The sequence below is a fragment of the Paenisporosarcina sp. TG-14 genome, from assembly GCF_000297555.1.
Classification (GTDB): Bacteria; Bacillota; Bacilli; order Bacillales_A; family Planococcaceae; genus Paenisporosarcina; species Paenisporosarcina antarctica.
In genome coordinates, this window is record NZ_AMGD01000020.1 from 115344 (window position 1) to 173014 (window position 57671).

Consider the following 57671-nt stretch of genomic DNA (forward strand, 5'->3'; position numbering starts at 1 on the left):
AGGCTCTTGCACAACTGTGCTTTCAAAAGCCTCAATTTCTTCACGTGTTAAGAAGGTAAAGATTTTCATGTATTTAATGACGTCTGCATCCGCAGCATTCATCCAAAATTGGTAGAACTCGTATGGTGTTGTCTTCTGTGCGTCTAACCATACTGCACCTGAAGCAGACTTGCCAAATTTTGTTCCATCGGCCTTTGTGACGAGAGGTATTGTCATGCCGAATGCTTTTGACTCTTCGCTATGCGTTTTACGAATCATTTCTAGTCCAGTTGTGATATTCCCCCACTGGTCTGATCCCCCAACTTGAATACGACAATTATGAGAATCGTATAAATGATTATAATCTATTGCTTGAATCAACATGTATGAGAATTCAGTGAAAGATATCCCACCATCTAAACGAGAGGCTACTGTATCTTTTGCTAACATGTAATTGACCCCGATATATTTCCCGTAGTCACGTAAAAATTCAATAACATTCATTGAACCAATCCAGTCCCGATTATTAACCAGTACTGCACCATTTTTAGAACTAAAATCAAAAATACGTTCCATTTGAACTTTAAGGCCTCTTACATTTCGATCAATTTGTTCAGTTGTTTGCAGCTGACGCTCTTCACTACGTCCTGATGGGTCCCCTATCATTCCTGTTGCACCACCAATTAACAAAATCGGTTGATGTCCATGTAATTGAAAGCGACGTAATGTTAACAAAGGGACAATATGCCCAATGTGCATACTATCTGCTGTAGGATCTACACCACAGTATAGAGAAATTGAGTCATTATTTAATAGATCAACCATACCATCTTCATCTGTTAGCTGGTAGGCAAGTCCTCTCCACTTTAAATCTTCTATCAATACGTTTGTCATCTTCCATTCCTCCTAAAAATAAAAAAGCCCCTGCACGATTAATTAAAATCATGCAGGGACGCTAAATACAATTTGCGCGGTACCACCCAGCTTGAAGGAACTTGCCCTTCCGCTCTTTAGACACAGTATCGTTGTGTAAACGTTAAGCTCCCTGCCTGTAATTCATGTATGCACACTGACCAGCTTGCACCACCCGCCGGCTCTCTTAACAGCTCTTGCATTCATTACTTCGGACTTTTCATCACTTAAATACTATATATTTTTTTATTTTACTCCTTAATTTCTTATTGTCAATAATATTAATTTATGGGACGGCAGTAAGTTGTCGAATTGAAATGTAGTAATGTGAGTAGTTAATAGATTATTCTACTGAATTAGACCATCTTTATGATATAATAGGACAATATTTAGGAGGTCGTTCGATTGAAAGATCAAGTAAAAAACATTATGAAACAAATTAGCGAAACATGGGATAAATGGTCAAGTACAAGATGGATGAAAGGCATAAGTATAACGTCTGGCGTCATCTGGAATCTTGCATTGATTCTATTAATCGTACTACTTGTCGGCGGGGCATTTGCTGGATCCGTTGGAGCTGGTTATTTTGCTTCATTAGTCAATAAAGAACCTCTTCGTGAAGAAGCTGAAATGCGTGCATCCATATTAAATTATGAAGAGACATCTGAAGTGTATTTTGCAGACGATGTTTATTTAGGGAAGTTGAGTACGGATTTAGAAAGAAGAGAAACTAAACTGGAAGACGTCTCCCAGTTTGTAATAGATGCTGTATATGCAACCGAAGATGAGTACTTTAAAATTCATGATGGGGTAGTTCCAAAGGCCATTTTCCGCGGTCTAATTCAAGATGTTACAAACTCAGATAGTCAAACAGGTGGATCCACCTTAACTCAACAAATAATAAAAAACCAAATTCTTACGAATGAGGTTTCCTATGAACGTAAAGCAAAAGAAATTCTTCTTGCCTTACGAATTGAAAAATTCATGTCAAAAGATGAACTATTAGAAGCTTATTTAAATATTATTCCTTACGGTCGTAATGCTTCAGGTTCCAATATTGCAGGAATTGAAACTGCTGCTGAAGGAATTTTTAACGTCAAAGCAAAAGATTTATCACTTCCTCAAGCAGCATTTATTGCTGGGATTCCACAAGCACCTTATGCACATACACCCTTCACTATAATAATATCTGAGTCGGGGTATAGAACAGGTGAATTAAAAAAAGATGACTCATTAAAAATAGGAATTGACCGGATGTTAACGGTTCTTTATCGTATGAAAGAAACTGGCTATATTTCTGAAGCGGAATATAATGCTGCAATTTCTTACGATATAAAAAAAGATTTTCGTTCTGGTGAAAAATCACTACAAGAGAGATACCCTTATTTAAATGCCGAATTAGAACGACAAGCAAAAGGAATTATTGCCAAAATATTAGCTGAAAAAGATAATATTAACCCAGAAGTTTTTAAAACAGATAAGAAAATAAAAGTGAAGTATGAACTATTAGCCGCACAAGCCATCAGTATAAATGGATATCGTATTCATTCTACAATTGATAAGGGTTTATACGACCGACATCAAAAAGTAAAAGATGAGTTTGAAAACTACGGAGTTACATTTAAAGAGAATCGTACCGATTCAGAAACTGGTAAAGTAAAAACAGTTGATGCTCCAGTTCAAGTTGGAAGTATGATGATGGAAAATAGTACGGGTCGTATTTTAAGTTTTATAGGTGGACGGAATCATAACTTAGAAAAAACAAACCATGCTACACAAGGCTATCGACATAACGGTTCTACGATGAAGCCATTAGTAGGATATGGACCTGCAATTGAATATGGTGTAATTGGCGCGGGAAGTCCACTTGTCGATGTAATGTTTACATTGAATATTCCGGGACAGATTCCTTATAAACCTTCCAACTATAATACAACACAAGAACTTGGTATCATGTCAGCACGTAAAGCACTTGCTGTTTCTCAAAACTTACCTGCACTAAGACTATATGATTCAATTAAAGATCGGAAACCAACATCATTTTTACAGAAAATGAATTTTTCTAATGTGACAGAGTCGACTCATGCAAATATATCAACTGTTCTTGGTGCAGTTGACGTTTCTGTACAAGAAAACACCAATGCTTATGCCACATTGGGTAACGGAGGACAATTTGTCGAAGCATATATGATTGAAAAAATTGAAGATGCAGACGGCAATATTATTTTCGAACATCAATCAGAGGCAGTACCTGTTTACTCGCCTCAAACATCTTATATCGTGACAGATATGTTACGTGATGTACTCAGTGAAGGGACTGGAATGAAAGCAAAAAGTGAGTTGAAGTTCAGTTCTGATTTTGCTGCTAAAACGGGTACTACAAATCAGAATTATGATGTGTGGTTTATGGGTTATAATCCTTCTATCACACTTGGTGTATGGCTAGGATATGATACACCACGAAATTTAGAAGATAATAGCGGTAGATATTCTCGACCAGGTGAACGCGTAAATATGTTATGGGCAAAATTGATGAACGCATCCTATGATGTGAATCAAAAATTAATTGATCCAAATGTCGATTTTAAAGCTCCTAAAGGGGTGGTTTCTCGTTCATTTTGTGCTATTTCAGGATTATCTCCTTCAGCAGCATGTTCGAAAGCAGGGTTAGTTACTTCCGATTTATTTAATGCCAATACCTTTGTACCAAGCAAAGCAGATGATAGCTTCGTCTCTTCTTCCTATGTAATAATAGGAGGCAATCGGTATCGTTCACTTCCGTCAACTCCTAAAGAATTTGTTGTAAGTGGTGGCGTTGGAGTAAACAAAGACTTTATTGATCGAATGTTAGGAAGATTAGGTGGAGATGCAAGCAAGCTCTTCCCGACAAACTCTAGTTTCGCTAACCGTGTAGTCTCTGAAGATACCTTTAATGCGGATGGAGCTGCACCAGCAGCCGTCTCCGCTTCATTATCAGGTAAAACACTAACATGGTCGAACTCTCCTTCAAATGATGTTGTTGGATACCGGGTATTCCGTCGTTCTGGTGGAAGCAATGCCCTTCTTTCTTCCGTCAAAGAAGCAAGCAAGAATTCGTACCAAGTAAGTGGTCCAGGTGAATACTTCGTCGTGGCTGTTGATATAACAGGTAAACAGTCATCGGGTTCCAACACTGCGATGATTGAAGAACCTAAACCAGAGCCAAAACCTGAACCTAAACCAGAACCTAAACCAGAACCAAAGCCTGAACCTAAACCAGAGCCCAAGCCTGAACCTAAGCCAGAGCCAATACCTGAACCTAAACCTGAACCTAAACCTGAACCTGTTCCTCCTGTAGAACCAGTTCCACCTCCTGGAGACAGTTAATACGCATAAAACACATAATAAAAAAAGGCAACCCAAGTTAAAGAAATTTAACTTGGGTTGCTTGTTTTAATAAAATTATCTTTACATAATTTAGTCACAATAAAAGCTAACCCAATTGGGTTAGCTTTTATTGTTATTTATTAATCTTCCATTGTTGATAAATCACCTGTTGGTAAGTCAAGTTCCCACGCTTTTAAGACGCGACGCATGATTTTCCCACTACGTGTTTTTGGAAGCTTGTCTTTAAATTCAATTTCTCTAGGAGCAGTATGTGCTGCTAATCCCTTTTTCACAAATTGTTGAATTTCAGCAATTAAATCATCTGATGGCTCGACGCCTTCAACTAGAACAACGAATGCTTTTATGATTTCTCCACGAATTGGATCTGGTTTACCGATTACACCCGCTTCTATAATCATTGGATGTTCAAGTAATTTACTTTCTACCTCAAAAGGTCCTACACGTTCTCCAGAAGTCATGATGACATCATCAATTCGTCCTTGGAACCAGAAATAGCCATCTTCATCCATGTAAGCTGAATCCCCTGAAACATACCATTTATCTTTCAAGAAATAAGATTGATACTTCTCGGGATTTTTCCAAATTTGACGCATCATTGATGGCCATCCTTTTTCAAGAGCCAAGTTCCCCATTTGATAGGGTGGTAATTCTACACCATTATCATCGACAATTGCAGCTTTAACTCCCGGTATAGGTTTACCCATTGAACCAGGACGAATTGGTAAGCACGCAAAATTACAAATCATTTGTGCGCCTGTCTCCGTCATCCACCAAGTATCATGAATGCGATGACGGAATACTTCTGCACCCCATCTAATAACCTCAGGGTTTAGTGGTTCTCCAACTGATAATACATGTCGAAGTGTAGACAAGTCATGGTCTTTTACCAATGCATCTCCTGCTCCCATTAACATACGGAAAGCCGTTGGTGCACTGTACCAAACCGTCACTCCATAGTCTTCAATTGCTTGATACCATGCAGCTGGTGAAAAACGACCACCTAAAACAACCATCGTTGTCCCCGTTAACCAAGGTCCAAAAATACCGTAAGATGTGCCAGTGACCCAACCTGGATCAGCTGTACACCAGAAAATATCTTGTTCTTTTAAATCTAGTACCCATTTTGCCGATTGGTAATGTTGGACCATAGCTTCTTGTACGTGTAAAACACCTTTAGGTTTACCCGTAGAGCCCGACGTATAATGAAGGACTAAACCATCTTCCTTATCAAGCCATTCAACTTTAAAATAAGGTGAAGCAGTAATTATGTGTTTTAAAAAGTCTACTGTTTTTTTATCTTCTTCGACATGATCTCCGACTAAAAAAATCGTTTCCAAATGTGGTAATTTATCAACAGGTATACGTTTTAAAAGTTCTGGTGTAGTTACAAGCACTTTTGCTTCACTATCCGCTAAACGATCATAAACTGCACCTTCCATAAACGCCTCAAACAGGGGTCCTACAATGACACCCATCTTAAGAGCACCAAGTAATGAGAAATACAATTCAGGAGAACGTGGCATGAAAATAAATAACCGGTCTCCTTTCTCAAGATTGGTATGCGTTTTAAATAAATTTGCCGCTTTGTTTGTCCATTTTTTCATTTCATTAAACGTATAAGATTCTTTACGATTTGCATCTTTATAATAAAGAGCAATTTTGTTTTTTCTATCCGAATTTGCATGGCGATCTATGGCTTCATGTGCCATATTTAGGCGACCAGTCTCATGCCAGCTGAAAGCTTTTTCAGCATCTTTCCAATCAAAGTTAGCTACAGTTTCGTCGTAGTTTTGGAGTAAGTAATCTCCTTGAACGACCGGAAGTTCCTCAAGTTTCATTTCTACCACCCTCTCAATTACAATACAAATACTAGTTTACCTTAAATTGAGAGTATTTGGCGAATAATTTAACTTTTTCGAATATTATTACTTGGAAAGTTTTGAAAAAGGTCTTATTCTACATTTTTCATGTATAATAGAATTTATTGTAATTCTTTTCAGGTGGTGTACTAATGGAACATGAGAAAACATATAATGCCATGGAATTAAAAACGAAACATGGCCAGTTAATTATTGAAGGACCTATTTCAGCATCAGATATTGCTCGATATGATTTTCACGAACATTTGGTGGCATTTCGTCCACCAGCTCAACAACATAAAGCAGTAATTGGGATTGCTAAACTTCCCGAAGGACGCATATTAATTGCTCGTGAGAATATGACAATCGTCGGCTATGTAACATTTTTATACCCAGATCCCCTTGAACGCTGGTCACAAGGGCAAATGAGTAATTTAATTGAGTTAGGTGCTATTGAAGTAATTCCTAAGTACCGTGGAACAGGGGTAGGAAAAAGCCTGCTTCGCGTCTCCATGATGGATGATAAAATGGAAGACTACATTACTATTACAACGGAATACTATTGGCACTGGGATTTAAAAGGGACTGGTCTAAATGTATGGGAATACCGAAAAATCATGGAAAAAATGATGACTGCAGGTGGTCTAGAATATTTTGCAACTGATGATCCTGAAATTAGCTCTCATCCAGCCAATTGTTTAATGGCAAAAATAGGATCGCGAATCGATAATGAATCCATTCAACGATTTGATCAACTACGCTTTATGAATCGTTTTATGTACTAAACAATGAAGGAGTTCTTGACTAATGATTGTGGAACAAATGATGAAAACAAACGTATTTACTCTTCAACCAACTCATTCAATTAAGGATGCAATCACCTTAATGCAAGAAAATAAAATTCGTCATCTACCAATCACCAATGAAATTGGTTCTGTAGTTGGCATTGTAACGGATAGGGATATTAAAGAAGCCATTCCCTCTTATTTAATGGAAGATCAAAATCAAGATATTTATGAAACTAAGATTAAAGAAATTATGACTAAAAATCCAATTATCGGTCATCCACTCGACTTTGTCGAAGAAATTGCAACAACTTTTTATGATCAAAAAATTGGATGTTTGCCAATTGTTAGTGGTGGAAAATTAGTTGGCGTCGTAACAGAGACTGACTTATTGTATAAATATATTGAGCTTACTGGAGCTCATCAACCTGGGTCTCAAATCGAAGTCCGTGTTCCTAATAGACCTGGGACATTATTTGAAGTATCAAAAGTTTTTCATGATCACAAATCAAATGTCTTAAGTGTTCTTGTTTATCCAGATTTAGTAAATAATGAAAACAAAATTTTAGTATTCAGAGTGAAAACAATGAATCCTTTAGGGATTATTGAAGATATTCGCAAAGAAGGTTTTGATGTGCTATGGCCAAACATACCGGGAATGACAAATTAAAAAAACATGCCGTTTACGTATATTCAGAGGAGCAATTAGGCTATAAATTTTCTGAGACCCATCCTTTCAATCAGAAAAGGCTTATTTTGACCACTGATTTATTACGTAAAATGAATGCGCTTTCAGACCAAGATATTGTGATACCTCGTATAGCAACTGACGACGAGTTATTACTTGCTCACGACGCAAGATACGTTGATATCGTCAAAAAAGCCAGTAAAGGGCTTTTGACGTCTTCTCAAACCGAAAGCTTCGGTATAGGGACAGATGATACTCCTATCTTCCCTAACATGCATGAAGCAAGCGCACGTCTTGTTGGAGGCACATTAACTGCAGTTGATTATGTAATGGAGAATAAAGCTTCGCATGCCCTTAACCTTGGTGGAGGACTTCATCACGGCTTTCATGGGCGAGCATCAGGCTTTTGCATTTACAATGATAGTTCAGTAGCTATTAAATATATACAACAAAAATATAAGGCTCGAGTTCTGTATATAGATACCGATGCTCACCATGGTGACGGTGTACAGTGGAGTTTTTACGAAGATGAAGATGTTTGTACTATATCAATACACGAAACAGGTCGCTATTTGTTTCCTGGGACAGGCAATGTTACTGAAAGAGGTTCTGGTCTAGGCTATGGCACTTCATTTAATTTACCAATTGATGCATTTACAGAAGATGAGTCTTTTTTAGACCTATATATGACAGCTTTTCGTGAGATCGCTACGCATTTTAAACCAGATGTCATTATTACTCAAAATGGTGCCGATGCTCATTATCTCGATCCCCTCACGCATTTATATGGGACTATGAAACTCTATCAAGAAATTCCTAAACTTGCACATCAACTTGCACATGAATTTTGTGATGGGAAATGGATTGCTGTTGGTGGTGGTGGCTATGATATTTGGCGCGTGGTTCCTAGAGCTTGGTCGTTGTTGTGGATGGAAATGAATGATATGGAAATTCCACAAGGTAAACTTCCAAAAGAATGGCTTGATCAATGGCAGAAAGATTCACCTGTACAATTAATTCCTACTTGGATGGACCCAGAAAACTTGTATGAGCCCATACCACGCAAGGAAGAGATTACGGAGAAAAATAAACAAGTTCTAGATAAAGCGCTTTATCACATACGACCTCATTAAGAAAAGGAGTGAACTATGAAAAATCATAGTTCACTCCTTTTTATTTATTTCACTGAATTTCTTTCACAAATACGATGTGGCAAAATTACAGTCTTTTCTTCAATTTTTTCTTTGTTCATATACTTAGTTAACAGTCTCATTGAAACTGCTCCAATGTCATACAGCGGTAATACAACACTTGTTAATTCTGGTCGCACCATACGTGCAAGCTTTGAATTTTCGAAACTAATCACTTCTACGTCATTTGGAACGTTTAAACCAGCATCTTGAACTCCATGAATTAACCCAATTGCAAGTTCATCATTACCAGCAAAATAAGCTGTAGGTGCATCATTAATGCCCTTCAGGTTGTTAAACGCTGTGTAACCAGCATCGTATGTCGCTTCGCTTTCCACTACTAAATCATTATCAAGTTCAATACTGGCTTGTGCCAAAGCTTTTTCATATCCAGTAAATTTAAATGCACGATTTATTGTAGATGACAATGAACCTGAAACATAAGCGATTCGTTTGTGGTTATTTTGAAGTAAGCGGTTTACCGCTTCAAATGCTGCTTGATGATAATCGATATTAACAGAAGGCATATGCCCGGTAGCATCAATTGTACCTGCTAAAACAATAGGTACAGGGGAACGTTCCATCATATTAAGTAAATCAATAGATACATGTTCGCTCATGAAGACAATTCCATCAACTTGCTTGCCAAACATCGTTTCAAGAAGCTGTAACTCTTTGTCTTCACGTTGATCGGAGTTCGATAAGATAATATTATAGCGATACATCGTCGCAATATCTTCAATCCCTCTAGCTAGTTCTGCATAAAATATATTGGACATATCTGGAATAATAACCCCAACAGTGGTCGTTTTCTTACTTGCTAGACCTCTTGCAACCTCGTTCGGACGATATTCTAACCGTTTTATTACATCCAATACTTTTTTCCTAGTCGCGGGTTTTACATTTGGATTGCCGTTGACCACACGAGATACGGTTGCCATTGATACATTGGCTTCACGTGCAACGTCATAAATTGTAATTGTCATATGTATTCACTCCCTGCTCGTTCACTATCTCTTACCATCATATAACAGTTTTATGACATTTTCCATTTTTACTTCTAACGAAAGAAAAATACCGGTTCAGTAATTGAACCGGCATGAAGATTATGCATGAATTTCATAAGATTTCATAAACTTTTGAAGTGAATCATAAAATTCATCAAATTGCGGTAAGTTCATTTGTTGTGCTGCATCAGATAAAGCTACTGCTGGATCTGGATGAACTTCAGCCATAACACCATCTGCACCAATCGCGATTGCTGCTTTCGCTGCAGGAAGTAATAAATCGCGACGTCCTGTAGAATGCGTTACATCAACAAATACTGGTAAATGTGTTTCTTGTTTTAATATTGGAACCGATGAAATATCAAGTGTGTTACGTGTCGCTTTCTCGTAAGTACGAATTCCACGTTCACATAAAATAATTTGGTCATTCCCTTGTGAAATAATGTACTCTGCAGCATGGATAAATTCATCAATAGTTGCAGCCATTCCACGTTTTAATAGTATAGGTTTATTTATTGAACCGGCTGCTTTTAACAACTCGAAGTTTTGCATGTTACGAGCACCGATTTGAACTACATCAATGTAATCTAACGCTTCCTCAAGATGATGAGGTGTGACAATTTCTGAGACAACAGCAAGGTTATATTCTTGTGCTACTCGTTTAAGAATTTTTAAGCCTTCGAGTCCTAGGCCTTGAAAATCATAAGGTGATGTACGAGGTTTATAAGCTCCTCCTCGAATCATTCCTAATCCTTTTTGTTGTATCGCTCCAGCAACTGCTGCAACTTGCTCATAAGATTCAACTGCACATGGTCCAAAAATGAAAGTTGGTTTGCCATCTCCAATACGTTCTCCATTAACGACTACAATTGTATCTTCTGCTTTCTTTTTACGCGATACAAGTAGTGCTTTACGGTGATCGTTTTCTTGAAGTTCTAAAGCTGTTTTAAATATCTCTTTAAAAATGTGATCCACTGTTGATTGAGGTAGTAAACCAGTATTATTTTCTTTTATTAAGTTCAACATATGACGTTCACGAAGAGGGTCATATCGGTTGACACCTTGCTTTTCTTTTACTTTTCCAATTTCTTGAACGACTGTTGCACGTTCATTGATTAAACGAAGAATTTCTAAGTTCAATTCATCCACATTTGAGCGTAAGTTATCTAATTCTTGATTGCTCATACTATGATCTCCTCTCCTACTCATATCTTATTTACGAAGAGGTAACGTAAAAAGTATGGCGCTTTATTTTTGATAATAGACTTATTATAGTACGCAAGTTTCATATTGTCACGCATTTTCTTTAACGCTTCAACGCGCTAAAGTAATTATGAATCATTATGCCCTAATTATTGATGAAATAAAGACTCACATGTTAATGTGAGTCTTGTCATTTTATTATTATTTTTTATCTGCTACTGCTTCTTTTAGTGCTTTTGCAGTAGATGTTGAATTTTCATTAATTTCATTTACGACTTCTTCTACTGTGTTATTAACAGTTTCCATGAAATCAATTGGCTCTTCTCCTTCAGAAGAAGCAGTGCCATCATCCATTAAGGTAGGCATTTTAGATTTGATAGATTTTACTTTTTCAACTAAAGGACCTGATTTTTCTTTTAACTGTGTTGATATTTGAGCTGTTTTATCTTTAGCAACTGCTGATAAATCAACTGTTTTTTCTTTTAATTGATTTGAAAAGTGTACAGTTTTTTCTTTAGCAGTTGAAGATAAATCGACTGATTTTTCTTTTAAGTGACTTGCTTGTGTTGAGACATCCTCACGAAGTTCAGAACCTGATTTTGGTGCAAGGAATAAAGCAGTTGCTGCTCCGATGATACCTCCTACTAATGCGCCGATTAAGAAGTCTTTTGAATTCACTTCATCGCTCACATAAATTGGATCACGGTATTGGGGATCATTTGTATATTCTAGAGCTTGAGGAAGATATGCTTCCTCTTCAACTGATTTGTTCGTATAGAATTCACGATTATACTTAGCTTCGTTATAATTTGGTTTATATTGTGTCATTTTGTTTCCTCCTAATTTTTGGGTTTCACTATCATTATATAAATTCAGCAGGTTAGCCTTTATAATTCGAGTAACCAGAACGACCTTCTTCAATCGCTTTTCGTTCATTCCATTTGTTACGGATTTCAAGAACAACGTTACTCCATTGTATTACTTGTGAAATTTTTTCTTCGTTTTTCTCAACTTCACTAGCAACTGAAGAAGTAATGCGTCGAACTGAAGTGTTTAAGCCATTCACTGACTCCCCTACGTTTTTAACTGCATCAACAACACTGTTTAATTTTTCAGATTTAGATTGAATATCTGAAGCTAAATCATTTGTTTTATGCAATAGTTCCGTTGTTTCTCTTGTTACTCCTTGTAATTGTCCTTCTAATCCAGACATTGTTCCCGATACTTCATTTAATGTTTTCTTTAATGAAGTTAATGTCATAGCAAGACTTACACAGAGAACGAGAAAACCTATAGCTGCAACTAAGGCTGCTATGTATAGTACTATTTCCACTCAATCTCCTCCTCGAAATCACTCATACTTTCTATATTCCCTTACACAACAGCAAATAAACGTTCCAGTTACTAATATTCTACAAAAATATTTAAATTCCTGCTTAAAATAATAAAAACTCCAGTTAAATCATAACTAGAGTTTTTATTAACTTATATTATTTTTTCAAATGCAGCCTGGAATTTTTGAACATCCCCAGCCCCCATGAATAAATAAACAGCATTTTCATATTCAAGTAAAACATCAATTTCCTCTGTTTTTAGAATAACACAATTCTCAATTAAATCACATAAATCTTGGATAGTTAAATCTCCTGCGTTCTCACGTGCCGAGCCAAAAATATCACATAGATAGACAAAATCAGCAATTTCTAAGCTTTCTGCAAATTCATTTAAAAATGTTCGTGTACGTGAAAATGTATGTGGTTGAAAAATCGCAATAATTTTACGCTCTGGATATTTTTGACGAGCTGATTGAAGTGTTGCTTTAATTTCAGTTGGATGATGGGCATAATCATCAATTAAAATCCTCTCGCCTTTAATACTTTCAGTAAAACGGCGTTTAACACCACCAAATGATAGTAATTGTTTGTGAATAACATCAGCTGGAATACCCTCGTAACTACTCAATGAAATTACAGCCATTGCATTTAAAACGGCATGATCTCCGAATAAAGGTATTTCAAATGCATGATAAAATTCATTGCGTACAAACACATCAAACGTAGAACCTAAAGTATTTTTCACCACATTACGTGCCTCAAAGTCATTTTCTGAGCCAAACCCGTAAAAAACAACCGGAACATTCGCTTGGATTTTTTGAAGATGTACATCATCACCACAAGCGAAAATAGCTTTATTTACTTGTAGTGCCATTGATTGAAATGCATCCACAACATCTTCAATACCTTTAAAATAATCAGGATGATCAAAATCAATATTTGTCATAATCATATAATCTGGATGGTAAGCTAAAAAGTGCCGACGGTATTCACATGCTTCAAATGCAAAGTACTCCGCTTGTGATTCACCGTGTCCAGTGCCATCTCCAATCAAATATGAAGTTGGCGCAAAGCCACTTAAGACATGCGACATTAATCCAGTAGTCGAAGTTTTACCGTGAGATCCTGTAATCCCTACTGAAGTAAACTGCCCCATTAAATTACCTAAAAACTTGTGATAGCGAATAACATCAACGCCTAATTCATTTGCACGAGTTAATTCTTCATGATCATCTCGATATGCATTACCAGCGATAACGGTCATACCCTTTTGAATATTATTTGCATTAAATGGCAAGATTGAGATTCCTAATTTACGTAATGGGTCTTCTGTAAAGAAATGTTTATCTATGTCAGAGCCCTGTACTTGATTTCCTGAATCATGCAAGATCTGTGCAAGTGAACTCATGCCTGATCCTTTTATTCCTGTAAAATGAAACACTGTCATTTGTTTAATCCTCCTGGGAAAGGTGCCTGTACTTTTATATATACTTCCTTACCCGATTATATCATCATTTAATCTAGCTTAGAAATTAACTAATTTTCTCGCAATTACTTTATTACCTTTTTTACCACTTTAGACGTTAATTTAATTATTAATTAAAAAGTTGTTGTATATCATTTTCTGTAATAAAGACTTCACGTGCTTTGCTTCCTCTTGACTCTGAAACATAACCATGTTGTTCCATTAAATCAACTAGTCTTGCAGCCCGGTTGTATCCCATATGGAATTTCCGTTGTAGTAATGAAGTCGAAGCTGAGCCTTGCTCTAAAATAAAACGACATGCTTCTTCAAACAACTCATCTTGATCTTCAGCAACTTCTAAACGACGAACTAGCTCCTCTTGTTCAAATAAATAGGAAGGTTCACCTTGACTACGTGCGTGATCAATAATCTCTTCCATTTCTTCATCTGTTACATAAGTACCTTGTAAACGAATAGGTGCAGACATCCCATTTCCTAAATACAACATATCACCTCTTCCAAGTAATCGTTCTGCACCTTGGCCATCAAGAATTGTTCGAGAATCGATTTGAGATGAAACTGAAAATGCGATTCGAGTTGGGATGTTCGCTTTGATAAGTCCCGTAATGACATCTACAGAAGGGCGCTGTGTAGCTACGATTAAATGAATTCCACATGCACGTGCTTTTTGAGCAATTCTACAAATAGATTCTTCCACTTCAGTTGGAGCCATCATCATTAAATCAGCTAACTCATCAATAACGATTAACAAGTATGGCAGTTTCTGAGCAAATTGTCTTTTCTCTTCTGCCATGGCATTATATCGAGAAATATCACGCACACCAGTATGAGCAAACAGCTGATATCTTCGTTCCATTTCTTCAACTGCCCATTTAAGTGCAGCAGTAGCTGCCTTTACGTCTGTTATAACTGGGCTTACAAGATGAGGAATATGGTTAAAAGGAGCTAATTCCACCATTTTTGGATCAATCAACAATAAATTTAATTCTTTCGGCGTTGCCTTATACAATAAGCTAATTAATATTGAATTAATGCACACTGATTTACCTGACCCAGTAGCTCCTGCAATTAACCCATGTGGCATTTTGCGCAAATCAATTGTTACAGGTTTTCCAGTTAAATCTAATCCAAGAGCTGCTTCAAGTGGAGAATCAGAGTCTTTAAAATTAGAACTTCCGACAACTTCTGATAACCTTACTGGTCTTGATGTTTGATTTGGTATTTCAATTCCAATTGAACTTTTTCCAGGAATAGGGGCTTGAATCCGAATATCTTTAGCTGCCAGTGCTAATTTTAAATCATCTGCTAAATTACGAATTTTACTTACTTTTGTTCCTTGTCCTACGGTCATTTCAAATTGAGTTACAGCGGGACCTTGAACCATGTTCACAATATCCGCTTTCACTTGGAAGTAGGATAGCGATTCAATTAAGCGATCTGCTTGCATTTGCATCCATTCATAATCTTGAGTCTTCTCCTCAGGCGGTACTAAATAACTGTTTTCAGGAAAGACGTAACCGGACTGTAAATCGTCCAAGACGGGATCAGCTTGAACATTTTGAATGACTGTTGACATTTCTTCATTTGACTCAATAATTGGCACTTGAGTAATGGCAGAGGGGGTAGTCGTTTGAACTTTCTTTTTATTATATTTTTCTTTATCTGAATTTAACATTAAAACATTAAATGGGAGTGATTTCTTTTTTATTTCAGTTTCTTGAATTTCAGCTATTTGTACTGAAGAAACAGATTTCACATTCTCAATGGTGCTGTTAGGTTCAACATCAACTTTCTCATGAAAATCTTGAATCACTAAATGTTCTGCTATGTTTTGTTCCTTCATTGTGACTAATTCACTTGGCTTGATTGTAATTGGTTCATTTGAAGTTTGAATGTCTGGTTTGCTTGCCTTATTTGTAATTGGTTCATTTAAAGTTTGAATGTCTGGTTCGCCTGGCTTAATTGTAATTCGTTCATTTAAAGTTTGAATGTCTGGTTCGCTTGGTTTGATTGTAATTGATTCATTTAAAGTTTGAATGTCTGGTTCGCTTGGTTTGATTGTAATTGATTCATTTAAAGTTTGAATATCTGGTTCGCTTGGCTTAATTGTAATTGGTTCACTTGAAGTTTGAATGGTTGGTTCGCTTGGCTTGAAAATAGCAGATTCACTTGGGCTAATTATGGTACTTTCAACTGTTGCAACGACTTCATCTGAATTCTTTTTTGCTAACAATTCATTAATAGGTGATATTTTTGTTCGAGTGAAGCCATGAATTGGAGATGGAACGTCTGATGGTATGAACTTTTTAGACTGAACAGGCACTTTTGTTATTCTTGGTTTTACTTCTTGATAGCTTTCTTTTACTTTAGGTTTAGGTTTGGGTTCTACTATTTTTTTACTAGATTTGTCCATATTTGGCTTAGTTGCATGATGAACAATTGCATTCTCCCGTTGTTGTTGCCATTGTTTATGCATATATAAAGGCATGAACTCTTCTTCTTTTTGAGTATCCTCTAATTCGTCATCTACTAATTGATCTTTCTCTTTATCGCTAATAAGGGGAAATCGAAACGGTGTTTTCGACTGTTTATATGTTGGTAGCTCATTTTTATCTAGATCATCTTGTTTGTCCTGTTGTTCATTAGAAAATAATTTATTAAATGCTGTTGTCAACCAATTCACTTCAAACCCTCTTTTCATATCAATGTTTCCATTTTAACAGGTTTGAGATTCAATTCAAACGGATAAAAAAACTCTGTGTACCTAAATTCTTGAGTACACAGAGTTTTACCTAGTTTATGCTTTGAAAGCTGAACCTATTTCAGCACTTTGATCTAATACTAAAATACCTTTTTCTGTTGGTGCATCTGGTAAAGCTAGCTCTTTAGCCGAACAAATCATCCCACTAGAGGCAATACCACGAAGTTCTGCATCACGAATAACTAAACCAGATGGCATAACAGCACCTACCTTAGCTACAACCACTTTTTGCCCGACTTCTACATTAGGAGCTCCACAAACAATTTGGAGTGTTTCTTCAACAACATCAACTTTGCAGATGTTTAATTTATCTGCATTTGGATGTTGTTCTTTAGATAAAACATATCCCACTACAAATTTAGGTGTAAAGTCCACCTCTAATATAAGGTCCAATTCGCTATTATTAATTAATAATTGCAAAGTCGCAACGATTTCTTTCGTCACTTCAACAGAGCCTTGTTCTTTTAATTCTAAATGATTACTAGCATTAAAGACGTTAAATGCTGCCACTTCACCTGTTTTAGAATCCTTAATAAGTGTAATGTCACCTTTTGATTGTGTTTCTACTTCTTCAAATGTAGTTGTAGTGAGTTGAACCAAAAGTACGTCCCCTACACCTTTCATATTGTAAAAAATATTCATTTATCTTTGTTCTCCTTTTCCAATCGATTTTTCGCCATAATAAATATTGGTTCCAATTCCCCATCTTCGTAAATAAATGATAAGGAAGTAATTGGAACTTTACCTGTTGTAAAGAAATGCATGGTTAATTGTGCCAGTACATCATATCCTGCTTCATTTCGAATATCTCCAATAATTAAAACATCTTGATGGGGAACGGATAACGTCATATCCCCTTCAATTTTAGTTTGCATATCTTTTAAAAATGGTTCATTTAATATACGGGTGGCGTCATATCCATCGTTTGCATTTAGAAAATAAAAAATATTGCCAGCTACATGATCTTCTTTCAATTCTGTTGAAAGTTTTCTTATCTGGAACCTCGCTGCTTCTTTAACTTCTGAATCTGTTACATTCATTTCAATTAACATATTTACATCCAGTAATCGGTACGTATTTCCAAGATCTAATGCATAGAAAATACGTGTTTCAGCAGTATGGTCTGTTACTACTAAATCGTGTCCTTCATTCGATTTTACAGGAAAAGATGTAGAACGAATGACAGGGTAAATATGTGAGGTTGATCGGTCTAAACTTTGTGTTTCTTTTTCCATAGCTTCAAATGTTTGGCTAATTGTATAAACCACTTCGTTAATTGCTTTATCTTTTTTCATTTCATATTTAGATAATATTTCAGGAAGTGATATTTCCATTCCTTTATTTAAAACCTTATGATTTAGTCTTACACGATCTGTTTTTTCGTCATGTTGCCATGTAAATGCAGGATTAGTAAGCTTCTGCTTTAATAGTTCAACTAATTGCTTTGAGTTCAAAATTTCACATCCCTAACAAAAGGAGACGGTTCTCACCTTTTGGGCGGAACCGCTCTTTTTTTTTGCATTCTTTGGTAGCCTTTATTTAAAGTGCTCAAATTATGAGAACATTTATTATGTTTCTTGGTTACTTTTTGTGACAATATCTAAGTTACTCATTCAAGTTGGTATGACTTTTCAAAAAAATATTTATAATTCCAGTAAGAATTGTTCGATTTCTTCTTGAGTTTTTCGATCTTTACTGACAAAGCGTCCTGCTTCAATACCGTTTTTATAAACTAGAAAACTTGGAATTCCGTAAATCTCATGTTCTGCACATATATCAATAAATTGATCGCGATTAACAGACACAAATGTAAAAGATTCAAGTTTCTCTTCAACTTCAGGCATAAAAGGATCGATAAAGTGACAATCCGGACACCAGGCAGCTGTAAATAAAAACACCACGTCTTCTGCAACTTTTAAAGCTTGAAACTCTTCAACTGATTGTAAGTCTCTCAATCTAAACTCTCCCCTCGATTTTAACAGAACGAACAATTTTCATCATTTGTTCAATGTTTTTATAAATATTAGCTTTTTTAGAGATTGTCGTCAATTTCAAGCCACCTATGCTTGCCATAATTTCAAACTGCTCATCACCTGATGGTAAAACAGCTATGAATCCAAAGCGACCATTTTGCTCAAAAGTTTCTAAAGCGTAGATACCATTTTTCTTTTCAGCGTTTAACAGATCATAAAACAAGTGGCTATCTTGTTCTTCATTCGGGTTAATAAATAAAACATATAAATCACTTTTACTATTCAAGATGATATTCGTATCATCCGAATCTTCTTGTATAGAAAAACCACCAGGAACAAATAATTCAACACTTTTTATTTGTTCGTTCGGTTCAACTGGCTCATTTTGAAATAGCTCTTTTGCTACTTTAATTCCTTCACCTGTCTGTTCTTCAGCAGAATCAGAACAAGCAACTAAAGTCATTACTATGAATGGTGCGATAGCAATTCGCAACCAGTTTCGGCTCATGGTTTACCCTCCATTCCATGTAAGTACTGTATCTATTTTAATATGGTTCCCTTATCCTTGCAACTTAAGTCATTTCTTGGATAGGGTTTTCTTTGAAATATTGACCTAGTAAGAGTTTTACAACGTGTTCGAACATCTCTTCCCGCTTCACAAATCCGTTAGTAAATACTCCAACGGCCCCTTCGTAATGACGTATTCCAATTCGCTTTGTGTAACGATCCATTACTGGTCCTAATTCTTCACCGTTTCGGATGGCATGACCCACTTCTTGCGGTAAAGGAATTTGAGCACCCCCCGCTATATACTGTTGTCCTATTTTTGTATAAAGTACTCCCCAGTTGCATATATAAAGTTGTCCATCTAATTCTTTAACTCCGCCTTCAAGCCCGAAAGATACATCAACTTGAGTTTCCATGAAAGCAATGCTCGCTCGATTCTTTGCACCTTGTAAAGTTTCTTCGTCTCCAATGGGTTGTTCAGATACGTTTGAAGGAACATTTAGCGAGATGAATTCCACGTCTTCAAAATATAAATGACATATATTTTGAACAGCATGAATTTTTGCTTGATTTTCAGTTCCGATTGCAACTTTCATAAGAACCTCCTTAAAATAATTTAGGTGGTGGTGCTAAAAACACTGAAATAAAAAAAGCGCCTTTTAAGGCACTTTTTAAACATTTTGACGAATTGTTTCAAGTGTTGTTTTATCAGCTGAGCGAACCAATTTTACAATTAATTCTTTTGCGGCTGCGTAGTCATCTGTATGGATGATAGAGCCGGCTGTGTGAATGTAGCGAGAGCAAATACCGACAACAGCACTTGGAACTCCTTCATTTGTCATGTGGACGCGTCCTGCATCAGTTCCACCTTGAGAAATGAAATATTGGTATGGGATATTATTTGTTTCAGCAGTATCTAATACAAACTCACGCATTCCACGATGTGTAATCATCGAACGATCAAAAATACGGAGTAATGTACCTTCACCTAATTGACCGAATTCTGTTTTTGAACCTGACATATCATTCGCTGGGCTTGCATCTAATGCGAAAAATAAATCTGGATTTATTAAAGTTGCAGCTGTTTGAGCACCTCTTAAGCCTACTTCTTCCATAACATTGGCACCTGAATACAAAGTATTTGGTAATTTTTCATCTTTTAGTTCTTTTAACAGTTCGATTGCTAGGCCACAGCCATAGCGGTTATCCCAAGCTTTTGCTAATATTTTTTTATTATTTGCCATTGGGGTGAATGGACAGATAGGAACAATCTGTTGACCTGGTCGAATACCGATTTTCTTTGCATCGTCTAAATCATCAGCACCTATATCAATAAGCATGTTTTTAATGTCCATTGGTTTGTTTCGAACTTCATCACTCAGTAAATGAGGTGGAATCGATCCAATAACCCCTATTACAGGTCCATTGTCTGTTATGATTTCAACGCGTTGTGCTAGTAAAACTTGGCTCCACCAACCACCTAACGGTTGGAATCGCAGCATGCCGTTTTCAGTGATTTGTGTCACCATAAAACCAACTTCATCCATATGACCCGCTACCATAATTCTAGGTCCTTGATCGTCACCTTTTTTTAATCCGAAAATACCACCTAAATGGTCTTGAACGATTTCATCAGAGTATTTTTCTAGTTCACTTCTCATAAACTTTCTCATGAAATGTTCATTACCAGGAGCTCCAGGAAGTTCAGTTAATGTTTTAAATAATTGAAGTGTTTCTGAGTTCAATTGTATATCCCCCTATTTATGTAAAAGTCTATCCTATTATAGTTGATTTTTCAGAACATTTCCATCTTTTATTTCGATTGTCGAATTGTTTTAGTGAAGAATTTTATCTCTGTTTGTTTATACAACTTATGGTAAACTTAAATAAAATATTGTATTAGGAGGCATTTTAATGAAGACGAAAGATTTGATCATTGGTTTTTCTACCGGCATTGCAGCAGGATTTTTAATTCGTGAAGTTGCACATCGTATCGATCCCACGAAACCAGCAGAACTTGTTTTACACGGCATTAAAGAATCCTTTAAATCGGAAGGATTGATTGATGGTTCTTGGATTTATATGAAAACAGAACCTTTTACCCGTCAAGCCATTTCATCGGATGTTTATCGTGGAGGCATTTCACGAGTACGTGAAGGTGAGATAGAACAATTCGAGTTCTTTGCTGATGCACGAACAGGAACTGTTGTTGATTTAATTAAACTTTAAAATGAAAACGATCCCGATTAATGGGATCGCTTTTTTATTGCTGTTTTTATGATTTATAGACCTATGTTAATGTTTTAGTTATCATTTCTACCTTACTGTTTCAACAGTTAGAATTGTCAATATTATATGATTTTATACATTAAAACAGCAATTATATTCTCGTGCGTTCAAGTTTATTAATAATCTCTTTTCCTGTCTGATCCCATTTAATCAAACGGTAATAAGCATCGTGATAGAAAATAAATGAATAACCATTCGCTAGTGCTTCAGCCATTATTTTCTCTTTTGCGAAAATAGAGGTCATTGGGTAATCATCATATGCCAAGACCCACAGTGGGTTTTGATGAGCATGAGTAGGCATTATATCTGACATATGAATAAGTGTTTCTCCATTTTGTTCTAACCTAATAATACTGTGGCCATCACTATGCCCCCCAGTATGAATCATTCGAATACCTGGTAATACTTCTAGTTCTTCTTCGAATGTTACTACTTGGGTTTGGATACTTTCCCAATTTTCTTTCCAATATGTATTTCTTGATCGAATGTTAGGATTTCTAATTTCATCCCATTCAATTGCAGATACAAAGATTTTCGCGTTAGGAAATGATGATACGAGATCGTCATTTTCCCACTTAGTCAAACCACTTGCATGATCAGAATGCATATGTGTCATAAGAACAAAGTCTATGTCTTCTGTAAGTAACCCTAAATAGGCTAATGAATCATCAAGATGTGATTGTTCTTTTATCCCATTATTTCTTAGCTGTTTTTCATTCATTTTGTTAAAGCCCACACCTGTATCAATTAATAAATTCTTACCTTCAAATTGAATCAAAATTGGGTCTGTACTACATTCAATTTGATTTAATTCATTGACAGGATATTTTTTTGACCATAAAGCTTTTGGTACAACACCAAACATTGCACCACCATCTAATAATGTAAATCCTCCATTTAACCAGCTTAACTTCATGTCGTGAAATGTATATTGATCCATTTTGTACCCTCCTTTATGTAATATTTTTAGTGTAACAAAAAAACACTATTTTAATCTCTTAAAGAATCCATTAAGATTTCAATTTCTCTTCTCTATTTAGTAACAAATTGAGATTCTAGACGATAAATCGGGTGTCCTTTTGCAGAAAATTTTTCTTCATATTCTGTCATGATGTTATCCTTTGGTTGATTTACATGTAAATCTAACGATAGATATTTTAATAACATGCCATATTCAGACATGCTTATTAAAGAAAATTCAAAAAGCTCACGATTATCTGTCTTAAAGTGGACTTCTCCGTTATCAATCAGGAACGACTCGTACAATTTCAAAAAATTCTCGTGTGACAGCCTTCTTCTAGCATGTCGAATTTTTGGCCATGGATCTGAGAAATTCAAATAAACTCTGCTTACATCGTTCTTCTGAAAAAACTTGGCCGAATGTTCGCCGTTAACTTTTAATAATTTTAAGTTTGGCAAGCCAGCTTCAATAGCATTTTCTAGAGCTGACACTATGACACTATCATATAACTCGATTCCCAAATAGTTAATACCAGGATTTGCTCTTGCCATTTCCGTTACAAATTGACCTCTACCAGTTCCAACTTCGATATGTAGTGGGTTATTATTTTGAAATACTTCTCCCCAATTTCCTCTATAATCTTGTGGATTTGGAATGACAATATGTGGGTGTGCAGTGATAAAATCTTCTGCCCAAGGTTTATTACGTAATCTCATTACTTTATTCCTTCTTTCATACATGCTTTTCAATTACAAATTATCATAGAATTTCTGCCTATCGTCAAGTTCATATTAAATTTGTAATTTGCCATTTTTTTGATTGAACTGAAAACTCGTCTGCAACAAGTGGTGTCGTTTTATTCGCATATTCTCCGTCGGTATGACGGTACATGGATTCATTTGTTGTTAGTCTAAACGAGGTGGACGTGATTTGTTGAACTTCTTTGAATGAAGTATGTTTACCATAAAAGACTGATGCAAATAGTAGCATGAGTTTTAGGCGTGATAAATGATGAACTACAGTTATTTCAATCTCTCCATCTGCCGGGTTAGACTGTGGAGAAATTTTCATTCCACCGCCGAAATAAGGCTGATTGCTTATAGTCGAAAACCATACTTCCTTGAATATCTGACAGTTAGTAGGTGTTTCTACTTTTAATGTGAAGTTTTTAAATGTTACCAACGTCTTCATGACAAAGAATGTGTAAGCAAGCTTGCCTAAACTGAACTTATTTAGAACCTTTTTCACAGGTGATTTATTCACTTGATATGCAACATATGCATCAAAACCAATTCCAGCATTATTAACAAAGGTATAGTGTTCACTTCGGGTAATCACATTGCCAATATCCATTTTAAGCGTTTTACCGTCGGATTGTACATATTGATTTACTTCTGTTGCATGTTGAAACGATTGAAAACCTCGTGCAAAGTCATTAGCTGAGCCTGCACAGATGACGCCTATTATGCAATTAGGACAACTAAGAACACCTTCAATTACTTCGTGAACAGTTCCGTCTCCACCAAATGCAATAAGCAATTGGGGTTCACCACTTTGCACACACATTTCCGCTAATTCTGTGGCATGTTTAGGTCTAGTAGTCATATATAATTCGTAAGGGAAATTTAGATCTTTTTTAAACTTCTCCCATCGTTTTAGGGATTTACCATCCCCTGCTGCAGGATTCACAATAAACGTTGTCTTCATTAAGTTGAACCACTTAAGAAAATAGTATGAATTGCTTGATAAGATGGTGTTTCCCTCGGATTAATGGCATATACAGAGAAATCAGTTATAGAGAATGACTGTTTTTCGATGTCCATTTCTTTTAGAAACATCTCGTGCTGTCCACTCCACTTTTTAGCTAACGTAATATGTGGAACAAACGGCTTTTTGTCTACTTGTAAAAAAAGTGACAGGCACTTTTCCAAAACGGCCTTTTGTAATAGTTGTAAGCTTAGTTGTTCTTCTATAGCTGTGTAAACTACTCGAGGAGTCAAAGGATTCCCGAATATAGATACACCATTAAGTGTGATATCAATTGGCGAAAATTTTTGAGAGAGAGAATCTAACTGACTTAGTAATTGTTGTAACAAATCGGATTCAACTGCTCCTAAATAAAGCAAAGTTATATGTAAATCTTCGGGCACTGGAAGTCTTTTGTGTGAACGTTCTAAATGCCATCCTTTTCTTAGATCAACAAGTTGCTGTGCTAAATCTTTAGGTAATTTAATACCGATAAAATAATGTTGCATCCATTCCACCACCTTAATTATACTCAGTTTACAGGATTAAATATTTAAAAAATACCCCTCTACCAAGGTAGAGGAGTCAAATTTAAGCATATACAGCTTGATTAATTTTTGCTTCAAATGCTATTTGTAATTTCTGGGTCCAGTCTCCTGGTAAACCCTTTCCGAGCTTCCGTCCATTAATCATGATGACTGGTATTATTTCTGAAGTTGTCGAAGACATAAAGAATTCTTCATTCAAAAATACAGAGGCAAGAGACATAGGTTCTTCAACTACCGGCAATCCAATTTCTTCACAGCAAGCTAAAATAACACGGCGAGTAATGCCATTTAATATTAAGTTTGTAGCTGGATGTGTGTATAGTACACCGTCTTTTATACCGTACATATTAGTGGAAGACCCTTCTGTAATCGAATCTCCTCTATGTAAAAGAGCTTCGAAACAACCGTCTTCATACGCTTCCTGTTTCGCTAATACACTTCCTAATAAGTTCAAACTCTTTATATCACAGCGCAACCATCGGATATCCTCAACTGTTTTGACTGATACACCATTCGTCATTTCTGAGACAGGACGTTGCAACTCTTTCGTATATGCCGTAAGAACTGCCTCCACGGTGTTCGTTGGGAACTGATGTTGACGAGGCGTTGCTCCACGAGTAATTTGTATATAAACTTGACCAGATGTGACTTCATTCGCTTCAATAAGATCGTAAATCATTTTATGAAAAACGTCTTTTGTATATGGAATGACTATCTTTATTTTATCAGCGCTTTCGTAGAAACGATCGATATGTTCTGTTGCCGTAAACATGCTACCGTTATATACACGAATTACTTCGTAAATACCATCTCCAAATTGATAGCCCCGGTCTTCTTTGGACAATTGAATGTCTGCATCTTTTACTAATCGATCATTCCATAATACCCAAGTCATTGTAAATCCTTCTCTCTATGATTTTTTTGAAGCGAGTTCGCAAATCGCATCCGCGTAAATCGCAACTGCTTTTATTAAATTTTGTATATCAACAAACTCATCAACTTGATGGGCTACATCCTTTTCCCCCGGGAATAACATGCCAAAAGCTACACCTTTTTTAAGTACACGTGCATATGTTCCACCACCAATTGACAGCAGCGTTGCTTTTTCTCCGGTTTGACGCTCATATACCCGAGACAAGCTTTGAATCAGTTCATCTGACTCCTCAATATAATGTGGACTTGAATTGGATATTACATCCACAGAAATAATGTTTTTTCTTAAAGCTGTCTGACACTTGGTTAAATATTTATCAAAATCATATGATACAGAGTATCGAATGCTAACATCAATTGTTCCACCTATTTTCGGGTCAAAAGCAAGAACTCCTGCATTTAATGTTGTCTCACCGGATATTTCGTCTTGATAGTTAAGAGCCAATACATGACCTCTTGAATCATTGAAAAAAGAGGAGGACACAAACTCTACATATGCTTTCGAACCTGATGTAGTAACAATGTCTTTTAAGAATTCAGCTAAATAGATACCTGCATTAACACCATCGTTCGGTTCCATCGCATGTGCAGACTTACCTTTTATGGTCAGAAAAATCTCGTTTTCATTAATTTTTATTGAACCTTGAAGTTTATGTTGTTTCGTAAATTGCTTGAATTCTTTTTCAATTGATGCATGATTTATATGAATAACCGCTGTTGCTAAGTCAGGGACCATATTGGTTCGAGTGCCTGATTGAAATGATTGCAGTTGCTCCACTTGTTCTAGTTTTGTTGTTGTAAAGCGCAAGGTGGCAATACCTTTTTCCGCGTTTATTATCGGAAAATCTGCATCTGGAGCAAAGGCGATATGTGGCATTTCTTCTTTTTCAAAGTAGCGTTTCACACAACGAAAACCGCTCTCTTCATCTGTGCCAATAATTAATCTCACTCGCTTGTTTAAAGGAATTCCCGCTTCTTTGACCATTTTCATGGCCATCCAAGCAGCCATCGTTGGACCTTTGTCATCAATGGTGCCTCTTCCATACAAGCGATTATTTTCAATATGCCCTTCAAAAGGTGGGTACGTCCACCCATTGCCAGCAGGAACAACATCAACATGACCTAAAATACCAAGAAGTTCGTCTCCTTCTCCCATTTCAATATGACCAGCCATGTTATCTACGTTTTTTACGATCATTCCAGCATCCTGACCCTTTTTAAGTATCCACTCTAGTGCTTTAAGTGGTTCAGGACCAAACGGCTGTGAACTTGAGGTATGCTCTTCATCCAAAACACTTGGAATTTGAATAAGTTGCTGAAGCTCTTTTAAAAGCTCAGGTTGTTTCTTTTTCGCTTCGTCCAACCAATTAATCACGTTTAAATTCCTCCTGCCACTTTCATAAAGCTATTTTACACCTTTCAAAAAAAAATCATAGGGGCAAACATCATTTTCTTAATTTTCTAACATATATATAGAGTGAATTTTCGTATTTTTTATGACGCTTTTGTAAATTCTCTGTAAAAATTAGATATTATGCTAGATAAGATGAGTAATTTATTTTATAATTGAATTGTCAGACAACAGTAGTCTGATGAACAATTAGAAAAGGGGCTGTTTACGGCACTCTATTTAATCAACCGAGTCTTCTAATGACTCAATGTCGTCCGCTAGTCTTAGCCAAGAGAACATAAGATGAAGGAGTGTGGTTCAACAAATGAAACCAACTACTGATCGGATGCTTAATCGGATTAAAGATGTGTATATGTTCATCCGAGATCACGGAATTGTAACGACACAAGATTTAGTCGATGAGTTCGGCATCACTCCTCGCACCGTCCAAAGAGATTTGAACGTGTTAGCCTTTAATGACTTGGTCAGCAGTCCGAGTCGTGGCAGTTGGACAACGACGAGCAAACGTGTGAAAATGACATCTTAGATATGGTTCAAACATTTGAACACGCACTGCAATAAAAAAAGAATGACCGAGAAATCTCGGTCATTCTTTTTTTTGTAATGCCTCTAATTCTTCTTCAGTTAAATGGCGATAATCCCCAAGCTCAAGTGTTTCATCTAATCTAAGTGATCCCATGGACATACGTTTTAAATATGTCACTTTCTTCCCAACGGATTCAAACATTCGTTTTACTTGATGGAACTTACCCTCCATAATTGTTAACTCAATTTCAGACACTTCTCCACTTAATAAAATAGTAAGTTCACCTGGTTTGGTAAAATAACCATCTTCCAAAGTTACACCTTCTTTAAACTTCTTCACATCATCTTCCGTTACTTTACCTTCAATCACAGCAAAATATAGCTTCGGTACATGTTTTTTCGGAGATAACAACTGATGTGATAAGTGACCATTATTCGTTAGAATTAACAGCCCTTCCGTGTCTTTGTCTAAACGTCCCACCGGAAAAGGCTTAAAGTGTTGCGCTAATGGATCAAGTAGATCAATGACAGTTTGGTCATATTTATCTTCCGTAGCCGAAATAACTCCAGGTGGTTTATTCATCATTAAGTAAATAAATTCTGTATAAATCACTTTTTCACCAAATACTATAATTTGATCAGCAGTCGAATCGACATGCATAGACACATCTTTCGCAAAAACGCCATTTACCTCGACCGCTTTTGATTTTAATAAGATCTTTACTTCTTTCCTTGAGCCGTAGCCCATATTAGAAAGTAATTTATCTAATCTCATAATAGAGCCACCTTAAAGACCGAATTTTTTCGTGTATTTCGTTAAACGCTCGCCAAACAACTTTTGTGCGATCCCTAAACGAATTCCAATTGCACCATAAACTAATCCGCCGATAGTACCCACTATCAAAATAATAAGCAGGGCTCCGAATTTGGATTCTGCTGGCATAATTTGAAGCAATAACATATGAGCAATTATAACTACAATTAGCATCACTACATTGATCATTGTAATCAGTAAAATTCTTCGAACTAATAGCTTAGAACGATAATTTTGGGTGATAACTAAAACCGCAAAATTCATAAAAATTGCGACACTATAACCAATGATCGTCGCAGCAATAGCTCCATTTGTTTCCCACATGCCAATTAGTGGTGTATTTAACGCTAATTTAATCAATAACCCAATGAGTAAGTTTAGTATAATCCATTTCTGCTGATTGATTCCTTGTAAAATTGCAGCAGTTACTGGGAATAAACTAAACAGAATCGCAACTGGTAAATAATGAGCAAGAATATCTGAACCTATTAAACTTTGTTCATAAAATAAGTGATATAATTCGCCTGCTAAAACCGTCATTCCAATTACTACAGGAAGTGTTAAAAAGCAAAGCATTTGGAAGGTTTTATCCAAAGTGTTAGACAATTGTTTATGTTCATTAAGTGTAAAGTATTTAGTAACCAATGGAATTAAAGCCATTGAAAACCCCGTAGCAAGCATAACAGGAATCATCACCAATTTATGAGATTGCATATTCAATATACTTAGATAAACACTTGATTTAGCTGCTTGTTCCGAGTCAATCATTGCTCGATTAAATGTCAGTAAATCAACAAATTGAAACAATGGATTGGCTACACCTAAAAAGACAACTGGGACTGCATAAACAAGAATCTCTTTATACATATCAGTCAATTTAACATCGTGTGAAGTGGTAGACCCCTGTAGTAATAGATTATATTCTGGTTTCTTTTTACGCCAGTAATAATAAAGGACAACAAGCCCACCAAGTGCACCAATAAAAGCAGATAATACAGCTACTTGAATCGCTAATTTAAGTGTCCCATTAAAGATGGTTAATACTAGGTAAGCCCCAGCTAATAGAAATAAAATACGCACGATTTGTTCAATCAATTGAGAGACAGCCGTAGGCATCATAAAACTATACCCTTGGAAAAACCCTCTTATTAAACTCATGAAAGGTACAACAATTAGAGCAAAGCTCACCCATCGAATGACATCTGCCACATCAGCAACCGTAAATATTTTCTCCTTCTCACTAATGAATATCTTTGCCAATGGTTCAGCAAAGAAATATAAGAATAGAAATGAAATAAATCCAGTGACTATCATTGCGAAAAGTCCAGACTTCAAAAGTCGTCTACCAGTCTGATAGTCTCCTAAAGAATTATATTTAGAAACATATTTCGAGAAAGCCAAAGGAGCTCCTGAAATGGCAACGGCTAACATCAAGTTGTACGGAATATATGCGTATTGATATAGACCAATATAATCTTCTCCGACCATCGAATAGAATGGGATGATATAAATAACCCCTAATATTTTTGACAGAAATAATCCAAGTGTTAGAATAGCAGTTCCTTTTAAAAAATTATTTGACATGTTTAACTTCCTGACTTAAATATTTTAACCTACAAGATATTCTACCCCTAGGACATCAAAACCACAAATAGTTTATAATAGAGAAAAAAGAGAAAGTGTGTTTAGACATATGTATGATGTGATAATTGTCGGAGGCGGTCCCTCCGGTTTAATGGCAGCCATTGCTGCAGGTGAAATTGGAAAGAAAGTGTTACTTCTTGAAAAAGGGAAAAAACTCGGGAAAAAATTAGCCATTTCCGGTGGTGGACGATGCAATGTAACAAATCGGTTAACTCAAGAAGAAATCGTTAAACATATTCCCGGAAATGGTCGATTTTTATATAGTCCCTTCTCCGTTTTTAACAACGAAGATATTATTACCTTCTTTGAAGGTCTTGGTGTCGAATTAAAAGAAGAAGACCATGGTCGTATGTTCCCTGTTTCAAATCGTGCACAAGACGTAGTAGATACGTTAGTTCGACAATTGGAAAAGCTACACGTAGATGTTCTCTTCGAAAGACCAGTTGCAAAGCTCCTAATGAATGATGAGCAAATTCAAGGAGTGCGCTTAAAAAATGGTGAAGAATTACTGAGTAAGTCAGTTGTTCTAGCGGTTGGTGGGAAAGCTGTTCCACAAACCGGCTCTACTGGCGACGGGTATCCTTGGGCGGAACGCGCAGGACATACAGTCACTAAATTGTATCCGACTGAAGTTCCTTTGTTGTCAGATGAACAGTTTATACGTTCAAAGGAACTTCAAGGTTTGGCGCTTCGTGATGTAGCCGTATCTGTTTTAAATAAAAAAGGAAAAGTACTAATTACACATCAAATGGACATGTTATTTACCCATTTTGGTTTAAGTGGTCCTGCCATTTTACGTTGCAGTCAGTATGTAGTGAAAGAACGAATGAAAAATGGAGAATTACCTGTTGATATGGTGATTAACGCCTTGCCAAATGAAAATGCAGAATCTGCTTTTCAACTATTATTTAAGTTAATGAAAGAAGATGCGAAAAAATCACTTAAAAATGTTTGGAAAGGGATCGCACCAGAACGTTGGTTATTATTTTTACTTAATCGTGCTGGGATAGAACCAAATGAAATTGGCGCTAATCTGTCAAACGAAAGAGTTCGTGATTTGGCAGTCTTATTGACATCATTTACGATGAAAGTAAATGGAACACAACCGATTGAAAAAGCATTTGTCACCGGTGGCGGAGTGTCTATTAAAGAAATTGAACCAAAAACAATGGCTTCTAAGAAAAAACCAGGCTTGTATTTCTGTGGAGAAATCTTAGATATTCACGGCTATACTGGTGGATACAATATTACATCCGCACTCGTAACAGGGAAAATTGCAGGCATGAGTGCTGCTCTATATGCAAAAAACATTCCTTTTGAACCAGTTGAGTATTGAAATAAGATGACTGCATATCTTTAATTTTCCATACAGTTTCGACTTGAGTATCCGGGTCGCTTTGGATCCCAACCTGCTGCATCATAGCCACTAGAATAAAAGACGCCTAATAAAGTGATGTTGTCACTTTATTAGGCGTCTTTCGTATAGGGAATCTTGTGGCGTATTCGCGTCCGTCTTAATCGAATGTGAGAGGTCAATTTTGATAGTCATGTCTCTTTTCTCTTAGTTACCTGAATTCAAATAAGCGAGAGATGGCATTGGCCACCTCTCGCTTATTTAGATCTTTTGGTCGGATGTTACCCAGCAAAATAAAAGGCAATAGCAAATGAAATCAATGAAATGACAAAGACACTAATTGCCATTCGTTTATTGGGTCTTGATATTTCTGGGTGACGTAAAATCGTGAAAAGTTTCCATGAAAATGCGAGTATTACAAGTAAAATCACAAAAAGTATTGGTTCCATTAGCCGACCACGATATTAACTAACTTACCTGGGATTGCAATTAGTTTTTTAATGTCTTTACCATCAAGAATTTCAATTACTTGTGCATCTTCCAACACTACTTTTTCCAACTCTGCTTTCGTAAGATCTTTACTCACTACAATTTTGGTACGAATTTTCCCGTTAAATTGAATGACCATTTCAATTTCATTTTCAATTAATTTAGATTCATCAAATGTAGGCCATGTTTCATAAGAAATTGTTTCAGTTGCTCCAAGCTTTTCCCATAGCTCTTCAGCTATATGCGGTACAAGTGGCGCTAATAATTGAACAAATCCTTTTGCATATTCAATCGGAATTTGAGGCGTTTTATATGCTTCATTAATAAATACCATCATTTGTGAAATTGCTGTATTGAATCGAATACCTTCATAGTCTTCAGTCACTTTTTTAACAGTTTGATGATACCCTTTTTCAAGTTTCCCATCATTTGCTTTGACAATTTTACTACTAACTGAACCGTCTTCATTGATAAACAAACGCCAAATGCGGTCTAAGAATCGACGAGCACCGTCAAGTCCATTTTCTGACCAAGCAATGGATGCATCAAGTGGACCCATAAACATTTCATATAAACGAAGAGTATCAGCCCCATGGCTTTCCACGATGTCGTCAGGATTTACTACGTTTCCTTTAGATTTAGACATCTTTTCGTTATTTTCTCCCAAAATCATGCCTTGGTTGAATAGTTTTTGGAATGGTTCTTTGGTCGGAACAACCCCAATGTCATACAGCACCTTGTGCCAGAATCGAGCGTACAACAAATGAAGTACTGCATGTTCTGCTCCACCAATATAAATATCCACTGGTAACCAACGCTTTATTAATTCAGGATCCGCGATTGCTTTATCGTTGGTTGGATCTAGATAGCGAAGATAATACCAACAGCTCCCTGCCCAGTTTGGCATCGTATTGGTCTCACGACGACCTTTCATACCTGTTTTCGGATCTACTACATTGACCCAATCTTCAATTTTGGCAAGTGGTGATTCGCCTGTTCCACTTGGTTTTATATCTGTTGCTTTCGGCAAAATTAGTGGAAGGTCAGCTTCATCAATTGCTTTAGTTGTGCCATCTTCCCAGTGGATAACCGGAATCGGTTCTCCCCAGTAACGTTGACGGCTAAATAACCAGTCGCGCAGACGATACGTCACTTTCTTTTCGCCCGTACCGTTTTCTTCAAACCAAGCAATGGATTTTTCAATTGCTTGTATTTTATCCAGTCCATTTAGGAAATCAGAGTTTATGTGTTTGCCTTCTCCAACATAAGCTTCTTTTGTAATATCTCCGCCTGCCACAACTTCAACAATTGGAAGGTCGAATTGCTTCGCAAATTCATAGTCACGATCATCATGAGCTGGAACAGCCATGATTGCTCCAGTACCATAAGTAGCTAAGACATAATCAGCAATCCAAATTGGCATTTTCTCTCCATTTACTGGATTTAAAGCGTATGCACCCGTAAATACACCCGTTTTTGATTTTGCTAAATCAGTCCGTTCCAAATCACTTTTCAACTTTACAGAATCTATATAGCTTACTACTGCTTCACGTTTATCTTCAGTTGTAATGTCTTTTACTAAAGGATGTTCCGGTGCCAGCACAGCATAGGTAGCACCAAAAATTGTATCTGGTCGTGTTGTAAATCCTCTGAACGCATGGTCAGAACCTTCCACTTTAAATGTCAGTTCGGCACCTTCTGAGCGACCCACCCAGTTACGCTGCATGTCTTTAATACTTTCTGGCCAATCCAAATCATCAAGATCTTCAATTAAGCGATCCGCATACGCTGTGATTTTTAACATCCATTGCTTCATTGGACGTCTTTCAACAGGATGTCCGCCACGTTCTGACTTGCCATCAATGACTTCTTCATTTGCAAGAACTGTTCCAAGAGCAGGACACCAGTTCACAGCCACTTCATCAATGTAAGCTAAGCCATTTTTATGAAGTTGCAAGAATATCCATTGTGTCCATTTGTAATAAGACGGATCAGTTGTATTAACTTCTCGTTCCCAATCATATGAAAATCCAAGTTCTTGAATTTGACGTTTGAATGTAGCGATGTTTTTCGCTGTAAATTCAGCAGGGTCGTTACCCGTATCCAGCGCATATTGTTCTGCAGGTAAGCCGAATGCATCCCAGCCCATCGGATGTAGTACATTATAGCCTTGCATACGCTTAAAACGACTTAAAATATCAGTAGCAGTATAGCCTTCTGGATGTCCCACATGCAACCCTGCTCCTGATGGGAATGGGAACATATCAAGTGCATAAAACTTCGGTTTTGATGGATCTTCACCCGTTTTAAATGTGTTATTTTGTGCCCAATGCTTTTGCCATTTCTTTTCAATGTGTAAATGATTAAAATTCATACTTTTTTCCTCCCATTGATGAGAAAAACACATATTTATACCATGATAGTAAAATATAATGTTTTTTCTTCTGCTGATTTTCGAAAAAATAAAAAAACCCTCGTCCATTAGTCAAAAGACTAAGGGACGAGAGTTATACATATACTCCCGCGGTACCACCCAAATTAGCAAAGAATTGCTCAACTTGTTTCCTTAACGCGGAAAACGGCATCGGTTACTACTAATTCACCACTGCAGACTCCAAGGCGAGTTCGATAAGTTGTGTTACCGACTTACACCACCCGCCGGTTCTCTAGTAAACACAAGATTATGTACTAATCCTCTTCACAGCCTAACACTATTGTTTTTTATTGTAATCGAAGTTTTCAGAAAGCACAAGCGCTATTGAACGGTATACCCACCATCTAGAACTACTGCCTGCCCTGTCATCCCTTTTGCGCCTTCACTTGATAAGAACATCGCTAAATCAGCAATTTCTTTCACATCAAGCAAACGCTTTTGAGGAACGAGTGGATAGATCACTTCTTCGAGCACAGATTCTAGTGGAACTTTTCGAGTTGTCGCAAGATCTTGTAGTTGATTACGTACAAGTGGCGTGTCTACATACCCTGGGCAAATAGCATTAACTGTAATACCTGCAGTAGCTGTTTCAAGTGCAGAAACTTTCGTTAAACCGATGACTCCGTGTTTTGCAGAGTTATAAGCTGCTTTTCCAGCAAATCCTACTAATCCATTAATGGATGCCATATTGATAATTCGTCCAAATCCTTGTTTTCTCATCTGTGGTAATACATTTTTCGTGGCTATAAATGGAGCAGTTAACATAATTTTTATTAGTAATTCAAAACGTTCTGTTGGAAAATCTTCTAACATGGCTACATGTTGCATACCCGCATTGTTAATCAAAATATCGAGTCTTCCAAAATGAGCAATCGTTTCTTCAATTGATTTCACAATATCAGATTCTATAGTTACGTCGCATTTTAAACCAATTGCATTGAATCCAAGTGAATCTGCTGCTTCTTTTACTTTTTCTTCATTCAAATCAGTCAGCACCACTTTCGCACCTGCTTGAGCAAACTCTTGTGCGATTTCAAAACCAATTCCTTGTGCTGCACCTGTAATGAATAAAACTTTGTCTTTTACCATCATATGTCCCTCCAAAAAATTCAGCCGCATATATGCGGCTGAATTAATATCCTTAAATTCCAAAACCGAATGAGAATAAAATAATCGCTATAATAACTCCGATTACTGGTGTCACAACAGTTGTTGCTGCTACAGCCCAATATGCTTGACTGTATTTTTCACCAGCTATGGAGTGGATGGTCGTAACAACATAACCATTGTGTGGAAGTGAATCAAGTGCACCAGATGAAATCGCCACAACGCGGTGTAACGCTTCTGGGTTAACGCCTGCATCAAGATAGCCTGGAGCTAATAAAGGTAAGGCAATAGCTTGCCCACCAGAAGCAGATCCGGTCATTCCTGCAATTACTGAAACCGCTATGGCTGCTCCGATTAGTGGAGAACCAGGAATGTTTGTCATGGCTTCAACTGCAACACCAAATGCTGGAACTGATTTTGCAACTCCACCAAAACCAACTACTGCAGCCGTGTTACCGATAGCTATAATTGCTCCTACTGTACCTGCAGAAACCGCTTCCCAAGGAGCTTTGAAATATTTCCAACTAACGATAAAGGTTGCAATTATACCACCTAGTAACGCCACTATTAAAGCTGATTGTTTTAATGAGTCATGGAAAATAAATGAAATTATAAGAACTACTAACAAAGGAATCATCGCTAAGAAAGGATTTGGCAATGGACGTGATACATCAAATGTAGGATCTGTTTTACGATCGACAAAACGTTCACCTTTATTTACTGCTTTTGAAATAATTTTCTTCAACCACCAAAAACCAAAGACTGCCATAAATATTGCAATAATTATACTAACTTCCCAGCCTGCATAAGGTGTAGTCCCTAAAAATGGAATTGGAATCCAGTTTTGAATTTCAGGAGAACCTGCAGAAGTCATTGTGAAGGTAACGGAACCAAGGGCTAATGTCGCTGGTATAAAACGACGTGGTAAGTCCGCTTGTTTGAATAAAGAGATTGCCATTGGATAAACAGAGAATGCCACGACGAACAAACTTACCCCACCATAAGTTAACACTGCACATGCAAGTACAATTGCAAGTACTGCAAACTTCATTCCCAATTTGCCAACAAACCATTTTGCCACTGAGTCAGCAGCTCCGCTGTCTTCCATTACTTTTCCAAAAACAGCACCAAGTAAGAACATTAAATACCATGCTAAAATGAAAGAAGTAAAACCAGTCATATAACTTGTCACAAAGTTTGGTGCCCCTTCTTCAACTAATTGAGGAAATAACGGCAACCCACTCATGACTGCAACGAATAAAGCGGATATTGGACCGCCAATTAGAATGTTAACACCTTTCAATGTTAATACAATTAGTAAAACTAGACCCAATATCAGACCAATCATACCTAACACAATACTAGTATCCATGAACAAATTTCCCCCGAAATTTTATTAAGACGATTTACAACTGAATATTTTCTTTTACATTAGTTACATCTAGAGAAGCTTCTGTAGAATCAATGACGTCTTGAACAGAGAATCCTTCGAAAACTTCTTTTAAAACTAAACCACTTGAAGTTACTTCAATTAATCCACGTTCCGTAATAATTTTGTTTACAACGCCTTTACCGGTTAACGGTAAGTCACATTGTTTTTTAATTTTGGCAGAACCATCTTTGGAAACATGATCCATAATGACAATGATTTTCTTGGCACCATGTACTAAGTCCATTGCGCCGCCCATACCTTTAATCATTTTCCCTGGAATCATCCAGTTAGCAAGATCCCCAGTCTCTGAAACTTCCATACCACCTAGAATGGCAACATCAACGTGGCCACCGCGAATCATTGCAAATGATTCAGCACTTGTGAAAAATGCAGAACCGGGAATGGTAGTCACCGTTTCTTTACCTGCATTAATTAAATCTGGATCCACTTCATTTTCTGTAGGATATGGTCCTATACCTAGCAATCCATTTTCTGATTGAAGAACAACCGTTTTATTAGGAGAAATATAGTTAGCAATTAATGTAGGCATCCCTATTCCTAAATTCACATAATCCCCGTCTTCAATTTCTTGTTCAGCTCGAATAGCAATTCGTTCTCTAGAATTCACTTTTCCCATGTTGTTTGTCTCCTCCTGTCCTATGAACGAGTCGTTAAACGTTCAATCCGTTTTTCTTGTGATGCTTGTAGTAGTCCTTGCACATAAATGCTTGGTGTATGAATGGAGTGAGGATCCAAGTCGCCCGTTTCCACAATTTCTTCTACTTCTGCAATTGTGAATTTCCCTGCAGCTGCCATCATCGGATTAAAGTTCTGAGCTGTTTTGTTATAGACAAGATTACCAAACTTATCAGCTTTCGCTGCACGTACAAGAGCAAAATCAGCACGTAACGCTTCTTCAAGTACATATTCTTTGCCATCATACTCACGAATTTCTTTTCCTTCAGCTATTATTGTTCCAACGCCTGCCGGTGTAAAGAATGCGGGAATACCAGCACCACCTGCACGAATTTTTTCTGCTAAAGTACCTTGTGGCGTCAACTCCACTTCAATCTCACCAGATAATACTTGACGTTCAAATTCTTTATTTTCACCAACATATGAACCAATCATTTTTTTGATTTGTCTATTTTTCAATAAAAGACCGAGACCCCAGTCATCTACACCACAGTTATTTGAAATGATTGTTAAATCTTTTACTCCTTTATCGACAAGTGCAATAATCATTTTTTCTGGTATTCCTACTAAGCCGAAACCACCTACCATTAAAGTCATGCCATCTTGAATTTGTTGTACAGCCTCTTCTGCAGAAGAATAAATTGGCTTCATCAGGTTTCCTCCTTACAAGAATTAGTTGAATTTTTGTGAAAAAGCGCTTTCATTAGTTATTAAAACAGATGCGGAATATTCACGCAATAGCACTTGTGACAACTTTTTGTCGAAACTTACTACTTTCCAGTCCGAAATATCGGATATTATTTAAAAAATTTAATAATACCACATTTTATCACAATAATTTTAGTCCGGAATTCTGGAAACTAGTCCGCTTTTTCGGAATTAGGTCATAAGTTGTGTTTTTTTATTTTTTCATATAATGTCGAACGACTAAGACCTAATTGTTTAGCAATTACTCTCTTATCTTTTTCATCTACTAGTAATTCTTGAATCATTGTACGTTCCAGGTCCTCAATCGCATCTTGTAAATTCACAAATTGATTAAGAGACTTTCTCCTTGCTAGCTTTAATTGTTCTGGTAAAACTGAAGGCTCAATTATTTCATCTTCGGCTAAATAAACAGCTGCTTGTATTACATTTTGTAGTTCTCGAACATTCCCTGGCCAATGATAACTTTGTAAGTACTCTCTGGTTTTGCTAGCGAGTACTAGCCTACGTTTTCCTGCTTTTAATATATATTGCTGTAAAAATGTATTCGCTAGTTCTGTAAAGTCTTCCATTCGTTCTCGCAACGGGGGGATGCGAAGCGTAATGGTTTGGATACGATAGTACAAATCTTCGCGGAATTTGCCTTGTTCAATTAAGTGTTCAATTGGTCGATTAGTGGCTGCAAGTATACGTACACTTACTTGAGTAGAGATATGTGAGCCAATTGGTTCAATCTCTCCTTCTTGAATAGCACGAAGTAGCTTCGCTTGAATGGTGAGTGGCATGGCACCAATTTCGTCAATAAACAAAGTACCTTTATCGGCTAATTCAAAACGACCTTTTCGAAGTATATTTTTGGATTCATCATAACTACCAAAAATCTCTTCTTCTAGTAATTCAGCTGGGATAGCTGCACAATTAATTTTCACAAAGGGCAAATCTGTTCGATCGGATTGTTCATGGATACTTTGTGCAAATAGCTCTTTTCCTGTTCCACTTTCTCCTTCAATTAAGACGGACAAATCACTTGGTGCAATCATTTGAATCGTTTCCTTTATCGAGCGAATCGCTTTAGAGCTTCCTTTTATATCTTCTAAATAGGATTTGGGTTCAGAATTATCTGAAGTCATTTGAATTTTATCCATAGTCGTCCTTACATGAGAACTTAATTTTTTCCAATCAGTCATATCACGAAAAACGACGCTTCCAAAAGCACCAACAATCTCTCCATCTACTATTAATGGCACGCGATTCGCAAGCATATATGTCCCCTTAATGTAATGTGGGGATGCTACATCGGCTAATCCAGATTTAATAACTTCGTGCATTTTAGTATTTTCTATAACTTCTTCTACGGGTTGACCAATTGCTTGAGTTCGCGAAACTTCTAAAAATTCACAGTAATCTTCATTAATATATAGAATACGAGCATCTTTATCGACCACAACAAACCATTGAAATGCATTTTCAAGTATTTGTGTAAGGACAGACTCTGGTAAATGTTGAAATACAGAATTCATTTTCTCACCCCTCCTTTGCGATTCGTTCTTTTCTATTTTCCCAAACTATACGTAATTATGCAAAAATTGAATTAAATTATGCTAGAATTGCTTAATAGAAAAGTACTTTTAAGTGAAATTCGCAAGGAAATACGATAAAGGTAAGGTGTAAGTTTAATGAAACTCGAACGAGTTCTACCATTTGTAAAGACATTATTAAAAAGGACAATTTCTCCAGGTGATACCGTGATTGACGCTACAGCTGGCAATGGGCATGATACACTCTTCCTTTCGCAATTAGTGGGCACTACAGGGCATGTTTACGCCTTTGATGTTCAAAAAACAGCCATTGATGCGACACTTTTACGTTTAGGCGAAATGAGAGCTCATGCAACTGTTATCCATGCGGGTCATGAATTGATAGCCCAATATGTTACAAAAGAAATTTCAGCTGCAGTTTTTAATCTCGGCTATTTGCCTGGCGCAGACCATTCGATCATTACTCAATCTAAAACGACTATTACTGCCATTAAAAGTTGTCTCAAGTTAATAAAAGTTGGTGGACTGGTTGTGCTGGTTGTTTATCACGGTCATGAGGGTGGAGATGATGAGAGAGATGCATTAATTGACTATTTACAAAGTCTCCCTCAATCCTATGTAAATGTATTAAAATACGAATTTATTAATCAACAAAACCATCCGCCATTTGTTTTGGCAATTGAAAAAATAAAATAACAATGAAAACCTAAAGTAAGCTATTTATTTAGCTTCCTTTAGGTTTTTTTGAATATCCTTATGAAAAGTGGAAAAACTAGGAGTATCATCTTTTTACAAGGAGAGCCATATGCCAAAAATTCAATCTGTCAATTCTTTTCTTCCTTCTTATAATTACTCTCAACAAGACGCATCCACTTTATTAAAGCATTTATTTACTGACCATTACCCAGATTTAGATCGGATGCTCAAAGTTTTTGAAAATGGGGAAATTGAATCCCGTCAATTTTGCGTGCCAATTGAATGGTTTGAACATTCCCATGATTTAGAAGAACGCAATCGATTGTATATAGAGTTAGCAACTTCTTACGGAGTATTGGCCATTAATGCTTGCCTTCAAAACAAAGAATTTTTGGTTGATTCTGTTCATCCTTCTGAAATTGACGCCATTTTCTTTATCTCGAGTACAGGATTTTCTACACCTAGCATTGATGCACGTATTATTAACGAACTCCCTTTTTCTGATTCTATTAAACGGATTCCTATTTGGGGGTTGGGCTGCGCTGGTGGTGCTTCTGCTTTAAGTCGAGCAAATGATTATTGTTTAGCCCATCCTAAGGCGAAGGTGCTCGTGTTATGTGTGGAGTTATGTAGTTTAACATTCCAACCCAATGACTTTACCAAAAGTAATTTAATTGGTGCTTCTTTATTTGCTGATGGTGCAGCATGTGCCTTAGTTTGTGGGAATGAAGTCGAGATAGTTTCTAAGAAAAATTGTCCAGCATTTATTGCAACTTCTTCTAAAATCATGGCCAATTCAGAAAATGTCATGGGGTGGGATATAAAAAATGATGGTCTGCATGTAATTTTTTCTAAAAGCATTCCTTCCATCATAGAAAAGTGGCTTGAGCCCTTTGTTACAGAGTTTTTATCGGAGCATCATCTAACTTCGAGTCAAATTGACCATTTCATTGCACATCCAGGAGGAAAAAAAGTATTATCTGCTTACGAGAAAGCACTTGGATTCGACTCTTCAAAAACAGCTATTTCAAGAGATATTTTAAAAAAACATGGCAATATGTCCTCCCCAACAGTTCTTTATGTATTAGAAGGTTTTATGAAGTTGGATTGTTCTCCTGGAGAAAAAGGATTATTAACAGCTCTAGGTCCAGGATTTAGTGGTGAGCTGGTGTTACTTGAATGGCAGTAGAAATGATTGTTTTCTTAAGCGTAATAGGGTTTGTCATCGTTCAAAGAATTGTTGAACTATTTGTCGCTCGAAATAATGAAGTATGGATGCGTTCGCAAGGTGCCTATGAAGTCGGTGCCAGTCACTATCCGTTTATGGTGGCTATACATGTTGGGTTTTTTATTAGTTTAATCTTTGAGTTTGTCATTTTCGGGCGAAGTCTATCGGCTAATTTCTTGCTATTCTTCGTCATTTTTTTAGGCCTGCAAATGATGAGAGTGTGGGTTATTTCTTCTCTAGGTAGATTTTGGAATACGAAAATCATCGTTTTACCAGGTGCTCATGTGGTTAATAAAGGACCATTCCGACTCATTAAACATCCTAATTACGTTGTCGTATCCTGTGAAATTTTTATTATCCCATTAATGTTTGGAGCCTATTTTACGGCACTGGTGTTTACTTTATTTAATTTAATTATTTTGAGCATACGTATTCCAATTGAAGAAGCGGCATTGCGTGAAGTGACTGATTATAAGCAAGTGTTTTAATTAAGATGAATTTTTGTCCATTTTTATGTTTTAGCTTTTGGAACTACACGATTAGGAGTTGATCTTTCATTTAATCGGCTTCGACCCAGGTTGCTTCCGCTTCACAACAGTTTTATTCGATTTAATCCGCTTCATCAATGTTTTATTCGACTTAAACTATTTTTCACCATTTAAACATGTGTCCTATTGCCAAGTGAAAAAGCAAGTAGCATTTAGCTACTTGCTTTTTGGTATTATCGATTCGCTTAAGTGTGATGGACTCACATTATTATTTTTCAAAAACAATATCGCCAGCAATAATTGTTTTCATTACTTGTGCTTCTAGTACTTGTTCATCTGGTCCAATAAATAAGTCGCGATCAAAGACGGTTAAATCTGCATCAAAATTGATATCAATATAGCCTCGTTGGTGTTCTTTGCTAATGGCTTGTGCACTACCAATTGTGTATAAAGCAATTGCTTCATAACGACTAAGTTTTTCTTCAGGCTGATAGCCATCGTGAGTTTCTCCCGGTTTTTTCCTTGCAATCGCTGCGTATAGACCTAGACGTACATCTACTTCTTCAATTGGCGAGTCTGACCCACCACTGCATATAATTCCGCGCTTTATTAACTTTTTCCATGCGTATGCCCAGTCAAGTCGAACTTCTCCTAATCGCTCTTTAACCCATGGGAAGTCTGAAGACACAAAACTAGGCTGAATATCCAAAACGATATCTAGTTTTTGCAAGCGTGTAACTAAATCTTCACGCAATACATTGGCATGAATTAAACGATCTCGTTTCCCTAATGGAACAGGATGTTTTTCAATAGCCAATATAATCATTTCCATGCCTAAGTCACCTATTGCATGAACCGCTACCGCTTGTCCGTAAGATCGCGCTTTTGCTACAAGCATATTTAATTCATCTTGTGAATGAATTGACACACCATGAGTTGTCGGGTCATCCGCATACGGTTTACTAAGCAGCGCTGTACGTCCACCAAGAGCGCCATCTATAAATATTTTCATGGCACCGGGTTCAATCCATGGCTCGTCGTATGTCGCTTCTTCCATCATTTTGTCAATCACTGTATGGTGACGCAACAAATTTACACGGAATTTTCGTCCATTCCCAATAACTTGTTTAAAGGCTTGAAGTGGTTTTGGATAATCTCCGTAATAACTCATGTCCTCAGTATGAACTCCAGTAAACCCACGTGATACTAAATCATCTACTGCAGCCTCTAATGAAAGAACCAATTGTGTGATGGACACTTCTGGAACGTGCTTTTCAACAAATGCTTTTGCTCCATCTAGCAAATAACCTGTTGGTTCGCCCATCTCATCTCTTACAATGACACCATCATTTGGATCAGGAGTATCCTTTGTGATTCCTGCAATCTCAAGTGCAGCTGAATTTACAATTACAGCATGACGGCAAACTCTTTTTAACATAAGTGGGCTCGTTGACAACTTATCTAAATCATAACGAGAAAGTATTTTTTTATCTGCAAAATTGTTTTCATTCCAACCTTCCGCAACAAACCATTCGCCACTTGGATGTTGCTTCAAAAGTTTTTGCAAATCTTTAGTCATTTCTAATGAAGAGGTGTAAGTAGAAAGATCGATGTACCGCAATTTATCTCCATGTCCAATCATATGTATATGGCTATCAACAAATCCAGGATAGACAAACGAACCCTCTAAATCGACCAATTCCTCAGCAAGATTCTTTATATCTTCAAATAAACCAATTTTAATTATTTTCCCATTTTCCACTAATATGGCTTCTATTGTATCGACTGAATTTTTCATCGTATAAAACGTTGCATGATGAAAACAAATTTTTGTCATGTTAGCACCCCTCTTTCTTTAAGAATAAAACAAAAACCGTCACATTCACAATAGAATGCAGACGGTTTGACAATTTTTTTTTGAGATAAGAGTTTATAGCATACGTATAGAGACCTTTTCTAAGGCTTCTAGTCTTTTTATTTGTGCTACCTGTCTCAACAATTTGCCCCTGCTTCCTCTTGGTGAACAGTAGGGTCTACTATTTTACTTATTCAGAAATTTTTAAGCTTTTGATTCCAAGAATCACTTGCGCTATAAATGCTAAGCCACAAAAGACAATTGCTATATAGCCAATCCAATCTAGCGGATCTAACATCATCGTTCGAATGAATAATAATGCCATAAGTAAAGCAATTGTGAAGTTCACTAAATACGTTTTATTTGTATGAGAAAATTTCTTCATAATAAAATATACACAAATTCCCGTAATGATAATAACTATGGATAGAATATTTGCCAAGATAGAATTCTCCTTTTTACCTTTTACTATAACAGAAAAAAACATCGCCCAACCTGAGTTGGGCGATTGTTTATTTTTTCTTCAAGTTGTCGTTATAATCGATCCAGAAATCAGCATTTTTAATCCCAAGTTTCCTTGGGTCAAATACAGGATCTTTTCCTTCTTTTTTCTGTGCCTCGTAATCTTTTAGTGCTAGGAGTGCTGGTTTTGCAATGATCAGAATCGCTATTAAGTTTAGCCACACCATTAATCCTAAACCAACATCGCCTAGTGCCCACGCAAGACCCGCTTCACGAACCGTTCCTAAGTATGCTGTGATTAAGATAACAATTTTTAAAACAAAAATTCCGACCCGCTTAGCATTCCCTCTTAATAAGTACACAACATTTGTTTCTGCCATATAGTAATAAGCCATAATTGTAGTGAAAGCAAAGAAGAATAATGCAATAGCTACAAATCCAGCTCCAATACCCACACCTGGTAATGCAGAGTCAATTGCTGCTTGCGTATAACCTGGTCCAGCTTCTACTCCAGAAAGTCCCTCATATACGAAATCTCCTTTTCCAGAATCTAATTGAACATTGTACATGCCCGTAAATATAATCATGAAAGCAGTTGCTGAACACACTAATAATGTATCAATATACACTGAAAAGGCTTGAACTAAACCTTGCTTAACTGGATGAGATACTTCTGCTGCTGCTGCTGCGTGAGGACCAGTACCTTGACCGGCTTCATTTGAATAAATTCCTCGTTTTACGCCCCAAGCAATTGCAGCACCAATCATCCCACCAAAAGTAGAATCAAAACCAAATGCGCTTGAAAAGATTAATTTAATTGCTCCTGGAAGCTCAGTAATATTCATACCGATAATGATAACTGCCATGATCATATATGCAATTGCCATAAACGGTACTACTAATTGAGCAACGTTTGCAATTCGTTTTACTCCACCAAGAATGATAACCCCAAGAATAACGACAATAGCTGCACCTGTTATCCAACGCTCAAGTCCAAATGCATTTTCCATACCGATTGCAATTGAATTTGATTGAATACCTGGCATTAATACTGACATTGCTAATAACGCTGCTAGCGCAAATAGAACTGCATACCACTTAACACCAATACCTTTTTCTATGTAATAGGCAGGTCCACCACGATATTGTCCTTCGTCCTTCACTTTATATATTTGAGCTAATGTTGATTCGATAAATGCAGAAGATGCACCGATGAAAGCTATAGCCCACATCCAAAAAACAGCACCCGGTCCACCAAATGCAATCGCTGTTGCAGTACCTGCAATATTACCTGTTCCCACTCGACCCGATAATGCTATTGCTAAAGCTTGAAATGAAGAAACTCCAGCATCCGATTTTTTCCCTTTAAAAATTTGAAGAACCATGTCTTTAAATAATCTTACTTGTACAAAACGAGTAAGTATTGAAAATAAAAGTCCAACTGCTAAACATCCATAAATCATCCATGGTCCCCATAGAAAACTATTTAATGTACCAATGAAATTTTCCACCTTTTTTCCCCCTTTGTCTAGTTCACAAGTTTGTCACACAATTCACTATATTACAAAATGTATATGTGTACAAGACTAGGAGCAGAAATAAATTTCTTGATTTATTAAAATATTATGTGTAAGCAGAAAAAGAATATCTTTCTATGAATCTCGTTAGCCTTAGTCAAAAAAAGTAGACACTCTTATTTAGAGTGTCTACACAATATAACCAATTGAACGTAAAACATTGTTCATAAAGGATTCGGTATATAAAAATACATCCTCACGTTCCGGTTCATGAAATAAATCATGGTAGCAATTTTCCCACTCTTTATATTGAATTTCAGAAAGTTGTTGTTTTTGCAACCAATGCCTTGAGTATGTGCGATCAGTTATTTTATCTCGCTCTGCTGTCATCATTAAGACTGGTAAGTTTTGAATACTTTCTGATTTTGTAGAAGTAACTTTCATTAAGTTTTGTAACTCACGATACCATTTTAATGTAATGGTTGTTTTATAGAGATGATCATCTTTATCTTGCGTATATACATCATAATTTCTCGTCAGCTGTTTTATCGTCACCTCATGTGTGCTCTTTACATTTCCAGTTAACTTGCCCATACTCGACAAAGCACTCGATAATTTAGATGCGTGGATTTGTAAGTGTAACCATGGAGAAGTTAGTATTACTGCCGCACATTCAATTGATTTTTCTTGAAGTGCATGCATCACTAGTGTTGCTCCTAACCCATGTCCCATAACAAATACTGGCAAGTTATACGAAAGAGAGGCTTCTACCAATTGATCGATATACGCATTATACGATTTAAAATCTTCATCATGGGCACTTTTAGTTCGAGCAGCTTCTCCATGCCCTGGCAAGTCTCCCATTACGACATGAAAACCCGAACTTCTAAACTTTTCAATTAACCATGCGTATCTACGATGATGCTCATACGCACTATGAATTATTGCAATGACAGCTTTAGCTTGTCCATCAGCTTCCCATTTCCACATGAACATCGCCCCTTCTCTATTACATTATTCTACAAAGTTATCTTCTTTATATTCCTCTTTTTTTGTATAATGAAACCATATCCCAATAAAGAAATGAGGTTATAGAATGATTTACCCGTTTAAAGATAAGACACCTATTATTGATTCGTCTGTATATATTGCTGATTATGTCACAATTAGTGGTGATGTGACAATCGGTCCAGAGTCTACAATTTGGTTTAACACAGTAATTCGCGGCGACGTGAACGCAACTCGGATTGGGCGTAAAGTGAACATTCAAGATTTATGTTGCCTACACCAAAGCCCAACCGCTCCACTAATTTTAGAGGATGAAGTAACAATTGGTCATCAAGTAACTTTACATAGTTGTACGATTCGCAAAGGAGCCTTGATTGGAATGGGTTCAATTGTCCTAGATGGGGCTGAAATTGGCGAAGGTGCATTTATTGGCGCTGGTAGTTTAGTGCCTCAAGGTAAAATTATTCCACCAGGGATGCTAGCTTTTGGGAGACCCGCAAAAGTAGTTCGCGAATTAAATAATGAGGACTTGCTAGATATGGAGCGAATTATACAAGAGTACGCGGAAAAAGGACAGATTTATAAAAGCATGCAAATAACAACCTAATCTTCATATGAACTAGAGATGACCGGTCCTTAATATACAACCGGTCATCTTTTGTTTACATGCTTCCTACATGTGATGATGAATTATTGACGACGACTTGGTTTATTCCTGTACAAATCAATTTCCCCATAAAAATGCCGTTCCAGAATTAACTGGAACGGCATTTTTATGTTAGTTGTTTGCTTTTTCTTTCAAAGCTGCTGCTTTGTCAGTTTTTTCCCAAGATAAATCTATGTCTGTTCGACCAAAGTGCCCGTAAGCAGCAGTTTGCTTATAAATTGGTCGACGAAGATCTAACATTTTAATAATACCAGCTGGTCGTAGGTCGAATAATTCGCGAACTAATCCAACTAGTTTGGATTCTGCTACTGTACCTGTACCGAATGTATCAATAGCGATTGATACAGGTTGTGCAACACCAATCGCATACGCAAGCTGCACTTCAACACGATCAGCAAGTCCTGCTGCTACGATGTTTTTCGCTACATAACGTGCTGCATATGCTGCTGAACGGTCAACTTTAGTCGGATCCTTACCAGAAAATGCACCACCACCGTGACGTGCATACCCACCATAAGTATCAACTATAATTTTACGACCCGTTAATCCAGCATCCCCTTGTGGTCCACCAATTACGAAGCGACCAGTTGGATTTATAAAGTATTTTGTATTATCGTCAATTAAATTTGAAGGTACAACAGGTTTAATAACGTATTCTTTTATGTTGCGTTGAATTTGTTCAAGCGCTACTTCTGGATGATGTTGAGTAGAAATAACGATTGTGTCAATACGCAATGGTTTATTATTTTCATCATATTCAACAGTTACTTGTGTTTTACCGTCTGGACGTAAATATGGAAGAATTTCTTCTTTACGAACTTCTGCCAAACGACGTGCTAACTTATGAGCCATACTAATGGGAAGTGGCATTAACTCAGGTGTTTCATTACAAGCATACCCGAACATTAAGCCTTGGTCTCCCGCTCCAATTGCATCGATGTCTGATTCAGTCATCGATCCTTCACGGGCTTCTAGTGCTTGGTTAACACCCATTGCAATGTCAGCAGATTGCTCATCAATTGCAGTTAATACTGCAGATGTTTCTGAGTCAAAACCATATTTTGCACGTGTATAACCAATATCACGAACAGTTTGACGTACTACCTTTTGAATATCCACATATGCTGATGTTGTAATTTCACCAGCAACAAGTACTAGACCTGTTGTTACTGTAGTTTCACACGCTACACGTGCGTTTGGGTCATCTGTTAAAATTGCATCTAAGATTGCATCTGAGATTTGATCGCAAATTTTATCTGGATGCCCTTCTGTAACTGATTCTGATGTAAATAGACGACGATTTGTCATTTAGTATTTCCTCCTATTATCCTTCGAGATTGCTCTCGGAAAATTCAAACGGTACTCATTTCCCATGCCAAGCCTCATTCAGTCGAATAAAACCTTCCGCCTTATCGGGCTTCTGCACACGAGGATAAAGGGAGATGTCATAAAAAAAACCCTCTCTCACGTAGAACACATGAGGAACGGTATGATTAATAGACACCTTTCACTCTTATCATCCAAGGAATTCACCTTGCTTCAGGTTCAGCACCTTTGCCAATTACTAATTGGTTCATAACTGCAGGTTGCCGGGTTTCATAGGGCCTGACCCCTCCACCAGCTCGGGATAAGAGTATCCGTTCAATTTAATATCATAATAAACTAATCCTCTGATGTCAAATATTTGTTTACTTTCGATATAAATGTACAAATTAAATATATGGAAAAACCGTGAAATTATTGAGGCTATGAGTGTAGATTATTGAGCGTAATGTGTTATACTAATTCATGAATCAATTGACCCTATATACGGGAATATTCGAAAAAGGAAGGTACATATACATGAATTCAGTGAACACTAGTAACGAGCTGAACGACTTGTTAAATGGCCAAAACGTGCATATTCAACTTTCAGTACCACAATTAGTGGAGAAAGCGACATCACGTGGAGAAGCTGTCTTAACATCAACTGGTGCTGTAAAAGCGGAGACAGGAAAGTATACGGGTCGATCTCCTAAAGATAAGTTTTTTGTTGAAGAAGAAATTTCAAAAGACAAGATTGATTGGGGTTCAGTAAACTTTCCAATTTCTTCTGAAATTTTTTCATCTTTATATAATAAGGTTATTAATCATTTAAAATTAAAAGATGAGTTATATGTTTTCAAAGGCTTTGCAGGAGCTGACAAAGAATCTCGCCTCTCTCTACAAGTCTTCACTGAATATGCGTGGCATAATCTATTTGTACATCAATTGTTCATTCGCCCTACTGAAGAAGAGCTAACTTCTCATGAAGCACAATTCACAATTTTATGTGCACCTTCATTTAAAGCAGATCCTGCAATTGATGGTACAAATTCTGAAACGTTCATAATTGTTTCATTGGAAAAACGAATTATTTTAATTGGTGGTACAGAGTATGCTGGGGAAATGAAAAAATCAATTTTCACTATCATGAACTATTTGCTTCCTGAGCAAGGTATTTTGTCTATGCATTGTTCTTCAAACGTTGGTGAAAAAGGTGATGTTGCCTTATTCTTCGGTTTATCTGGAACTGGAAAAACGACGTTATCAGCTGATGCTGATCGCAAGTTAATCGGTGATGATGAGCATGGCTGGTCAGATAATGGTGTATTCAATATTGAAGGTGGCTGTTATGCAAAAGCAATCAACCTAACACGTGAAAATGAACCACAAATTTTCGATGCTATCCGTTTTGGTTCAGTATTAGAAAACGTTGTCGTTGATCCTGAAACACGCATTGCAGATTACGATGATATATCATTAACTGAAAATACACGTGCTGCATACCCATTACAAGCAATTGATAATATCGTCGACCCTTCTGTAGCCGGTCATCCAAATACGATCATTTTCTTAACAGCTGATGCTTTTGGCGTGTTACCACCAATCAGTAAGCTAACAAAAGAACAAGCTATGTATCACTTCTTAAGTGGGTTCACATCGAAACTTGCGGGAACTGAACGAGGAATTACAACTCCACAAGCAACATTCTCAACTTGCTTTGGCTCTCCATTCCTACCATTGCCTGCTACAGTTTATGCAGAAATGTTAGGCAAGAAAATTGATCAGCATAATGCACAAGTATTCTTAGTTAATACAGGCTGGACTGGCGGCGAATATGGCGTTGGTAAACGTATGAAACTTTCTTATACACGTGCAATGGTTCGTGCTGCACTAAGAGGGCAATTAGACAATGTAAAAACAGATTCAGGTTCTGTTTTCGCTTTAGCCATTCCTACAGAAGTACCTGGTGTACCTTCTAATGTATTAAACCCACGCGATGCTTGGGCAGACCCAGTAGCATATGATAAAAAAGCAAATGAATTAGCAAATCAATTCCGTGAAAACTTTAATAAATTCGGATCAGTTTCTGAAGAAATCGTTTCTAAAGGCGGTCCAATTAACTAAATATAAAGGGCTTGCACTTCATGTGCAGGCCCTTTTTTCTTATAGTGACAAACAATTTATTATGAGAACTAAAAGTCATCAATTTCATATTCCTTGCGTTTTTTTTCGATATGTAAAATCCCCTTAAGGAACCCTCTTCTTCTTATATCAAGTGCTCAGTGAAGTATTCAGCGTGTTTGATTTCAAAAAATAGTTCTTGAAATTCATCTGCTTCTTTTTTATCCACACCATACAAAACAATTTCAGAACCATACTGACCAATTTCAAGTATTTGAATATCTTTTTTATAGAAGTGCAAAGTAAACCATTTTAATCCACCATTTGAATCAACTGACTGATTACGTAAGTAGGCTCTATTGTCTTTATTTAATGAGATAGTGAATAACTTTACTAGACCTTGGTCATCAGATTGAGCAGAAATGGTAGAAAGTTCATGAATCTGTTTCACTTCTTCTTTCCAACAGTGAATTTCGACTGAAGCAAAGTCAATCGTATATGAATCCCACATTTTTTCCCAATACGATGTATCTATTGGAATTGAAGATTTATTTGCTGTATGTGTAGTTTCTAAATGAATCCTAATATGTTTCATTCATATCATCCTCTTTGTTGTTTCATCCAAGTGGTTAGGTTATGAACAATTTGCGCATTAATTTTTGCTTCGAAAAAATGTGTTAGTTCTTTAAAATACATTGTTTCATACACTTTCTCTTCTTTTTCAAGCGCTTTTTCTAATCGGAAAGCATGCTCAATACCTACATTTAGATCTTTTTCACCATGAATAATTAATAATGAGCAAGTGATATCATTGATACGAGGTATAGGTTGTCTGTATTCATAAGCTAAACGAGCATTGTTCGGATTTCCACCAATTACTCGTTTCATCATACGCCGCATATCATTTCGTTCCTCATAGGTAAGAATAACGTCTGACACTCCAGACCATGTAACGACTGACGTAACATCATTACGTAAAATGGCTGTCCATAACGCCATAATTCCACCTCGCGAGAAAGCAAATAAATGAATACGGTCGACAGAAAGAAACTGTTTTAATACGTCAACTCCATTCACAGCATCATAACGATCTTCACCAGCAAATTCATCGCGCCCTTCTCCTCCTCGATTTCCTCGGTAGTAAGGAGCAAACACAATAAATCCCTGTGCAGCAAATTGTGCAATTCGAGCGGGTCTAACCATACCAATGCTTTGTATACCTCCACGTAAATAGAGTATGCCTTCATAGGTGCCTAGTTTTACAGGCTCTGCAAGTAACCCCTTTACTCGCAATCCACATGACCAATAGATAATTTCAGTTAACTTTACTTGAGGATTCGGACTGGGGTAAGGACGTTTTTGTTCAATTGTAGCGTCTTCTTTCAACTATCATCACCTGCTCCAACATTTTTCTCATTCCATCATCTTTCATATGAAAACTAAGGTTAGTTGATTTAAAGAATTCTTGTAACGTAACCCATACCGGTCCTTCCGTCTCAAACTTCTCGAAATTTGTTTCGACAGAGTCTATAGTTGCACGGAAAACCACTTTACAAAATGGCTTTTCATCATGGACCATATATTCCGCAAACCATTCCAGATGCGAGATTCGCGCACCCGTCTCTTCAATTGTTTCCCGTTTTGCTGCTTGTTCTATTGTTTCGTTAGGCTCTACTTTTCCTCCAGGGAATTCAAGACCCCTTTTTGTGTGTTTTGTAAGCAACCACTTCTCTTGAATATTTGCTAACACAAGCACATGTGTTGTAGGAATTGAGAAGGCATTTTTATTAAATGATAACGTAACTTTAATCCCGTGCTGATCTACAAAAGAAAACATGCCTTCTACACTCCTTTCAATTAGTGTATCGAAGGCATGCAAAGCATTCAACTATAATAATGCATAGTCTCAATTTGTTGTTTTGCTTCTTCATTACCGTATTCATGAATGAAAGCATATAATTTTTTCAAGCGTAAATCTATCTCATCATTTTCCGGATCCAAATGATAAGGCACATAAGGTAAATGAGCTCTCCAAAAATTTTTCCATTCATGTTGATCTTTTTGATCAAATAATTGATCAAGTACGGTTAAATCTGAAGGATTGGCTTCAATTTCATATTCCCAGGGTGAATCATTTGGGTTTAAATAATAACGATGATGACTGACGGATACAAACACTTTCGGCATTTTTTCAACCCCTTTTTTTTAGCATGTCATTAACTCATAATTTCATGCATCAAAAAATAATTGAATTTAAAAAAGCAAACTCCTATAAAGGAATTTGCCTTTAAAGCTTATTTATTTGTCTCACCAAGAAATGCCTTTAGCATCCATTGATGTTTTTCAATTGATTGGTAAACGGCATTTAGTAAATCTTCCGTCATATCATCTTCATCTTTTGCAGCTTCGCCCATCCCTTTTTTCAAGGATTGCATGATTTTGTCGAAATCTTTTACAACAGTCTCAACCATTTGATCAGTGGACTCTTTCCCAGTTGCTTCTTCTACATCCGATAATTCCAAATGCTCTTTCAATGTTGCAACTGGTTTACCACCTAGTGTTAACAAACGCTCTGCAATCTCATCCATATGAAGAGTTGCTTCATTGTAAAGTTCTTCAAACTTAGCATGTAAAGTAAAGAATTGTGGTCCTTTAACATACCAATGGAAATTATGTAATTTTGTATACACAACGGACCAAGTTGCAACTTGCTTGTTAAGTTCAATATTTAGTGATGCTGACATAAAATCTTCACACTCCTAATTTTTATTTAAGCTTCTTTCCTTTCACTTTACCACTAAAGTCACTAAAATAAACCTAAAGAGTGGTGTAAAATATGGCATTGTGGATTTTGTTAATAGTTGCAGTTTTTAGTGTTCTTGGAATGGGTTTAATGTTATTTTTAACGCAAAGTAAATTACGGTCAAGTAAACACTCTATCGACCCTAAACCAAAGAAAACGTTCCCAGGAGATGAAGATCTTTGAAAATCATTGTGATTGGATTTTTTCGTTTTTATCAAAAATTCATTTCTCCTTTGACTCCGCCTAGTTGTCGCTTTTATCCAACATGCTCTCATTACGGTGTTGAGGCAGTCGAAAAACATGGAGCATTAAAGGGGAGTTACTTAGCAGGGAAACGTATTTTACGATGCCACCCATTTGATGAAGGTGGTTATGATCCTGTTCCTGAAGAGTGGCCAGAAAAAAAATGACTTCTTGAAAAAGAGTCATTTTTTTTCTTGTGTTTTAATTTCATTTCTAGTATACTTACAATGTTCTTAAATCAAATCGTAATCATTACTATTTAAAGGAGTTTAATTATGAAGAAATTTATCTTATTAAGTTTAGTTGCTGTTTTAGTATTATTTACAGCTGCTTGCGGTGATAATAATTTAGTAACTAGTGAATCTACTAGTGATTCTAAAACCAAGGATGCTTTAACTATTTATACTACAGTATATCCCCTCGCTTATTTTACAGAACGTATTGGGGGAGACAAAGTAAATGTCAAATCCGTATACCCTGCAGGTGCCAATGAGCATACATTTGACCCCACACAGCAAGACATGATGGCTTTAGCAGACGCTGACTTGTTTTTTTATATTGGCTTAGGACTTGAAGGATTCGTTGAGAATGCGAAAAAAACGTTGGCAAAGCAAGATGTCACAATGGTCGCAACTGCTGATGCCGTTTCTGATCAAGAATTAGCAGTAAGTGAAGGTCTTGAAGACACTGATGAAGAAGACATTCACGAAGAAGACACACATGAAGAAGACACACATGAAGAAGAAGCTCCTGAAGAAGAAAGTCACGATGACCATGAACATGGAGCGATTGATCCTCACCTTTGGATTTCACCAAAAATTAGTGTGAGTCTTGCATCTTCAATAAAAGATTCACTAATTAAAAAAGACCCAGAGAATGAAGTAACTTATACAGAAAACTATGAAGCTTTAGTAGAAGAGCTTGAACAATTGGATACAGACTTCAAAGAGATGGCAAATGCTTCAAAAAATAAAACATTCTTTGTATCACACTCAGCATTTGGTTACTTAGCTGGAACATATGGATTAGAGCAGGTAGCAGTAGCAGGTTTGAATTCTCAAGATGAACCTTCTCAAAAAGAATTAACTAAAATTGTGGAAATAGCAAAAGATAAAAATATTAAAACGATATTATTTGAACAAAATGTCTCTTCTAATTTAACAAAAGTAATTCAAAATGAACTCGGTGCTGATGCATTAACTATGCATAACCTAGGTGTTTTAACACAACAAGATATTGATAATAAAGAAACTTATTTCACATTGATGAATCATAATTTAGAGACATTAGAGAAAGCCTTACAATCTGCAAATTAAAGATAAACCACGGAATGGGTAAACCTTCCGTGGTTTTTTATGCCTCAAATTGTTTTTTTCTTACTTCAAATTGCTCCATTACCTTATAATCCCAATTAAGGCCGACACCTGATTCGCTTGGAAGAAGAATTTCTCCATCGACTACGTTGATTGATGGTTCAGCTAAATCTTGATTCCAAAAGTGTGTAGACGAACTAAAGTCTCCCGGGAAAGTAACACCTGGCAAAGAAGCAAAAGCTAAATTAAACGCCTTTGATACACCAAACTCAATCATCCCTCCTACCCAAATAGGAATACCTTTTTTGACACAATGTTCATGAATGCGAAGAGCATTTGAAAGTCCACCTACTCTACCCTGTTTCATGACAATTATTTTCCCTGAGTTCCGTTCAATCATGTCTTCAACATCTTGAAGGCTGCCAATACTTTCATCCAATGCAAAGGGTGTTTTCATCGTTTTTTGAGCTACTGCAGAAACGGCATTATGTTGTTCTGAAAAGGGTTGCTCAATCAAGGTAAAACCACATTCGTCAAAACTCTGTAACAGAACTATCGTATGTTCAGTAAATGCTCCATTCGCATCTGCAAAGAATAATATTTGAGGATAATGTGCAATCATTTTTTTTAACTGCTTCGGATTTGATGTTTGTGAAATTTTAATTTTAATACGTTTATAGCCGTTTTTCACCGCAGTCTCAATTTCTTTATACATTTCTTCATTGTTTGCAGTAGCGACGACAATACCAGCTTCAATCGGTTGTGATGCTCCTCCAATAACTTGCCAAAGAGGTTGATTTAGTTTTTTTGCATACAAGTCCCATAAAGCATGATTGACCGTAGACTTGGCCATATGATTACGTTTAACAAATGATAAAAAAGTATCGAGTTCATCAGGATGTGAGAATGTATGTTTTAACATAGCAGGTATGATCCAATTTTCAAGAGCAAGCCACGCTGTCTCAACGGTTTCCTCAGTGTACCAAGGAGATGAAAATGCTACACACTCCCCAACACCGCTCTGTCCTTCTGAATCCAATATTTCGATTAGTATACTTTCTCGTTCTTCTACTTGTTGTAAATGCGTTGTGAAAGGTTTTTTAAGAGGCACGCGTACGAGATGTAATGTTACTCGTTTAATTTGGATGTTACCCACGCTCTCAGCTCTCTTCTTAGCAATTTGTTCGAAGCATTTCTTGGCATTTCATTTATTTGGTGTAGCATTTTCGGCATTTTATAAGGGGCTAATTTTGTTTGCAAAAACTCTCGTAATGACTCTATCGTTATTTTTGCATCACTAACGATAAAGGCAACAGGAACTTGTCCCCACTGTTCATCATCCACGCCACAAACGCCAGCTTCTCGAATCATTGGATGTTGCAAAATCGCATTCTCCACTTCTGCTGGGTAAATATTTTCTCCCCCTGAAATGATTAAATCTGAACGGCGATCAACTACAAATAAATAGCCTTCATCATCCAGATAGCCAATATCACCAGTGTAAAGCCATCCCTTTTCTTGAGAAGGTGTTTGTTCATAATGACCAATATAGCCAGGTGTTACATGCCCACCTCGAATGCAAATCTCTCCTTCTTCAAAAGGTTTCTTTGCATGATTGATCCGAATAAAACTTAAATACAAAGGTTTTCCGGAAGATCCTAATTTTCTAACAGCATCTTCAGGAGCTAGTGTGGCTGTTTGGGATGCTGTTTCTGTCATTCCGTAGGTTTGCAATATAGGAATTCCCCTTGCAATCGCTCTTTCTAAATAATGACTTGGAACAGGACCTCCACCAACAAGCATGGTCAGCATGCGAGGCGATACATTCTCATCACGCTCTTCTAGTTCTCTCAAAATACGTTCTAACATAACAGACACGACAGACATTCGAGTAACGTTGCCATTTACTAAATCATCTACTACGCGAACTACATCAAATTTCGAATAAAGGGTAACTTTCATTCCATATAAAACCGAACGTATTAAAATGGATAGCCCGCTTATATGAAAGATTGGCATGGTACATAACCACACGTCATCGGTTTGAACGCCTATATTAAAAGCGGAAGCAGTCGCGTTCGTCGTATGATTCAATACGGTTTGTCTAACACCTTTTGGACGCCCTGTTGTACCAGACGTATACATAATAGACATCGTGCGGTTAAGTGCCCACTCTTCTTCTATATTGATTGTGCTTGAATTCATCTTAGACAAGTCTTCTAGTGTAATTTTTTTGTATATACCTATCCTTCCCTGATAATTTTCTTT

At 36.7% G+C, this 57671-nt stretch carries 56 protein-coding genes, 1 riboswitch and 1 other annotated feature (2 of these 58 cut by a window edge); of the genes, 15 read left to right on the forward strand and 41 right to left on the reverse strand.

Annotation, left to right across the window (positions count from 1 at the left end):
* On the reverse strand, positions 1–873 hold the 5' portion of the coding sequence (tyrS, locus tag C406_RS0107265; RefSeq protein WP_017379946.1) for a tyrosine--tRNA ligase. 393 nt of this gene lie to the left of the window's left edge; 873 of the gene's 1266 nt are visible here — the first part of the coding sequence; it begins with the start codon at positions 871–873; its stop codon lies beyond the left edge, outside the window.
* Positions 874–1296: 423 nt separating this feature from the next.
* Between tyrS and C406_RS0107270 the strand changes: the two genes are divergently transcribed.
* Positions 1297–4257 (forward strand): transglycosylase domain-containing protein, encoded by a 2961-nt coding sequence (locus C406_RS0107270; protein ID WP_017379947.1) that lies wholly within the window; start codon positions 1297–1299, stop codon positions 4255–4257.
* Between the two features lie 140 nt (positions 4258–4397).
* On the opposite strand, the gene acsA is transcribed toward C406_RS0107270, so the two are convergent.
* Positions 4398–6116, reverse strand: a complete 1719-nt coding sequence (acsA, locus tag C406_RS0107275) for an acetate--CoA ligase (protein WP_017379948.1) — start codon at positions 6114–6116, stop codon at positions 4398–4400.
* A gap of 173 nt (positions 6117–6289) precedes the next feature.
* On the opposite strand from acsA, the gene C406_RS0107280 reads away from it, so the two are divergent.
* From C406_RS0107280 to C406_RS0107290, 3 genes are read left to right on the forward strand one after another with little or no spacing between them, the layout of a single operon-like run.
* Positions 6290–6922: a GNAT family N-acetyltransferase gene (locus C406_RS0107280; protein ID WP_017379949.1), complete on the forward strand. Its 633-nt coding sequence runs from the start codon at positions 6290–6292 to the stop codon at positions 6920–6922.
* Positions 6923–6944: 22 nt separating this feature from the next.
* Positions 6945–7592, forward strand: a complete 648-nt coding sequence (locus C406_RS0107285) for an acetoin utilization AcuB family protein (RefSeq protein WP_017379950.1) — start codon at positions 6945–6947, stop codon at positions 7590–7592.
* Positions 7562–8743, forward strand: a complete 1182-nt coding sequence (locus C406_RS0107290; protein ID WP_017379951.1) for an acetoin utilization protein AcuC — start codon at positions 7562–7564, stop codon at positions 8741–8743. The genes C406_RS0107285 and C406_RS0107290 overlap by 31 nt, the downstream gene beginning before the upstream one ends.
* Before the next feature lie 44 nt (positions 8744–8787).
* Here C406_RS0107290 and ccpA read toward each other — a convergent pair whose 3' ends face one another.
* The 12 genes from ccpA to C406_RS0107350 all read right to left on the reverse strand — a co-directional run bounded on the left by ccpA (position 8788) and on the right by C406_RS0107350 (position 20816).
* Entirely contained in the window at positions 8788–9786 is a 999-nt protein-coding gene (ccpA, locus tag C406_RS0107295) for a catabolite control protein A (protein ID WP_017379952.1), read from the reverse strand.
* Between the two features lie 120 nt (positions 9787–9906).
* The gene (locus C406_RS0107300; RefSeq protein WP_017379953.1) at positions 9907–10992 is read right to left on the reverse strand and encodes a bifunctional 3-deoxy-7-phosphoheptulonate synthase/chorismate mutase; all 1086 of its coding nucleotides are present in this window, start codon (positions 10990–10992) and stop codon (positions 9907–9909) included.
* A 219-nt stretch (positions 10993–11211) separates the two neighbouring features.
* Positions 11212–11838 carry a YtxH domain-containing protein gene (locus C406_RS0107305; RefSeq protein ID WP_017379954.1) on the reverse strand — a complete coding sequence of 209 codons (627 nt, stop codon included), beginning with the start codon at positions 11836–11838 and terminating at the stop codon, positions 11212–11214.
* Between the two features lie 52 nt (positions 11839–11890).
* Positions 11891–12343, reverse strand: coding sequence for a DUF948 domain-containing protein (locus C406_RS0107310; RefSeq protein ID WP_017379955.1), 453 nt, complete (start codon positions 12341–12343; stop codon positions 11891–11893).
* A 152-nt stretch (positions 12344–12495) separates the two neighbouring features.
* Positions 12496–13791, reverse strand: a complete 1296-nt coding sequence (murC, locus tag C406_RS0107315) for a UDP-N-acetylmuramate--L-alanine ligase (RefSeq protein ID WP_017379956.1) — start codon at positions 13789–13791, stop codon at positions 12496–12498.
* A 148-nt stretch (positions 13792–13939) separates the two neighbouring features.
* Positions 13940–16513 carry a DNA translocase FtsK gene (locus C406_RS19395; RefSeq protein WP_017379957.1) on the reverse strand — a complete coding sequence of 858 codons (2574 nt, stop codon included), beginning with the start codon at positions 16511–16513 and terminating at the stop codon, positions 13940–13942.
* A gap of 114 nt (positions 16514–16627) precedes the next feature.
* The gene (gene ytpR / locus C406_RS0107325) at positions 16628–17233 is read right to left on the reverse strand and encodes a YtpR family tRNA-binding protein (RefSeq protein ID WP_017379958.1); all 606 of its coding nucleotides are present in this window, start codon (positions 17231–17233) and stop codon (positions 16628–16630) included.
* A complete protein-coding gene (locus tag C406_RS0107330; RefSeq protein WP_017379959.1) occupies positions 17230–18045 on the reverse strand; it encodes a DUF1444 family protein in 816 nt (271 codons plus the stop codon). The genes ytpR and C406_RS0107330 overlap by 4 nt, the downstream gene beginning before the upstream one ends.
* Before the next feature lie 189 nt (positions 18046–18234).
* The gene (locus tag C406_RS0107335; RefSeq protein WP_017379960.1) at positions 18235–18546 is read right to left on the reverse strand and encodes a thioredoxin family protein; all 312 of its coding nucleotides are present in this window, start codon (positions 18544–18546) and stop codon (positions 18235–18237) included.
* 1 nt (position 18547) lies between these two features.
* On the reverse strand, positions 18548–19072 hold the full coding sequence (locus tag C406_RS0107340; protein ID WP_017379961.1) for a hypothetical protein: 525 nt from the start codon (positions 19070–19072) through the stop codon (positions 18548–18550).
* Positions 19073–19136: 64 nt separating this feature from the next.
* The gene (locus tag C406_RS0107345; RefSeq protein WP_017379962.1) at positions 19137–19667 is read right to left on the reverse strand and encodes a DUF84 family protein; all 531 of its coding nucleotides are present in this window, start codon (positions 19665–19667) and stop codon (positions 19137–19139) included.
* Between the two features lie 75 nt (positions 19668–19742).
* Positions 19743–20816 (reverse strand): M42 family metallopeptidase, encoded by a 1074-nt coding sequence (locus C406_RS0107350; RefSeq protein ID WP_017379963.1) that lies wholly within the window; start codon positions 20814–20816, stop codon positions 19743–19745.
* A 169-nt stretch (positions 20817–20985) separates the two neighbouring features.
* Between C406_RS0107350 and C406_RS0107355 the strand changes: the two genes are divergently transcribed.
* Positions 20986–21300: a hypothetical protein gene (locus C406_RS0107355; protein WP_017379964.1), complete on the forward strand. Its 315-nt coding sequence runs from the start codon at positions 20986–20988 to the stop codon at positions 21298–21300.
* Between the two features lie 151 nt (positions 21301–21451).
* Here the strand turns inward: C406_RS0107355 and C406_RS0107360 are convergent, their stop codons facing one another.
* The 6 genes from C406_RS0107360 to pepV all read right to left on the reverse strand — a co-directional run bounded on the left by C406_RS0107360 (position 21452) and on the right by pepV (position 26923).
* The gene (locus C406_RS0107360) at positions 21452–22300 is read right to left on the reverse strand and encodes a YtnP family quorum-quenching lactonase (protein WP_017379965.1); all 849 of its coding nucleotides are present in this window, start codon (positions 22298–22300) and stop codon (positions 21452–21454) included.
* Positions 22301–22392: 92 nt separating this feature from the next.
* Complete coding sequence (gene trmB / locus C406_RS0107365) at positions 22393–23037, reverse strand: tRNA (guanosine(46)-N7)-methyltransferase TrmB (RefSeq protein ID WP_017379966.1); 645 nt, start codon at positions 23035–23037, stop codon at positions 22393–22395.
* A gap of 70 nt (positions 23038–23107) precedes the next feature.
* Complete coding sequence (locus C406_RS0107370) at positions 23108–24028, reverse strand: diacylglycerol/lipid kinase family protein (RefSeq protein WP_017379967.1); 921 nt, start codon at positions 24026–24028, stop codon at positions 23108–23110.
* Entirely contained in the window at positions 24028–24576 is a 549-nt protein-coding gene (thpR, locus tag C406_RS0107375) for an RNA 2',3'-cyclic phosphodiesterase (RefSeq protein WP_017379968.1), read from the reverse strand. The genes C406_RS0107370 and thpR overlap by 1 nt, the downstream gene beginning before the upstream one ends.
* 82 nt (positions 24577–24658) lie before the next feature.
* Positions 24659–25510 carry a D-amino-acid transaminase gene (gene dat / locus C406_RS0107380; protein WP_017379969.1) on the reverse strand — a complete coding sequence of 284 codons (852 nt, stop codon included), beginning with the start codon at positions 25508–25510 and terminating at the stop codon, positions 24659–24661.
* A gap of 15 nt (positions 25511–25525) precedes the next feature.
* Positions 25526–26923 (reverse strand): dipeptidase PepV, encoded by a 1398-nt coding sequence (pepV, locus tag C406_RS0107385; RefSeq protein WP_017379970.1) that lies wholly within the window; start codon positions 26921–26923, stop codon positions 25526–25528.
* A 340-nt stretch (positions 26924–27263) separates the two neighbouring features.
* On the opposite strand from pepV, the gene C406_RS0107390 reads away from it, so the two are divergent.
* Positions 27264–27485: a DeoR family transcriptional regulator gene (locus C406_RS0107390; RefSeq protein WP_017379971.1), complete on the forward strand. Its 222-nt coding sequence runs from the start codon at positions 27264–27266 to the stop codon at positions 27483–27485.
* A 60-nt stretch (positions 27486–27545) separates the two neighbouring features.
* Here C406_RS0107390 and C406_RS0107395 read toward each other — a convergent pair whose 3' ends face one another.
* Both C406_RS0107395 and C406_RS0107400 read right to left on the reverse strand, forming a co-directional pair.
* Complete coding sequence (locus tag C406_RS0107395; protein WP_017379972.1) at positions 27546–28259, reverse strand: pseudouridine synthase; 714 nt, start codon at positions 28257–28259, stop codon at positions 27546–27548.
* Positions 28260–28271: 12 nt separating this feature from the next.
* Positions 28272–29882, reverse strand: a complete 1611-nt coding sequence (locus tag C406_RS0107400; protein ID WP_017379973.1) for a putative polysaccharide biosynthesis protein — start codon at positions 29880–29882, stop codon at positions 28272–28274.
* Positions 29883–29991: 109 nt separating this feature from the next.
* On the opposite strand from C406_RS0107400, the gene C406_RS19400 reads away from it, so the two are divergent.
* A complete protein-coding gene (locus C406_RS19400) occupies positions 29992–31278 on the forward strand; it encodes an NAD(P)/FAD-dependent oxidoreductase (RefSeq protein ID WP_017379974.1) in 1287 nt (428 codons plus the stop codon).
* Between the two features lie 299 nt (positions 31279–31577).
* On the opposite strand, the gene C406_RS20690 is transcribed toward C406_RS19400, so the two are convergent.
* The 7 genes from C406_RS20690 to C406_RS0107440 all read right to left on the reverse strand — a co-directional run bounded on the left by C406_RS20690 (position 31578) and on the right by C406_RS0107440 (position 39679).
* Positions 31578–31745, reverse strand: a complete 168-nt coding sequence (locus C406_RS20690; RefSeq protein WP_017379975.1) for a hypothetical protein — start codon at positions 31743–31745, stop codon at positions 31578–31580.
* Positions 31745–34159 (reverse strand): leucine--tRNA ligase, encoded by a 2415-nt coding sequence (gene leuS / locus C406_RS0107415; protein ID WP_017379976.1) that lies wholly within the window; start codon positions 34157–34159, stop codon positions 31745–31747. The genes C406_RS20690 and leuS overlap by 1 nt, the downstream gene beginning before the upstream one ends.
* Positions 34160–34278: 119 nt before the next feature.
* Positions 34279–34496: a binding site (T-box leader), on the reverse strand.
* 44 nt (positions 34497–34540) lie between these two features.
* Complete coding sequence (locus C406_RS0107420; RefSeq protein WP_017379977.1) at positions 34541–35308, reverse strand: 3-hydroxybutyrate dehydrogenase; 768 nt, start codon at positions 35306–35308, stop codon at positions 34541–34543.
* Between the two features lie 52 nt (positions 35309–35360).
* Positions 35361–36683, reverse strand: a complete 1323-nt coding sequence (locus C406_RS0107425; protein WP_026045636.1) for a GntT/GntP/DsdX family permease — start codon at positions 36681–36683, stop codon at positions 35361–35363.
* A 49-nt stretch (positions 36684–36732) separates the two neighbouring features.
* The gene (locus C406_RS0107430; protein WP_017379979.1) at positions 36733–37395 is read right to left on the reverse strand and encodes a 3-oxoacid CoA-transferase subunit B; all 663 of its coding nucleotides are present in this window, start codon (positions 37393–37395) and stop codon (positions 36733–36735) included.
* A 20-nt stretch (positions 37396–37415) separates the two neighbouring features.
* On the reverse strand, positions 37416–38105 hold the full coding sequence (locus tag C406_RS0107435) for a CoA transferase subunit A (RefSeq protein ID WP_017379980.1): 690 nt from the start codon (positions 38103–38105) through the stop codon (positions 37416–37418).
* 233 nt (positions 38106–38338) lie between these two features.
* A complete protein-coding gene (locus tag C406_RS0107440) occupies positions 38339–39679 on the reverse strand; it encodes a sigma-54 interaction domain-containing protein (RefSeq protein ID WP_017379981.1) in 1341 nt (446 codons plus the stop codon).
* Between the two features lie 156 nt (positions 39680–39835).
* On the opposite strand from C406_RS0107440, the gene C406_RS0107445 reads away from it, so the two are divergent.
* From C406_RS0107445 to C406_RS0107455, 3 genes are all read left to right on the forward strand, one after another.
* A complete protein-coding gene (locus C406_RS0107445; RefSeq protein WP_017379982.1) occupies positions 39836–40393 on the forward strand; it encodes a tRNA (mnm(5)s(2)U34)-methyltransferase in 558 nt (185 codons plus the stop codon).
* Between the two features lie 109 nt (positions 40394–40502).
* A complete protein-coding gene (locus tag C406_RS0107450; RefSeq protein WP_017379983.1) occupies positions 40503–41582 on the forward strand; it encodes a type III polyketide synthase in 1080 nt (359 codons plus the stop codon).
* On the forward strand, positions 41573–42109 hold the full coding sequence (locus C406_RS0107455; protein ID WP_017379984.1) for an isoprenylcysteine carboxyl methyltransferase family protein: 537 nt from the start codon (positions 41573–41575) through the stop codon (positions 42107–42109). Before C406_RS0107450 ends, C406_RS0107455 begins: the two co-directional genes overlap by 10 nt.
* Before the next feature lie 268 nt (positions 42110–42377).
* On the opposite strand, the gene C406_RS0107460 is transcribed toward C406_RS0107455, so the two are convergent.
* The 4 genes from C406_RS0107460 to C406_RS0107475 form a co-directional block, all read right to left on the reverse strand.
* On the reverse strand, positions 42378–43946 hold the full coding sequence (locus tag C406_RS0107460; protein WP_017379985.1) for an amidohydrolase: 1569 nt from the start codon (positions 43944–43946) through the stop codon (positions 42378–42380).
* 208 nt (positions 43947–44154) lie between these two features.
* Positions 44155–44406, reverse strand: coding sequence for a hypothetical protein (locus tag C406_RS0107465; protein WP_017379986.1), 252 nt, complete (start codon positions 44404–44406; stop codon positions 44155–44157).
* Between the two features lie 70 nt (positions 44407–44476).
* Positions 44477–45937 (reverse strand): alanine/glycine:cation symporter family protein, encoded by a 1461-nt coding sequence (locus C406_RS0107470; protein WP_017379987.1) that lies wholly within the window; start codon positions 45935–45937, stop codon positions 44477–44479.
* 195 nt (positions 45938–46132) lie between these two features.
* Positions 46133–46933 carry an alpha/beta hydrolase gene (locus C406_RS0107475; protein WP_017379988.1) on the reverse strand — a complete coding sequence of 267 codons (801 nt, stop codon included), beginning with the start codon at positions 46931–46933 and terminating at the stop codon, positions 46133–46135.
* A 106-nt stretch (positions 46934–47039) separates the two neighbouring features.
* On the opposite strand from C406_RS0107475, the gene C406_RS0107480 reads away from it, so the two are divergent.
* Entirely contained in the window at positions 47040–47558 is a 519-nt protein-coding gene (locus tag C406_RS0107480; protein WP_017379989.1) for a gamma carbonic anhydrase, read from the forward strand.
* A 171-nt stretch (positions 47559–47729) separates the two neighbouring features.
* Here C406_RS0107480 and metK read toward each other — a convergent pair whose 3' ends face one another.
* Positions 47730–48926, reverse strand: a complete 1197-nt coding sequence (gene metK, locus C406_RS0107485; protein WP_017379990.1) for a methionine adenosyltransferase — start codon at positions 48924–48926, stop codon at positions 47730–47732.
* A 202-nt stretch (positions 48927–49128) separates the two neighbouring features.
* Positions 49129–49252, reverse strand: a riboswitch (SAM riboswitch).
* A 208-nt stretch (positions 49253–49460) separates the two neighbouring features.
* On the opposite strand from metK, the gene pckA reads away from it, so the two are divergent.
* The gene (pckA, locus tag C406_RS0107490) at positions 49461–51047 is read left to right on the forward strand and encodes a phosphoenolpyruvate carboxykinase (ATP) (protein ID WP_017379991.1); all 1587 of its coding nucleotides are present in this window, start codon (positions 49461–49463) and stop codon (positions 51045–51047) included.
* Positions 51048–51189: 142 nt separating this feature from the next.
* Here pckA and C406_RS0107495 read toward each other — a convergent pair whose 3' ends face one another.
* The 5 genes from C406_RS0107495 to C406_RS0107515 all read right to left on the reverse strand — a co-directional run bounded on the left by C406_RS0107495 (position 51190) and on the right by C406_RS0107515 (position 53788).
* The gene (locus C406_RS0107495) at positions 51190–51639 is read right to left on the reverse strand and encodes a hypothetical protein (protein WP_017379992.1); all 450 of its coding nucleotides are present in this window, start codon (positions 51637–51639) and stop codon (positions 51190–51192) included.
* A 5-nt stretch (positions 51640–51644) separates the two neighbouring features.
* Entirely contained in the window at positions 51645–52430 is a 786-nt protein-coding gene (locus C406_RS0107500; RefSeq protein ID WP_017379993.1) for an alpha/beta hydrolase family protein, read from the reverse strand.
* Complete coding sequence (locus C406_RS0107505; protein WP_017379994.1) at positions 52408–52881, reverse strand: NUDIX domain-containing protein; 474 nt, start codon at positions 52879–52881, stop codon at positions 52408–52410. Before C406_RS0107505 ends, C406_RS0107500 begins: the two co-directional genes overlap by 23 nt.
* 47 nt (positions 52882–52928) lie before the next feature.
* On the reverse strand, positions 52929–53231 hold the full coding sequence (locus C406_RS0107510) for a hypothetical protein (protein WP_017379995.1): 303 nt from the start codon (positions 53229–53231) through the stop codon (positions 52929–52931).
* Between the two features lie 107 nt (positions 53232–53338).
* Positions 53339–53788 carry a Dps family protein gene (locus tag C406_RS0107515; protein WP_017379996.1) on the reverse strand — a complete coding sequence of 150 codons (450 nt, stop codon included), beginning with the start codon at positions 53786–53788 and terminating at the stop codon, positions 53339–53341.
* A 92-nt stretch (positions 53789–53880) separates the two neighbouring features.
* Between C406_RS0107515 and C406_RS20695 the strand changes: the two genes are divergently transcribed.
* The 3 genes from C406_RS20695 to C406_RS0107530 all read left to right on the forward strand — a co-directional run bounded on the left by C406_RS20695 (position 53881) and on the right by C406_RS0107530 (position 55406).
* Positions 53881–54030, forward strand: coding sequence for a hypothetical protein (locus C406_RS20695; protein WP_017379997.1), 150 nt, complete (start codon positions 53881–53883; stop codon positions 54028–54030).
* On the forward strand, positions 54027–54257 hold the full coding sequence (yidD, locus tag C406_RS0107525; protein ID WP_017379998.1) for a membrane protein insertion efficiency factor YidD: 231 nt from the start codon (positions 54027–54029) through the stop codon (positions 54255–54257). Before C406_RS20695 ends, yidD begins: the two co-directional genes overlap by 4 nt.
* Positions 54258–54365: 108 nt before the next feature.
* Positions 54366–55406 carry a metal ABC transporter solute-binding protein, Zn/Mn family gene (locus C406_RS0107530; RefSeq protein ID WP_017379999.1) on the forward strand — a complete coding sequence of 347 codons (1041 nt, stop codon included), beginning with the start codon at positions 54366–54368 and terminating at the stop codon, positions 55404–55406.
* A 37-nt stretch (positions 55407–55443) separates the two neighbouring features.
* Here the strand turns inward: C406_RS0107530 and menC are convergent, their stop codons facing one another.
* Together menC and C406_RS0107540 are read right to left on the reverse strand one after the other, a co-directional pair.
* Complete coding sequence (gene menC, locus C406_RS0107535) at positions 55444–56559, reverse strand: o-succinylbenzoate synthase (protein WP_017380000.1); 1116 nt, start codon at positions 56557–56559, stop codon at positions 55444–55446.
* Positions 56532–57671: the 3' portion of an o-succinylbenzoate--CoA ligase gene (locus tag C406_RS0107540; protein ID WP_017380001.1), read on the reverse strand. Its footprint extends 309 nt past the window's final position; the window shows 1140 of its 1449 coding nt (coding positions 310–1449); the start codon falls outside the window, past its right edge; its stop codon occupies positions 56532–56534. The genes menC and C406_RS0107540 overlap by 28 nt, the downstream gene beginning before the upstream one ends.

Excerpts from the sequence above, each read along its gene's own strand:
- acsA (WP_017379948.1), bottom strand. The coding sequence starts at position 6,116 with ATGAAACTTGAGGAACTTCCGGTCGTTCAAGGAGATTACTTACTCCAA.
- C406_RS0107280 (WP_017379949.1), top strand. The coding sequence starts at position 6,290 with ATGGAACATGAGAAAACATATAATGCCATGGAATTAAAAACGAAACAT.
- C406_RS0107285 (WP_017379950.1), top strand. The coding sequence starts at position 6,945 with ATGATTGTGGAACAAATGATGAAAACAAACGTATTTACTCTTCAACCA.
- C406_RS0107290 (WP_017379951.1), top strand. The coding sequence starts at position 7,562 with ATGGCCAAACATACCGGGAATGACAAATTAAAAAAACATGCCGTTTAC.
- ccpA (WP_017379952.1), bottom strand. The coding sequence starts at position 9,786 with ATGACAATTACAATTTATGACGTTGCACGTGAAGCCAATGTATCAATG.
- C406_RS0107300 (WP_017379953.1), bottom strand. The coding sequence starts at position 10,992 with ATGAGCAATCAAGAATTAGATAACTTACGCTCAAATGTGGATGAATTG.
- C406_RS0107305 (WP_017379954.1), bottom strand. The coding sequence starts at position 11,838 with ATGACACAATATAAACCAAATTATAACGAAGCTAAGTATAATCGTGAA.
- murC (WP_017379956.1), bottom strand. The coding sequence starts at position 13,791 with ATGACAGTGTTTCATTTTACAGGAATAAAAGGATCAGGCATGAGTTCA.
- ytpR (WP_017379958.1), bottom strand. The coding sequence starts at position 17,233 with ATGAATATTTTTTACAATATGAAAGGTGTAGGGGACGTACTTTTGGTT.
- C406_RS0107340 (WP_017379961.1), bottom strand. The coding sequence starts at position 19,072 with ATGAGCCGAAACTGGTTGCGAATTGCTATCGCACCATTCATAGTAATG.
- C406_RS0107345 (WP_017379962.1), bottom strand. The coding sequence starts at position 19,667 with ATGAAAGTTGCAATCGGAACTGAAAATCAAGCAAAAATTCATGCTGTT.
- C406_RS0107355 (WP_017379964.1), top strand. The coding sequence starts at position 20,986 with ATGAAGACGAAAGATTTGATCATTGGTTTTTCTACCGGCATTGCAGCA.
- C406_RS0107360 (WP_017379965.1), bottom strand. The coding sequence starts at position 22,300 with ATGGATCAATATACATTTCACGACATGAAGTTAAGCTGGTTAAATGGA.
- trmB (WP_017379966.1), bottom strand. The coding sequence starts at position 23,037 with ATGAGATTACGTAATAAACCTTGGGCAGAAGATTTTATCACTGCACAC.
- C406_RS0107370 (WP_017379967.1), bottom strand. The coding sequence starts at position 24,028 with ATGAAGACAACGTTTATTGTGAATCCTGCAGCAGGGGATGGTAAATCC.
- thpR (WP_017379968.1), bottom strand. The coding sequence starts at position 24,576 with ATGCAACATTATTTTATCGGTATTAAATTACCTAAAGATTTAGCACAG.
- dat (WP_017379969.1), bottom strand. The coding sequence starts at position 25,510 with ATGACTTGGGTATTATGGAATGATCGATTAGTAAAAGATGCAGACATT.
- C406_RS0107390 (WP_017379971.1), top strand. The coding sequence starts at position 27,264 with ATGAAACCAACTACTGATCGGATGCTTAATCGGATTAAAGATGTGTAT.
- C406_RS0107395 (WP_017379972.1), bottom strand. The coding sequence starts at position 28,259 with ATGAGATTAGATAAATTACTTTCTAATATGGGCTACGGCTCAAGGAAA.
- C406_RS0107400 (WP_017379973.1), bottom strand. The coding sequence starts at position 29,882 with ATGTCAAATAATTTTTTAAAAGGAACTGCTATTCTAACACTTGGATTA.
- C406_RS19400 (WP_017379974.1), top strand. The coding sequence starts at position 29,992 with ATGTATGATGTGATAATTGTCGGAGGCGGTCCCTCCGGTTTAATGGCA.
- C406_RS20690 (WP_017379975.1), bottom strand. The coding sequence starts at position 31,745 with ATGGAACCAATACTTTTTGTGATTTTACTTGTAATACTCGCATTTTCA.
- leuS (WP_017379976.1), bottom strand. The coding sequence starts at position 34,159 with ATGAATTTTAATCATTTACACATTGAAAAGAAATGGCAAAAGCATTGG.
- C406_RS0107420 (WP_017379977.1), bottom strand. The coding sequence starts at position 35,308 with ATGGTAAAAGACAAAGTTTTATTCATTACAGGTGCAGCACAAGGAATT.
- C406_RS0107430 (WP_017379979.1), bottom strand. The coding sequence starts at position 37,395 with ATGGGAAAAGTGAATTCTAGAGAACGAATTGCTATTCGAGCTGAACAA.
- C406_RS0107435 (WP_017379980.1), bottom strand. The coding sequence starts at position 38,105 with ATGAAGCCAATTTATTCTTCTGCAGAAGAGGCTGTACAACAAATTCAA.
- C406_RS0107440 (WP_017379981.1), bottom strand. The coding sequence starts at position 39,679 with ATGAATTCTGTATTTCAACATTTACCAGAGTCTGTCCTTACACAAATA.
- C406_RS0107445 (WP_017379982.1), top strand. The coding sequence starts at position 39,836 with ATGAAACTCGAACGAGTTCTACCATTTGTAAAGACATTATTAAAAAGG.
- C406_RS0107450 (WP_017379983.1), top strand. The coding sequence starts at position 40,503 with ATGCCAAAAATTCAATCTGTCAATTCTTTTCTTCCTTCTTATAATTAC.
- C406_RS0107455 (WP_017379984.1), top strand. The coding sequence starts at position 41,573 with ATGGCAGTAGAAATGATTGTTTTCTTAAGCGTAATAGGGTTTGTCATC.
- C406_RS0107460 (WP_017379985.1), bottom strand. The coding sequence starts at position 43,946 with ATGACAAAAATTTGTTTTCATCATGCAACGTTTTATACGATGAAAAAT.
- C406_RS0107475 (WP_017379988.1), bottom strand. The coding sequence starts at position 46,933 with ATGTGGAAATGGGAAGCTGATGGACAAGCTAAAGCTGTCATTGCAATA.
- C406_RS0107480 (WP_017379989.1), top strand. The coding sequence starts at position 47,040 with ATGATTTACCCGTTTAAAGATAAGACACCTATTATTGATTCGTCTGTA.
- metK (WP_017379990.1), bottom strand. The coding sequence starts at position 48,926 with ATGACAAATCGTCGTCTATTTACATCAGAATCAGTTACAGAAGGGCAT.
- pckA (WP_017379991.1), top strand. The coding sequence starts at position 49,461 with ATGAATTCAGTGAACACTAGTAACGAGCTGAACGACTTGTTAAATGGC.
- C406_RS0107495 (WP_017379992.1), bottom strand. The coding sequence starts at position 51,639 with ATGAAACATATTAGGATTCATTTAGAAACTACACATACAGCAAATAAA.
- C406_RS0107505 (WP_017379994.1), bottom strand. The coding sequence starts at position 52,881 with ATGTTTTCTTTTGTAGATCAGCACGGGATTAAAGTTACGTTATCATTT.
- C406_RS0107510 (WP_017379995.1), bottom strand. The coding sequence starts at position 53,231 with ATGCCGAAAGTGTTTGTATCCGTCAGTCATCATCGTTATTATTTAAAC.
- C406_RS0107515 (WP_017379996.1), bottom strand. The coding sequence starts at position 53,788 with ATGTCAGCATCACTAAATATTGAACTTAACAAGCAAGTTGCAACTTGG.
- C406_RS20695 (WP_017379997.1), top strand. The coding sequence starts at position 53,881 with ATGGCATTGTGGATTTTGTTAATAGTTGCAGTTTTTAGTGTTCTTGGA.
- C406_RS0107530 (WP_017379999.1), top strand. The coding sequence starts at position 54,366 with ATGAAGAAATTTATCTTATTAAGTTTAGTTGCTGTTTTAGTATTATTT.